General features: G+C 42.2%; 40 protein-coding genes. 8 read left to right on the top strand and 32 right to left on the bottom strand.

Annotated features, from left to right (window positions below; genetic code table 11):
* The 3 genes from ACTCNA_RS08150 to ACTCNA_RS08140 all read right to left on the bottom strand — a co-directional run.
* On the bottom strand, window positions 1-820 hold an 820-nt coding region (locus ACTCNA_RS08150), incomplete at its 3' end, for a zinc metalloprotease (protein WP_462947412.1).
* A gap of 115 nt (window positions 821-935) precedes the next feature.
* Window positions 936-1,724, bottom strand: a complete 789-nt coding sequence (locus ACTCNA_RS08145; RefSeq protein WP_462947411.1) for a hypothetical protein — start codon at window positions 1,722-1,724, stop codon at window positions 936-938.
* 26 nt (window positions 1,725-1,750) lie between these two features.
* On the bottom strand, window positions 1,751-2,164 hold the full coding sequence (locus ACTCNA_RS08140; RefSeq protein ID WP_462947410.1) for a hypothetical protein: 414 nt from the start codon (window positions 2,162-2,164) through the stop codon (window positions 1,751-1,753).
* Window positions 2,165-2,377: 213 nt separating this feature from the next.
* Between ACTCNA_RS08140 and ACTCNA_RS08135 the strand changes: the two genes are divergently transcribed.
* A complete protein-coding gene (locus ACTCNA_RS08135) occupies window positions 2,378-3,469 on the top strand; it encodes a sensor histidine kinase (protein ID WP_462947409.1) in 1,092 nt (363 codons plus the stop codon).
* The gene (locus tag ACTCNA_RS08130; RefSeq protein WP_462947408.1) at window positions 3,469-4,203 is read left to right on the top strand and encodes a LytR/AlgR family response regulator transcription factor; all 735 of its coding nucleotides are present in this window, start codon (window positions 3,469-3,471) and stop codon (window positions 4,201-4,203) included. The genes ACTCNA_RS08135 and ACTCNA_RS08130 overlap by 1 nt, the downstream gene beginning before the upstream one ends.
* Window positions 4,204-4,288: 85 nt before the next feature.
* Here ACTCNA_RS08130 and ACTCNA_RS08125 read toward each other — a convergent pair whose 3' ends face one another.
* The 16 genes from ACTCNA_RS08125 to ACTCNA_RS08050 form a co-directional block, all read right to left on the bottom strand.
* Window positions 4,289-5,059 (bottom strand): LytR/AlgR family response regulator transcription factor, encoded by a 771-nt coding sequence (locus ACTCNA_RS08125; protein ID WP_462947407.1) that lies wholly within the window; start codon window positions 5,057-5,059, stop codon window positions 4,289-4,291.
* A gap of 1 nt (window position 5,060) precedes the next feature.
* Window positions 5,061-6,089: a sensor histidine kinase gene (locus ACTCNA_RS08120; protein ID WP_462947406.1), complete on the bottom strand. Its 1,029-nt coding sequence runs from the start codon at window positions 6,087-6,089 to the stop codon at window positions 5,061-5,063.
* On the bottom strand, window positions 6,070-6,636 hold the full coding sequence (locus ACTCNA_RS08115; RefSeq protein WP_462947405.1) for a hypothetical protein: 567 nt from the start codon (window positions 6,634-6,636) through the stop codon (window positions 6,070-6,072). The genes ACTCNA_RS08120 and ACTCNA_RS08115 overlap by 20 nt, the downstream gene beginning before the upstream one ends.
* Window positions 6,637-6,648: 12 nt before the next feature.
* Window positions 6,649-7,416: a hypothetical protein gene (locus ACTCNA_RS08110; protein WP_462947404.1), complete on the bottom strand. Its 768-nt coding sequence runs from the start codon at window positions 7,414-7,416 to the stop codon at window positions 6,649-6,651.
* A 39-nt stretch (window positions 7,417-7,455) separates the two neighbouring features.
* On the bottom strand, window positions 7,456-7,854 hold the full coding sequence (locus tag ACTCNA_RS08105; RefSeq protein WP_462947403.1) for a DUF2147 domain-containing protein: 399 nt from the start codon (window positions 7,852-7,854) through the stop codon (window positions 7,456-7,458).
* A gap of 13 nt (window positions 7,855-7,867) precedes the next feature.
* Complete coding sequence (locus ACTCNA_RS08100) at window positions 7,868-10,948, bottom strand: efflux RND transporter permease subunit (RefSeq protein ID WP_462947402.1); 3,081 nt, start codon at window positions 10,946-10,948, stop codon at window positions 7,868-7,870.
* A 21-nt stretch (window positions 10,949-10,969) separates the two neighbouring features.
* On the bottom strand, window positions 10,970-12,007 hold the full coding sequence (locus ACTCNA_RS08095; RefSeq protein WP_462947401.1) for an efflux RND transporter periplasmic adaptor subunit: 1,038 nt from the start codon (window positions 12,005-12,007) through the stop codon (window positions 10,970-10,972).
* Between the two features lie 10 nt (window positions 12,008-12,017).
* Complete coding sequence (locus ACTCNA_RS08090; protein WP_462947400.1) at window positions 12,018-13,421, bottom strand: TolC family protein; 1,404 nt, start codon at window positions 13,419-13,421, stop codon at window positions 12,018-12,020.
* A 100-nt stretch (window positions 13,422-13,521) separates the two neighbouring features.
* A complete protein-coding gene (locus tag ACTCNA_RS08085) occupies window positions 13,522-13,974 on the bottom strand; it encodes a hypothetical protein (protein WP_462947399.1) in 453 nt (150 codons plus the stop codon).
* Window positions 13,975-13,978: 4 nt separating this feature from the next.
* On the bottom strand, window positions 13,979-14,908 hold the full coding sequence (locus ACTCNA_RS08080) for a magnesium transporter CorA family protein (RefSeq protein ID WP_462947398.1): 930 nt from the start codon (window positions 14,906-14,908) through the stop codon (window positions 13,979-13,981).
* Window positions 14,909-15,120: 212 nt separating this feature from the next.
* The gene (locus tag ACTCNA_RS08075; protein WP_462947397.1) at window positions 15,121-15,834 is read right to left on the bottom strand and encodes a queuosine precursor transporter; all 714 of its coding nucleotides are present in this window, start codon (window positions 15,832-15,834) and stop codon (window positions 15,121-15,123) included.
* 67 nt (window positions 15,835-15,901) lie between these two features.
* Window positions 15,902-16,375: a methylglyoxal synthase gene (locus tag ACTCNA_RS08070; RefSeq protein ID WP_462947396.1), complete on the bottom strand. Its 474-nt coding sequence runs from the start codon at window positions 16,373-16,375 to the stop codon at window positions 15,902-15,904.
* A gap of 170 nt (window positions 16,376-16,545) precedes the next feature.
* Complete coding sequence (gene glmM, locus ACTCNA_RS08065; protein WP_462947395.1) at window positions 16,546-17,928, bottom strand: phosphoglucosamine mutase; 1,383 nt, start codon at window positions 17,926-17,928, stop codon at window positions 16,546-16,548.
* Between the two features lie 70 nt (window positions 17,929-17,998).
* Entirely contained in the window at window positions 17,999-18,640 is a 642-nt protein-coding gene (locus ACTCNA_RS08060; protein WP_462947394.1) for a hypothetical protein, read from the bottom strand.
* Window positions 18,641-18,678: 38 nt separating this feature from the next.
* On the bottom strand, window positions 18,679-19,155 hold the full coding sequence (locus ACTCNA_RS08055) for an RNA polymerase sigma factor (protein WP_462947393.1): 477 nt from the start codon (window positions 19,153-19,155) through the stop codon (window positions 18,679-18,681).
* 87 nt (window positions 19,156-19,242) lie between these two features.
* The gene (locus tag ACTCNA_RS08050) at window positions 19,243-20,139 is read right to left on the bottom strand and encodes a pseudouridine synthase (RefSeq protein WP_462947392.1); all 897 of its coding nucleotides are present in this window, start codon (window positions 20,137-20,139) and stop codon (window positions 19,243-19,245) included.
* 189 nt (window positions 20,140-20,328) lie between these two features.
* Here ACTCNA_RS08050 and ACTCNA_RS08045 point away from each other — a divergent pair, with 189 nt between their 5' ends.
* Window positions 20,329-20,538 (top strand): DUF2283 domain-containing protein, encoded by a 210-nt coding sequence (locus ACTCNA_RS08045; protein ID WP_462947391.1) that lies wholly within the window; start codon window positions 20,329-20,331, stop codon window positions 20,536-20,538.
* Window positions 20,539-20,592: 54 nt separating this feature from the next.
* Here ACTCNA_RS08045 and ACTCNA_RS08040 read toward each other — a convergent pair whose 3' ends face one another.
* From ACTCNA_RS08040 to ACTCNA_RS07995, 10 genes are all read right to left on the bottom strand, one after another.
* Window positions 20,593-22,371: an aminopeptidase P family protein gene (locus ACTCNA_RS08040; protein ID WP_462947390.1), complete on the bottom strand. Its 1,779-nt coding sequence runs from the start codon at window positions 22,369-22,371 to the stop codon at window positions 20,593-20,595.
* On the bottom strand, window positions 22,368-22,892 hold the full coding sequence (locus tag ACTCNA_RS08035) for an NUDIX domain-containing protein (protein ID WP_462947389.1): 525 nt from the start codon (window positions 22,890-22,892) through the stop codon (window positions 22,368-22,370). Before ACTCNA_RS08035 ends, ACTCNA_RS08040 begins: the two co-directional genes overlap by 4 nt.
* Window positions 22,892-23,794, bottom strand: a complete 903-nt coding sequence (locus ACTCNA_RS08030; RefSeq protein ID WP_462947388.1) for an alpha/beta hydrolase — start codon at window positions 23,792-23,794, stop codon at window positions 22,892-22,894. Before ACTCNA_RS08030 ends, ACTCNA_RS08035 begins: the two co-directional genes overlap by 1 nt.
* A gap of 155 nt (window positions 23,795-23,949) precedes the next feature.
* A complete protein-coding gene (locus ACTCNA_RS08025; RefSeq protein WP_462947387.1) occupies window positions 23,950-24,486 on the bottom strand; it encodes a hypothetical protein in 537 nt (178 codons plus the stop codon).
* A gap of 316 nt (window positions 24,487-24,802) precedes the next feature.
* On the bottom strand, window positions 24,803-25,606 hold the full coding sequence (locus ACTCNA_RS08020) for an SDR family oxidoreductase (protein ID WP_462947386.1): 804 nt from the start codon (window positions 25,604-25,606) through the stop codon (window positions 24,803-24,805).
* Window positions 25,607-25,801: 195 nt separating this feature from the next.
* On the bottom strand, window positions 25,802-26,737 hold the full coding sequence (locus ACTCNA_RS08015; RefSeq protein WP_462947385.1) for a DUF4382 domain-containing protein: 936 nt from the start codon (window positions 26,735-26,737) through the stop codon (window positions 25,802-25,804).
* Window positions 26,738-26,749: 12 nt separating this feature from the next.
* The gene (locus tag ACTCNA_RS08010; protein WP_462947384.1) at window positions 26,750-27,589 is read right to left on the bottom strand and encodes a FecR family protein; all 840 of its coding nucleotides are present in this window, start codon (window positions 27,587-27,589) and stop codon (window positions 26,750-26,752) included.
* A 185-nt stretch (window positions 27,590-27,774) separates the two neighbouring features.
* Window positions 27,775-30,429 (bottom strand): TonB-dependent receptor, encoded by a 2,655-nt coding sequence (locus tag ACTCNA_RS08005; protein ID WP_462947383.1) that lies wholly within the window; start codon window positions 30,427-30,429, stop codon window positions 27,775-27,777.
* A gap of 28 nt (window positions 30,430-30,457) precedes the next feature.
* Complete coding sequence (locus tag ACTCNA_RS08000; RefSeq protein WP_462947382.1) at window positions 30,458-30,967, bottom strand: RNA polymerase sigma factor; 510 nt, start codon at window positions 30,965-30,967, stop codon at window positions 30,458-30,460.
* Window positions 30,968-31,135: 168 nt separating this feature from the next.
* Window positions 31,136-32,263 carry an aldose epimerase family protein gene (locus ACTCNA_RS07995; protein ID WP_462947381.1) on the bottom strand — a complete coding sequence of 376 codons (1,128 nt, stop codon included), beginning with the start codon at window positions 32,261-32,263 and terminating at the stop codon, window positions 31,136-31,138.
* A 207-nt stretch (window positions 32,264-32,470) separates the two neighbouring features.
* On the opposite strand from ACTCNA_RS07995, the gene ACTCNA_RS07990 reads away from it, so the two are divergent.
* Window positions 32,471-33,568, top strand: coding sequence for an MraY family glycosyltransferase (locus ACTCNA_RS07990; RefSeq protein WP_462947380.1), 1,098 nt, complete (start codon window positions 32,471-32,473; stop codon window positions 33,566-33,568).
* A 118-nt stretch (window positions 33,569-33,686) separates the two neighbouring features.
* Here the strand turns inward: ACTCNA_RS07990 and ACTCNA_RS07985 are convergent, their stop codons facing one another.
* Window positions 33,687-35,474 (bottom strand): M20/M25/M40 family metallo-hydrolase, encoded by a 1,788-nt coding sequence (locus tag ACTCNA_RS07985; protein ID WP_462947379.1) that lies wholly within the window; start codon window positions 35,472-35,474, stop codon window positions 33,687-33,689.
* Window positions 35,475-35,645: 171 nt separating this feature from the next.
* Here ACTCNA_RS07985 and ACTCNA_RS07980 point away from each other — a divergent pair, with 171 nt between their 5' ends.
* From ACTCNA_RS07980 to ACTCNA_RS07970, 3 genes are read left to right on the top strand one after another with little or no spacing between them, the layout of a single operon-like run.
* A complete protein-coding gene (locus ACTCNA_RS07980) occupies window positions 35,646-37,697 on the top strand; it encodes a hypothetical protein (RefSeq protein WP_462947378.1) in 2,052 nt (683 codons plus the stop codon).
* A gap of 15 nt (window positions 37,698-37,712) precedes the next feature.
* Window positions 37,713-38,771, top strand: coding sequence for a DUF6340 family protein (locus ACTCNA_RS07975; protein WP_462947377.1), 1,059 nt, complete (start codon window positions 37,713-37,715; stop codon window positions 38,769-38,771).
* The gene (locus ACTCNA_RS07970) at window positions 38,768-39,811 is read left to right on the top strand and encodes a DUF6340 family protein (RefSeq protein WP_462947376.1); all 1,044 of its coding nucleotides are present in this window, start codon (window positions 38,768-38,770) and stop codon (window positions 39,809-39,811) included. The genes ACTCNA_RS07975 and ACTCNA_RS07970 overlap by 4 nt, the downstream gene beginning before the upstream one ends.
* A gap of 64 nt (window positions 39,812-39,875) precedes the next feature.
* Here the strand turns inward: ACTCNA_RS07970 and ACTCNA_RS07965 are convergent, their stop codons facing one another.
* Complete coding sequence (locus ACTCNA_RS07965; protein ID WP_462947375.1) at window positions 39,876-40,034, bottom strand: hypothetical protein; 159 nt, start codon at window positions 40,032-40,034, stop codon at window positions 39,876-39,878.
* Window positions 40,035-40,121: 87 nt separating this feature from the next.
* Between ACTCNA_RS07965 and ACTCNA_RS07960 the strand changes: the two genes are divergently transcribed.
* On the top strand, window positions 40,122-40,310 hold the full coding sequence (locus tag ACTCNA_RS07960) for a hypothetical protein (protein WP_462947374.1): 189 nt from the start codon (window positions 40,122-40,124) through the stop codon (window positions 40,308-40,310).
* 83 nt (window positions 40,311-40,393) lie between these two features.
* On the opposite strand, the gene ACTCNA_RS07955 is transcribed toward ACTCNA_RS07960, so the two are convergent.
* Window positions 40,394-41,938, bottom strand: a complete 1,545-nt coding sequence (locus ACTCNA_RS07955) for an alpha-N-arabinofuranosidase (protein ID WP_462947373.1) — start codon at window positions 41,936-41,938, stop codon at window positions 40,394-40,396.
* Window positions 41,939-42,888 lie beyond the last annotated feature (950 nt).

Genomic DNA, 42,888 nt, shown 5'->3' with positions numbered 1-42,888 from the left:
TGCAATAATCATCAGCGGAACAGTCCCCGTCGCCCCAAATATGGCGAAGGCCCAGCCAGTGCCCTACTTCGTGCGTGGTTGTCCTGCCCAGGTCATAGGGGGCGTAAAGTTCAGGAAAATTCCCTTTGCCGCTGCTCCCGAAATACTGGTAACCTATTACTACCCCATCGGTTTCAGCGCTCCCGTTTGAGCTTTCCAGCCCGTCCAGGCCCGACATATCCGGGAACTGTGCGTAGCCCAACAAGTTTCTTGATACAAACCCGCCAAAATTAACGGTCCATATATTAAAGTACCTTTCAGTATCCCATATTGTAGCGGGTTTAAGTTCGGTTTCAATGGGGTTGCGGACCGGGCTCGCCGGCCAAACGGGCCTCCCGTCAAATATGCGGTCAACACCTGGCTCGGGCAGGACTTCACCATCGGGGCCGTATCCGGCAAGGTAAAATTCAATGCCCGTATCGGCCCCGTCAGGATCGTTGTTATACCCGCGGGTGCCGGCCATACGCCTGTAATCTTCATTTAATACCTGAACCTGGGACGCAACCTGTTCATAGCTAATATTGGCACCTTCACCCGGATTTTCGCCGTTATGTACCACATGTACAATAACCGGTATGCGATATATCTGGACAGACTTCAACCTGATATCCTGAGTCATCTTTTTGTTCATCCAATTTTCAAAATCTGCCAGGGAAGGAAGAGAATATTTCTCCCTTCTTAAACTATCAAAGGCCATCGTTCCGCACCTCTGGGCATGTAAACCGGAACTAAAAAGGATTAACATGTTCAAAAAGAAAAAGAATGATATATATCTTTTCATTTAAAACCATTTTAAAGTGAAAAACATGCCGGTGAATTATCACCGGCATGTGAGATGTGTAATTTATTAGGGACTACCTATAAACAAAAACTACCTTTTCCTGTTTTTCTTTCCTTTAAGCCCCTTCTTCTTCCACCTCGCCTGTTTCCATGTTGGTAACATAGCGGGAACCGGAGATTTCGATAGTTGCTTCCCCGTTGCCGGTAAACGTGATGGTCCCTTCGTAACTGAAAGAACCGTGTCCACTACCACCTTCAATAGTGAAATGAATGGTCCCGTTGTCGATTTCCTTAGGTTCTTTTTCAACGGCTACATCAACAAGCTCGAATTGAATCGTGGCCTGGCGGTTTGCCTTGTTACGGATTTTAGACTCGAACCCGCCACTTCGTTGCCACGTGCCGTTTATCAGGAACATGTCGGAAGTATATTCAATGTTTGTGATTTCAAAATCACCGCTCCCCGAGTTAGTGGAAGCCATGCGGGGGGCATCGAATTCACCGTTGTAGCTAAAGCTTACATCCAGCTTCACGGGGTTCTCCGATTCGTCGCACTCCAATGTGTAATTATAGATTTTCGTATAATCATAGGTAATTACGCTGGTGCCCGTGGTAACAATTGTGGTATCCGCCGATTCGCCACAACTTAAACTTTTGTCATTCGTTCTGGCAGACTTCAGGTTACTTTCGTTACCAACCGCCTCGTTGGCAAGCGCGGCGGCGGTTTCAATATCCGACGCGGCACCGGAAGTTCCGCTGGCCAGGGCTGAGGCCACCATTTCGGCCGTTTCCACTTCGGTAGCCGGTTCGTCTTCAGCTACCGTTTCGTCATCTTTGTTGCAGGAAGTAAAAATTAACATTCCTGAAAGGGTAATGATACCCGCTAATAACAGATTTCTTGTTTTCATTTTTAAAAATTTTAAGTTAATGGTTATTAAAAATCGTTTTCTTTTAAATGGCCCAGGATGGTTTCCATCCGGCCAATCCACTCTTTCCGGATGTTTTCCACCTGTTTAATTTGTTCCGAAGTAAGAATAGCTTTCAATTCAGCGCCTCGCTTTTTGTTGAGCGCCAGCAGTTCAGCGGTATTTTCCATTGCCACACCTTCCACTTTCAGGTAGGGCTGGCTCAACTTAGCATATTTCAGGTTAACCTGTAAGGCTCTTTCGGCCTGGGCTTCCTTCATGTTTAGTTTGTTTTTCATGACCATAGTAACAACTTGTGCACGGGTTTCCGGGCTCTTCCTGAACAACTCGCGAAAACCATCTTGCCTGCCCTGCGCAAAACTGCTGAACGTAATTATTACAAGTAGTGCTGCTGTCCCAATAAAAATGTTTTTTGTTTGCATAATATTTCACTTTAGAATTTGGTTCAAACTTACGCCCTCCGTGCCGCGTTATGGAAAACTTTTCATCAAACGGCACATTCTTTTACACCAATAACCTGACAAGTCAATAAACGGCATGTTGATAGTTTTGACCATTGGTTGAAGTTTAAATGACGTTGGGTTAAGCGGTTTATCCTGAATTGACTAATTTTGTACTATTGCCGTATGAAGAAAATGCTTGTACATATCAGCGTTTGGTTAACCCTCACTTATTTCCTCTACATTTCTTTCGCATTGTTTTTGCCCTGGGCAATGGCAATAGCCAGGGCGGTTGCCGGAATTTCGCTGGTTGCCGGGATGTTCTATGCTTCGGGGTGGGTGTTGACGACCCAATTTCTGGTCAAACGCAAAAAATATCTTTTGTTCGGCGTGTTTGCCGTTTTGTTATGTATTGTATTTTCAATATTACGGGTCAAATTGCTGGGCTTGTTTCCAGAATCTGTCCCGGGCTTTACCGGCCGGGTTCCAAGAGAATTTTTAGAATCGAAAAGGGACTTGAACCCGGGGTATAATCCTGAATTGCTTAACCGTTTAAAACCAGGCAGGGCTGCCTATTTACCCGGATTTATTATGAACGTGGTTATCCTGCTTGTCGCTACCTTGTTTAGACTGTATGAACATAAGGCTGAGAAAGAGCAGGAAAGCCGTGAAGAATTACAGCGCAGCCAGGAAGCCCAAATCCTGTACCTGAAATCGCAGGTCAACCCTCATTTTTTGTTCAATACGCTTAATAATCTTTACGGGCTTACCTATTCAAAGTCGGAACTTGCCCCTCAAATGGTACTGGGGCTTTCGGACACTATGCGCTACCTGATTTATGAGACCGAGCAAAAATTAGTGCCGGTGGAAAAAGAACTGGATTTTATCCGGAATTACCTCGACCTGGAAAAAAAGCGCATCTCACAGCCTGAAAATATCCGGCTTTCGGTTAACGTGGCCCGGCAAACTGGTTTTATCCCGCCTTTGCTGTTGCTTCCTTTTGTAGAAAACTGTTTTAAACACGGGACCATCGGCCGGGAAGATGAAGGGTGGATTGAACTGGATATCTGGGATGACAAGGGACGTTTCTTTTTTGTTTGTAAAAACAGTTACCGGGAAGATAAAAAAGCCGTGCAAACAAAAAGGGCAGGGCTTGGACTTGTAAATGTAAGGAAACGGCTGGATTTGATTTTCAGGGAAAATTATGAACTTGAAATCGTGAAACAGGAAGACGAGTACATGGTGTCGCTCCGGTTTCCGGTTTTTTCAAAAAAAGAGGAGTTGTAATGGAAAGTATTAAATGTATCGTGGTGGATGATGAGCCGATTGCCCGTCAGTATTTAAGCGACTATGTGGCAAAAATGCCTCAACTTGAGCTGCTGGCTGTTTTTAGCAGTGCAAAGGACGCCTGGGAAATTATTGAGACAGGGGCAGCCGATCTGGTTTTTCTGGATATTCAAATGCCGGGACTGACGGGGATTGAACTTATCCGTACCCTTCAAAAAAAGCCGGCGATTATTCTTACCACGGCTTATTCCGAGTATGCCCTCGAAGGCTACGAACTGGATGTGGCCGACTACCTGCTGAAGCCTATTTCTTTTGACCGGTTTACCAAAGCCGTGAACAAAGTGGCCGGACGTTTGGAAAAACAAGTCGGCAGCATCAGTACCGGCTTGTCTCCGGCCGGTGAAAACGAAACAACCACCCGCGATTTTATTTTTGTCAAATCGGGCTACAAGTCGGTGAAGGTGAATATCAGAGACATCCTGTACGTGGAAGGCATGAAAGAATACGTGGTCATCCACACGAAGGACAAGAAATTTACCAAGCTCGACCGGATGAAAAACATGGAGAATTTTCTAAAAGAAAAAGGGTTTATCAGGGTGCACAAATCCTATATTGTTTCTGTGAAGAATATTGATGCTGTTTTTGGGAATACGATTGAAATTAACCAGAAACAGTTACCACTTGGACGAAGTTTTAGGGATGAGGTAAACAATGCGTTGGGAATGAGCGAATAGAAAACACATAAGTTCGACTTTTTTTAAAAACTGTTGTGATTGATTCTCTTTCGCATTCAATTACAGAGGACTGATTTGAAAACCATCATTTGTCCAGCCAGCGTTTAAATTCGGCGGCTTTGTCTTTCCCTACAATAATTTTTTCTGAATGCCGGGGCTGGGTTTCCACTACCAGCTTCCCCTGGAAATAGGCGTGGATCTTTTCAATAGCAACACTGTTGACAATAATCTGCCGGTTAATTTTAAAAAACTGTTCCGGATCGAGTTGTTCACGAAGGTTGTCCAGCGAGATATCCAGCGGGTATTCCCGTCTTAAAAAAGTTACAGCAAACGTAATTTTGTTGGTACTGTAAAAAAAGGCAACATCTCCAACAGCCAACCTAAAAAAACTCTCATGTGTTTTAATCAGGAAGTGTTTCCGGTAGTTGGGTGAAGCGTTTTTAATTGCCGACACAATTTCTTCAAAATTGATTTCACTGTTTTTATGTTTCAGAAAGTTGCGGCTATATGAATCATACTTTTTAAAAGCCTTTTTTAAATCTTCCGAATCAACTGGTTTAAGCAGGTAATCGAGGCTGTTCATTTTAAACGCCTGGATGGCATATTCATCAAAAGCCGTTATAAAAATAATCATGGAAGTAACCGGGACCTGTTTCAGAATTTCAAAACTTACGCCGTCGGAAAGCTGGATGTCCATCAGGATAATTTCGGGGTGCGGGTTTAATTTCAGCCACTGCACCGACTCCTGTACACTGTCGATAGCGCCTACAATTTCAGCACCGAGCTCAACCTCCTTCACCAAATCAATTATCATGCGCTGGGTAGGGCGTTCATCTTCTATTATTAATATTTTCATTTTACTCGTCTAAAAGTGGTACAAATACACAAAATTCATCCCCGGTTTTGGTTATTTTAATATTTTTTGACCCGAGCAAGGAATACCTCATTTTAATATTCGACAGGCCTGTTTGTGTTGAATCAATAATTGTTTTTTCCTGAAGATTATTTTGAACAGTAATTCCTTCTGAATCCCCTTTAATACTGATTTCTAAAGGTTTTGTTTCAGAAACAATATTGTGTTTAATCGCATTTTCCACTAAAACCTGAAGTGTCATTGGCGGCAAAAACTTTTCATTTAATTCTTCGCGGACCAATACCGACACCTGCAATTTTTCGCCCAGCCTTATTTTATGGAGATAAATAAATGCATTTACCGATTGCAATTCCTTTTGCAGTTTTACAATCTGATGATTCTTGTTCTGTAAAACATAACGGTAAACATCAGACAGCTTTTTGGTAAATTCATACGCCACATCAGGGTTGTGTTTTATTTCCGACATCAGCACGCTTAAGCTGTTAAACAAAAAATGCGGGTTGATTTGATCCTGCAAAAGTTTATAATCACTTTTCAGTTTTTCCTGTTTTAGCCATTCAATTTCAAGGAGAGATGTTTTCCAGTTTCTGAAAAAATTATTTGCCACATAAATTCCGTTAAAAGCAATGATAAAAAGCGAAACGACAGCCAGGTTAAAAATCGCAAATTTAGGATTTTTGATTTCAGCGCCGGATATAAAAAGCAGGCGTATTATAAACGGAACAGCAACAACCAGGAAGGTCCAGACCAGGGTAATTATAATTTGAAAAAACATCCTTCTCCGGGCAGAAATAAACCATGGTATTTTTTTATCGAGATATTTGTCAATCAGCAGGTTTCCTTCGCTGGCGATATTGTAAAATAAAATATATACCGGAATAATTATCCATAAGTCTGCAGCGTACCGGCCAGGAAAATCAAGTAATATCCCAAACAGAAACAATGCGGCGAGAGAGAATAACGACACAATAACAAACCGGGGAAAGAAATTTCTAATTAAAGTTGCCTTCATTTTTGTTCATTTTGACAGACAGTTTTAAATTAACAAAATAATTCATCCCTCCCACTAATTTATCTGTTTCGTGGCGGTTTTCATCATATAAAAACACTACATTTCTAAAAAGCGCCCCTCCGCTCGCCGTGAGCCACAAATTTTTATACAGTTTTTGTTCCCAAAAAATTCCGCCTGTCATATTTCTGATTTTTCCAAACCTCAGTTCATCTGTCCTGAAATTATTACTTACAACAAACGCATTGTAGTTGGCAGAATGTTGTAACCCGATATATGTTTTTGGTTTCCAATGGTATGAAAAGCGGCTTTTTAGTGGAAGAATAGTTTCAAATTGCAGCTTTTTATTTACTTCTGAACTGAAAGAAGCAGTGAATACTTGTGAACCCGCATCGAATGTATCGCCATTTTTGTTCTCCAGTGTATTGCCCGGATAAAAACCATATTCCAGCCTGAATACCTCCAGTCCGTTTTGTGCAGCGCAAAACAGCGGAGACAACATCCTGGCTAAAACAACAAAATATTTTATAATTAAATTTCGCTTTGACATCTTTTTTTGAGTTTAAAACACAACAGCTATCTGTGCTAAAAGTGTAAATCCGTTATATCTGCAATACCCTCCAATGGAATTTTCAAATTTTTTTGAAATTGCATAGTCGGCTTTTAGGGCAATTTGCGTCAATTTTCCTGTCCGGTAACCACAACCGGCATTAAATCCAAACAGTGGAACAATATCTTTGCTGACGAAATCAGTTTTTGTTATTCCATCAAATATATTCCCCCTAACTTCGGTATATTGCGATTTAGCTATTAACAGCCCCATGCCGGTGCCCAGAAAAGGTTGCAGACGATTTTTAAACGGATAATACAGAATGCTGCCTTTTACAGGGACAAATCCTCCTCCGCTCCCTTCAATTTCCAGCTCCCCGCCGCCAAGTATGGCAAATAAATTTGGAGTTGGCGGAATATTTTTTTCCTGCTGAATACCGAAGTTAAAGTTGGCTGCCAATTTATTCTGAAAATGCCATGTTACATCCAACTGCCAGGTGCTCACCCCGTTGGGGAGAAAGAAAGGCTCTTCTTTTTTTGTCGATTTGGAAGCTTCCATAAATAGTAAGCTACCATACCCGACAGCAATTTCCCATTTTTTACCCGGGAAGATGACGGATACTTCGGGTTGCGCTTCCATGTTCGGTTTCCATGTGTCATTCTGCTGGGCATGTAAGTTTCCAAAACTTACAAAAGCTGAAATAAATAACGAATATTTAAGCCTGTTTATAATTCCGGCTTTTATAAACCTGTTTTTTGAAATATGCGAAGAAGATATCATAACCTGAGATTATTTAGTTTATCAAAAAAATCCGTCGCTCTAATCTTTTTTCCGGCTCCACTCCACCGTTCGTGTTGTTAATCCAATTTTCATGGTAACCAGCAGTTTGTCCCCTTTCAGTTCAAATTTGGCATCGCGAAAACGTTCCATACGGGGAATAAAAACCTGGCCTTTATATTTATTTAATTCCCCCGTCGCGGCCAGGTTTTTCACCATCACTTTCCCTAAAGCCCCGCTTGCTTTATCGCTATTAACGCTTTTATCCAGCCACACTACTTTCCCGTAATGGCTTTTCCCCGGGTCATCCGTTTCAATGCGGATAACACTTTTTTTGTTTGCCGTAAGCCAATCTCCGTCAACACTTTTTCGTGTTTGTGCAAAAAGGGACGGAGATGAAAAAAACACACTTAAAATGAACAGGATTTTAATTGTCTTCATAGTATTAGTCTTTTTAATTGTTTATCTGAATGGTTTCAGCTTGAATTTCATTTTTAGTCAGTAGTTTATACAATACCGGGACAACAAACAATATGAGTGTTGTGGAAAGCATTAACCCGCCAATAATTGTCCAGCCGAGCGGCCCCCAAAAAGTACCACCCTGTAAAGTAAGCGGCAACATTCCCCCGATAGTAGTAACGGAGGTTATTAAAATTGGCGTAAACCTGATTTGTGCAGCTTCTACCAGCGCTTCATAAACGCTGCTTCCTTCCTTTCGCAGCTCATTGGTAAAATCGATGAGGATTATGGCATCGTTAATTACAATCCCGATAAGTGCAACGGCCCCGACAAAAGCCGTAAACGAGAAGGTGAAGCCGGTAATCAGCAGCGCATAAAACGAACCGATTAGCGCCATGGGTACCGATGTGAAAATGATAAAAGGCTGACGGAACGATTTAAACTGCAATACCAGGATTGCCAGTATAATCAGTACCGCAATCATCGCAGCGCTGCCAAGGTTACCGAATGATTTTCCCTGTTTTTCCACCTCGCCCGACATAAAATAAGTAAAGCCCGATGGCATTTTGTACGCTTTCAATTTTTCCTCCAACTGTTGGGTCACATCCAGGGTATTGTACCCTTTTTCAACATCGGCGCCAATGGTACAGCTCCTTCTCATGTTGTAATGTGTCACCAGGCTTGGCCCTTCTTTAAACTCTATGGAAGCAAGCTGGCTAAGAGGAACCTGTTTGCCACTTATCGATTTGACAAATATTTTTTGAAAATCTTCCACAGTTGCATGTTTTTCAGAAGGCAGCCGAAGAATAATATCATACTCTTTCCCTTCGTCGTTTCGAAATTTGGAAATGGAAGAACCACTCATACCCATCCGAATCGTTTTATCAATTTCCGAAACCGGCACCCCCAACATGGCTGCTTTATTTTTATTGATTTTTACATACAGGTCGGTACGAATGCCTTCCAACCGGTTATCCACATTTATAATTCCGGGCTGCTGTTCTGCCATTTCAGCCACATCTCCCGATACCCGTTGCAATTCCATAAGATTATCGCCATAAATCACCACTTCCACAGGATTTTCATTGGGAACTCCCTGGCTGAATTCTTTTATCCTGATATCAGCAAAAGGATAGTCAGCAAACGTACTTCTTAATGAATCGAGCAGGACACCAAACTTTTCAGAATCGTATTCTTTAAGTTCCACCAGGAATTCAGCAAAATTCTTTTGATATTCCCGGCTAAAATAATTGTAATACACTTTTGGGTTCCCGTGCCCAACGTTGGTTGTATAATGTTTTATTTCAGGAATTTCATCCAGGACCGATTCCACATACAGGGCCGTCCGGTTGGTTTCGTCAATGTTGGTTCCCTGGGGAAGTACAGCCTGAATCATAAACTGTGGCCGTTCGGCCTGGGTAAAAAAACTGAATCCAACATGATTAAAAAGGACAAAAATCGATGAACCAAAAACAAGGAACACAATTAAAAGGATAAGCCCGGTGTGTTTCAAACTGTAAACCAGCATCTTTTTGAAAGGCCCGTGAATAAATTTGTTTAATCGTTTCTGTATAGGTTGTTCCTTTGGTTTTTGCCCGGGGTTCAGCTTTATAAATTTGGTCAGCATCAGCGGCGAAACCGTTAGTGCAATTACCAACGAGGCCAGCAAAGTAGCCACGACTGTAACCGGCATACTTTTCATAAAATCGCCGGCGGCATCTTTCATCATGGCGATGGGGATAAAAGCTGCAAGCGTTGTCAGGGTTGAGCTGGTAATAGCCACTGCTACCTGCGAAGTTCCCTTTATTGCCGCTTCACGAGCGCTTAGTCCTTTATGCAGGTACCGTTCAACATTTTCAATAACCACGATGGAATTGTCAACCAGCAAGCCAAGTGCGATAACCAGCGCCGCTATGGAAATATTTTGTAATCCAAATCCGGCCAAATCAACGAAACCCAACCCAATAAGAATCGATGAAGGAATGGCCACCATAATCACAATGCTCGATTTAAAACCAATGGCCAGCAGAATAAAAATCCCTACCAAAACAATTCCCTGAATTAAATTGATAATAAAACTGTTTACACTGCTACGCACGCTTTCGGCCTGGTTGTGTGCGTAATACAATTCTATTCCTGCAGGCAGTTCCGCCTTAAAATCTTCAATTTTAACAATCGACTCATCAATAATGCCGAGCACATTTTTATCTTCTTTTTGTTCGGCGGTTAAAAAAATGCTGCGTTCACCATTAAAGCGCGCCATGTAGCTGGGGTCTTCATAATCAAAATTAACATCCGCCACATCTTTCAAATAAACCAGTTTACCATTGGCAGAACCCACGACCGTATTCCGGATTTCGTCGAGAGAATTGTAAGCGCCGCTGGTTTTTATATTAAAACTCTTTTGCCCTACTTTCAACTCCCCGCCGGGAATATTCTGGTTATTTGAATTTACTGCATTGCTGATGTTGTCGATGGTAATTCCCATGTTTACCATTTTCTCCGGGCGCATGGAAATCCGAACCTGTTTTTCGGGAACAGCCACTATTTCAACCCGTTTAATTCCTTCAACCTGTTCCAGCCGGCGTTTTAAATCTTCCGCCTTGTCTTCCAAAACTTCATATTCCGTGTTTTCCGAACCCAGGGCCAACTGCAAAATTTTTGTGTCGGTAGTTGTTTTTTTCCTGAAATTGATTTCGCGAATGTCTTCCGGCAGATCCAGCCTAATATTATTTACCTGCTGAACTACTTCCTCATATTTGTCATTTTCGTCATAATTTCCATAATCGAACGAAACATTTACTATAGCAAACCCGTCGCTGATGGTAGTTGAAATATTTTCAATATTCTCCAGCTCATTTATTTTTTCTTCCACCGGATCAACTACCAGTTCCTCCAAATCCTGTGGCGAGGCGCCCGGATAAATGATGGTTACCAGAGCACCCGGGGTTACAATGGGCGGGTCTTCTGTTCGCGGCATATTCAGGAACGAATTTATTCCCATAACCAGCGTAATTAAAAATATAACCAATACAAACTGGTAGTTATCAATCGAAAATTTTGGAAGATTCTTCATCTTTTTACTCGTTACTTGTTCCTAAAATTCAACTTGTTCTGTTTCTTTTGAAAGATCCTGAAGGCCGCCAACGATTACTTTTTCTCCTGCGTTTATCCCTTTTGAAACCAACAGCTTTTCACCTACAATCTGATAAATTTCTATCGTGCGTTTTTGGGCTACCCCGTTTTTTGTCACATAAACTTTTCCCGACTTGCCATCGGCAACAACCAACGACTCAACCGGTAACTCAATGTATTTCACCTTGTTTGATGCCTGAATGGTTACCGTTCCGATAAAACCTGATTTTAAGAGGTTTTCTGAATCAGCAATCTCAACCTTTACTTCGTATGTTCCGGTGGAAGGATCCGCAGTCCCCGAAATTTCATCCACAGTTCCCTGAAAAATGGTTTCGGGAAACGGGTCAAATAAAACAAAAGCGGAATCACCTCTGGCAATTTTAACCACATCAGCATCGGAAAGTGCCGTTTTCAAAATTTTCACCGAACTTCGCGAGCCAAACAGTAAAACCGGGCTCCCGGCCTGAACCGCCTCATTTTCTTTCGCATTTACATATTGAATTACTCCGTTTTGAGGGGCCCTGATTTGCGAATAACGAAGATTAAACTGTGCTGTTTCCAAATCGAGTTTAGCATGTTTTAACTGCGATTCGGCATTCTGCAATTGTTCGAGTGTCGCCACACTGTCGGCATACAATGCCGTGGCACGCCCAAAATCACGTTCGGCTTTTGCAACGGCGATTTCTGCCTGTTCTGTTTTTGCTGTTATTTCATCTAATTTTAATGATGCCAGCAACTGTCCCTGCCTCACTTTCCCGCCTTCTTTTACCGCAATTGTTTCAATAATCCCGGCGGTTTTGAAACTCAGTTTATATTCATTTTCTAAAGCAACACGTCCGGTGGCATAAATTTTATCACGGTATAAAATTTCATTCGCTGTTTCAACAACAACTTTCGCTTTTCCGTTGGATGGTCCGCCGGTTTCCTCTGTCTTTGTGTTACAGGCCATCAAAAAAACGGCAAGGAGACAAAAGGTGAACATTTTTCTCAAAGTCTTCATTATCTGATTTTTATTTTGTTTCAAATTGGTATGCAGAGGTAATCCGTTCCATCTCAATCTGGCTGATGTAATAATCGTAGCGGGCCAAAATCAGCTTGTTTTCAGCATTTACCTCGTTATTCAATGCGTTTGCCAGTTCCAGGTGGTTGGCCATTCCGTTCTGGTATTTTTTATTTACCAGTTGGAAGGTTTTTTTGTAATTTTCGAGTTCTTCCTTTGCCAGCCCGATTCCTTCAAGCGACGTTTGCAGGTTGTAATAGGTGTTCATCACTTCCAGTTGTACCTGCTTTTCGGTTTCCCGTTTTTTTTCAATGGCAATCTTCATATCGATTTTTGCCTGGCTGATTTTGGCTTTTCGCTGTCCCGATGTAAAAATATCCCAGGAAAGAAAAACTCCGGCCTGTGCAAAATCATCGTCGGCGGTAAAGGAATATTTTTCACCCTGGTAACCATAAGTTGCACCCAAACTAACTTCAGGAAGTGCAGCGCCTTTCTCCATTTTTATTTTCTGAAAATTGATTTCCATATTTTTATCCAACTGTTTTAGTTCTTCGCGGCTTTGAAGCGCCTGATTTTTTAATGATTCCAACTGATATGAACTGATTATGATTTCATCCGGCCGCTGAATCTCAATTTCTGCATTCAAATCCCGGTTCATCAAAAAATTGAGGTAAGCGCCCGCCATGGTTTGTTCATTTTGAGCATTTGAAAGTTCTTTTTCCATCTCTTTTACTTTTGCTTTTGCAGCATACACCTCATCGATGGTAACCTTATCGTTTTCAAACAAACTGCTGGTATTTCTCAGGTTTTCTTTGGTAACCTCAAGTGAATTCGAATAAACCTCAACTACCTGTTGCGTTCTTAAATAATTGATATAGGCTGTTTTTACTTCCTTTACAAGCTCGCGTTTGTAAATATCCACATTGATTTTTTCCACGTCAGCCAATTCCTTTTTTATCTGGTGGTTATGGATAATTGCTGAATTAAAAACCGGCATTTGCAGTTGCAAACGGGTCTCCTGTTCTTTCTCACGGATAAAGTTGAGGGTGTAGTCTTCAATGTCAGGATAAGTTGGAATGTCGGGGTAACCCGGGTTTGTAGCTGCCATCGACTGGTTAATTATATCCAGGTTATCGTAAGCCGGGTTCATCATTTCGCCAAACGGGATCACCACTGTCCTTCCTCCCTGTGCATGGGTATATTTGGCCTCCAGCGATAAAGTGGGCAAAAACATTCGTTTGGCTTCTTTTAAGGCTTCCAGGCTTTTTTCATACGAAAATGTTTTTTGTTTTAATGTGATGTTGCTCTCCAGCGCCTCATCAATATATTGTTCAATAATATTGTCTTGTGCAAACCCGGAGAAGGCAATCGCACAAAGAATAACCGGGAATATAAATTTTTGAATTCTCATCATTGTCATCCATTTTTGGAACAATGATAATTTTGTTGTCCGGTAGGAGACGGATAAAAAATGCTGAACCCGAATTATTCAGGATGAGGTCGAATTATGTTGTTTATTTAAGTTTGGAAAAGTCCTTTAAAAGCGACAATCGATAACCATAAACCGGCATGACAATAAATATCCGAATGGATTTAGTCCCTGTTTCAAAAATCAGTAAACTCACTTGTAACAGCCCCGCTAAATACTCTGCCGCCGTATGCGTACTACTCATTCTGTACACCCTAAACAACCTCGCATATGCACTGTCTATCAGCTTGTTAATACTTGGCAAGATTGAAAGATCGAATTGAACTTTAGAAAACAAATTTTTTTCTCTGCTCGTTTTGGCTTCATTGTCAAAATGATCAGAGATGATTAATAATGACTTAAATATACCACGATTTGGGTGGAAATGTTTTGGCGGGTTTTCAACAATGGGTTGAAATTTGGGGGTTTTGTTATATACCCCGGTGGTTTCATCTGAAAATAAAATGCCGGATAAAATATATTCCGCAATGATTTTCAAGTCTTTAAAACCATTGCCTTTTTCTGAATACAATTACCCCAAAAAATGATAAAATTAAAGAACCAAAAATTATAGAGGGCATTGCCCATAATGAATTCTCCATAAAGTTGGGAACATTCATACCAAATATGCTTGCTATCAAAGTAGGTATCATTAATATAATCGAAATAAGTGTTAATTGTTTCATAACCACATTCAAATTATTTGATATAACCGAAGCAAACGCATCCATCATTCCGCTTTGAATATCGGAATAAATCTGTGCCATTTCAAGGGCCTGTTTATTCTCAATATAGGCATCTTCCAACAAGTCTTCGTTTATTTCAGTGGTTATTTTTTTTGAACTACGAAGTTTTGCCAACACAATTTCATTTGCTTTTATTGAGGTGATGAAATAAACCAAACATTTTTCCATCTTCAGTAATTTGTTCAATTCCTTGTTTTTAATCGATTTTTCAAGGTCTTGTTCAATTGATGAAGTCATTTGATTTACTTGTTTTAGGTATCTCAGATATAAATTTCCTGAACGAAGAAATAACCGAAGAATAAAATTAACACTATCGGTAATTTTTTTGTATTGATCCCGAAACGGCGATGGTTGTCCAATTGGCAAAATTTCGTTGTCCTGCAAACAGAGGGTCAATGTGAAATCTTCTGCTATAAAAATGCCAAGCGGAATTGTATGAAACGGCACTCCATTATTTTTTACTTCCACCGGAATTCTCATTATTATTAAAGTCCACTCGTCATCAAACTCAATACGTGGCCTTTCGTCCTGGTCTAAAATATCTGTAATAAGGTCATTAGGCAATCCAAAGTCGTTAATTAATTTTTGAATTTCATTTTGTGTCGGATTGGTAACATTTATCCAGCAATTTTTTTGAAGTTTGGAAATCTTGACATACCCACCGAATGTCTCGAAAATTTTAATCATGATATTGTCTCCTTTCATCTTTATTCTGTAAGGAAACAAGAAGCCCTTACAGAAGTGTTAGTACCTAGATATACTATGAAACGGGCCTTCGTCCATTGTCATGCTTTTTTAAATTTTGTTTGCAAAAGTAATTTTATTTTTAACAGATAGTCATTGCATTGTTTTTTTTTCTGAGGCAGTTTAGAAAAAAGATACATTGGAAAAATATTAAATCATTCCATCCAAAAATTCGCTTTCTTAAAAATCCGTTTTCCCCAGTACACAAACGGAGTGTCGGAAGCCGCCACAATCCATTTCAGGAAGTAGGTGGTAATAAAAATTTCGAACAGCACAGCGGCTTCGTAAACACCATAAAAAGCAATAAGCACAAAAACCACACTGTCGATGAGTTGGGAAACCATGGTGCTAAGGTTGTTACGCAACCAGAGTTGATTATCGCTTGAAAACCGTTTCCGCCAGAAATGAAAGGCCCACACATCGTGGCGCTGCGAAAACAGGTAAGCCGCCAGACTGGCTACAGCAATTCGCGGCATCAGCTTAAAAATAGTGCCGGTTGCCTCGTGGGTTATCAATGCAAACCCATCGCCTTCCAAGGGTTTAAAAACCAGGGCAAGGTTCATCAGCAGCGTCATGGAAATGAGACTGAAAAAGCCAATCCAAACGGCTTTTTTGGCTTCCTGTTTCCCGTAATTCTCGGATAAAATATCGGTAACCAAAAAAGATGATGCATAAACAATGTTACCGAGCGTTGCCACCATCCCGAACAGTTCAATGGTTTGAATCACCTGGATGTTGGCTACAATTACCGAAACAGGAATCCAAATAATGAGGCCCCACTTGCCAAACAGTTTGTACGCTAAAATAATCAGGAAAAAATTTGCCAGCAGCATGGCCAGCCAAAGCAATTCGTTTTGCATTTTTTTCATTTTTAGCCGCAGGGTGATGGAACCTGCGGGTGGTTAATATTCTGTTTCCGGTCGCGAGAATATAAAATTAATCCAAAACCACATCCCGCTTAATATAGCCCGAATAATCTTTCAGAATTGGCTGGTAGCTTTCATGAAAAAGTTCCGACGACACCAAAAAGTCAGCTGTAGAACGGTTCGAGGCTGTTGGAAGATTGTAGAGAACCGTAATGCGGAGCAGTGCTTTTACATCCACATCGTGCGGTTGCGGCTGCATGGGGTCCCAAAAAAATATCAAAATATCAACCTTCCCTTCAACAATTAGCGCACCGAGTTGCTGGTCGCCGCCCAGCGGGCCGGATTTCAGCCGCGCGACAGTGGGTGGCACCACCCCGTTTGCGGCACATTTTTCAATCAATGCCTCCTCAACCAGTTTGCCGGTGGTGCCGGTGCAAATCAAATCGTGCTGTGCCAATTCTTTCCAGTTGAATGAAACCCACTCCATAATGTCTTTCTTACGGTTGTCGTGGGCTACAATTCCTATATTCTTCTTTTTCTTCATGACTTTCAAAATTTTTGAAAACAAATATCCAATGACAATCGTTCCCTGTTTTTCTGCAAAGATAAACCGTATTTCCTAAAAAACATTGCAATAACTGACTGTATAGCAAAAACTTATTGAAAAATTAATTTTCAACAGCCGAAAGATAATTAATTGTTAAGTGAATGTTTCTAAATAACCGATTTGATTTCTTCAATCATTTTTTGCGCCAAATTCTCAGCTTCCTCAACCGATTTTGCCTCGGAATAAATTCGTATAATCGGTTCGGTGTTCGATTTACGCAAATGGATCCATGAGTCTTCAAAATCGATTTTCACCCCGTCGATGTCGTTCACCTTTTCATGGCTGTATTTTTCTTTCATTTTCAACAGAATACCATCCACATCGATTTCCGGTGTGAGCTCAATTTTGTTTTTCGACATGAAGTAGTCAGGGTATGTTTTCCGCAGCCCGGAACATTTCATCCCCGATTTGGCCAGGTGTGTGAGAAACAAAGCAGCACCAACCAATGCATCGCGTCCGTAATGACTGGCCGGGTAAATAACGCCGCCATTCCCTTCGCCGCCAATCACGGCGTTTGTTTCTTTCATTTTGGCCACCACGTTTACTTCGCCAACTGCAGAAGCAGTGTAAATTTGCCCGTGTTTTTCGGTTACATCGTGCAGCACCCGGCTCGATGAAAGATTGGAAACCGTGCTGCCGGGAGTCTGGCTCAACACGTAATCGCTCACGGCGGCCAGTGTGTATTCTTCGCCGAACATGCTACCATCTTCGTTAATAATCACCAGCCGGTCCACATCCGGATCGACTACAAATCCCACATCCACATCACTTATACCAATTATCGATGAAGTTTCTTTCAGGTTCTCCGGAATAGGTTCGGGTGTGTGCGCAAAATGCCCGGTGGGTTCGCAATTGATTTCCACCACGTTTTTTATTCCGAGTGCACTGAAAAGCGACGGCATGGCAATTCCACCTACTGAATTCACGGCATCAACGGCCACAGAGAAACCGGCTTTTTGAATGGCTTCCACATCTACCAAATCCAAATTAAGTACTTTCTGAACGTGGATCTGTGTGTAATCTTTTTCAGAAATTTCGCCCAAATCATCCACTTCGGCAAATTCAAAATTTTCTGCTTCGGCATATTCAAGAATTTGAACGCCTTCTTCAGCATTCAAAAATTCACCTTTCGAGTTGAGCAGTTTCAGGGCGTTCCACTGTTTCGGATTGTGGCTGGCCGTAAGAATCAGGCCGCCATCGGCATTTTCTTCGGTAACGGCAATTTCGGTAGTGGGTGTTGTGGCCAGCCCGATGTTCACCACATTGCAGCCCATGCCGGTTAAAGTGGACACAACAAGCGCACTTACCATTTCGCCGGAAATACGTGCATCACGGCCTACAACTACTTTTATTTTTTGATTGTTTGAATTTTGTTTGGCCCAGGTGGCATAGGCAGCAGTGAATTTCACCACGTCGAGCGGACTGAGGCCTTCGCCCGGTTTGCCGCCAATTGTACCTCTGATCCCGGAAATTGATTTTATTAAAGCCATTGTTGTTCAATTTTAGTTTAAAGAAACAAAATTAACAACCTTCCCCGAAATTCCGGAATTGAACAGGCAATTAAATAATCTCGTCGAGTTCGTTTAGCGTATTTTTCAGTTTATGAATGTAATTCCCGTAAAGGCGGCGAAATCCCCAGCGCATGATCAGGAATATTCCGCCAACCATTAACACCAAAACCACAAATCCCACCAGGATGGTAAGCAGTAGCATTGGCAGCGGAATATCGGACAAAAGGACACCGTTGTCGGCGGCGCTCTCTTCCATTCCATTGTACAGACCGGTTATAAAAGAAACTGTCATGGCTGCAGACAAGAAAATAAGCGCGAGGTAAAACAACCGTTGATAAATTTTGAGGGTTTTAATTATTTTCACGAGCGTCTCGCGGAGGTTGCAGCTAATATCGCAGCTTTTTTTCACACGGTAATATTTCACCACAAAATAGATGAATGTTGTAAAAATTAATGCATTGGTAAAAATGCTCAGAAAGTTAAGCCACAGGGGTATTTCAAAGTCGCCTCCCATGCTCTCCAGCAACATGGGCGAAAAGAAAAAGTCGTCTAAAATAAAAAGGGCGATCAGGATAAAAAGTATTCCGAATCCTATTTTAATATTTCGGTCGATTCGTTCGATCAGATTACTGGTATGCTTACGGAGCATCTCTTCGATCTGGCTTTCGTTAAGTTCCTCTTTGGAACTCATTTTCTGCCAGGCCTTTTTTAAGTCATTCAGTTCCATAATCAATCCTCTTCTTTAACCATCAGTTTTTTTAGTTTCTTTTTAATGCGGTTCATTTTCACCCGCACATAGTTTTGTGTAATGCCAGTAATCTCCGCAATTTCTTCGTACTTTTTATTTTCCAGAAACAACAGGATTATCGATTTTTCAATTCCGCTCAGTTGTTTTACAGCTTTGTGCAAAAGTTTAATGCTTTCTTCGGTTTCGGTATCGTAATTCTCTTCCGCAATCTGAAAATTCTGGGACGACAAGCGGCTTTGATCGGGCCTGCGTTTACTTTTTTTGAACGAAGTGATAGCCGTATTCAGCGCCACTCGGTACATCCATGTTGTTACTTTCGATTCTTTCCGAAACGAGGGATACGATTTCCACAACTGCGCCACGATTTCCTGGAACAGATCATCTCTGTCGTCCTGAGAATCGCAATACAGGCTGCACACTTTGTAAATGATACCCTGGTTCTTCTGAATTATTTGCAAAAACTCCTTTTCCAAAACTGAACTATTAGTAAAAGGATAGCTAAAAAATTACATTTTAAATTCGAATTTGGATGGTATGAAACCGGACTATTTCATTTTTAAGAATTGCACCTCTTTTTTTGAAAGGACGCGCCACCTGCCGCGCGGCAGATTTTTTTTGGTGAGCCCGGCAAAGTAAACACGGTCGAGTTTTTTCACCTTGTACCCCAGGTGCTCGAATATACGGCGCACAATCCGGTTCCGGCCCGAATGTATTTCAAGACCGATTTCGGTTTTGTCGGCCGGATCGATAAAACTGACGGCATCGGCGGCAATTTTCCCGTCTTCCAACTCAACGCCATCGGCAATCCGGAGCACGTCGTTTTTGGCCACCGGTTTATTGAGCGTTACCTGATATATTTTTTTCACTTTGCGGCTCGGGTGAATCAGCTTATCGGAAAGCTCTCCGTCGTTGGTCAGCAGCAAAACGCCGGTTGTGTTACGGTCGAGGCGGCCCACCGGGTAAATGCGCTCGTCGCATGCATCTTTCACCAAATCCATCACCGTCCGGTCGGCATGCGGATCCTGTGTGGTGGTCATAAAATCTTTTGGCTTATTGAGCAGAATGTAAACCTTTTTCTCGGCATTCAGCCTGCGGCCGTCAAACCGCACATCGTCAGACATTTTCACCTTCACGCCCATTTCGGTAACCGGCTCGCCGTTAACGGTTACCAGCCCTGCTGCAATGTATTTATCGGCTTCGCGCCTTGAGCAAACACCTGAGTTGGCAATAAACCTGTTCAGGCGCATTTCGCCGGTAGTGGCTGTCCTTTCAGGTTTACTCCGTGGTAGTTTCCCTGTTTTGGACCGGGTCCCTTCCGGCCTTTTTTTCAGCCTGATTACTTTTTTTCCTGAAGCTCGCTCTTTTCCTGACGATCTTTCATTTTTACCTCTTCTCCTGTTGTCAGACGCATCCCTGCGTCCTTTTCCCTGGTTCCTGTTCATATTGACTTTCAAATTTTTGCAAAGGTCGGAAAAAATCTGCATTTATTTTCCTTACCGTAATAAAATCAAAAATTATAACTTTAGCTCCGCAAATAAAAAATTTGGGTAAATATTTGCGAATTGTGGTAATGGAAGATGGAGAAACAGTCCACAATACTTTTTTTGACAGGAATTTTAAAAACTAACATCATGAAGATAACTTATTTTAAGGATACTGACACTCTACTGGTGAATTTCAACAACAACGAAATTACCGAGACCAAAGATATCAATGAAAATGTACTGGTTGAAACGGATAAAAACGGAAATGTGGTTAACATAACGATTGAACACGCAAAAAAACAGACGGAAATTACCAGTTTCTCCTTCAATCAGGTAGAAAGCCCGATGACTATTTAATGCATAAAACGGGAAATCATCCGTCAAGCGGTTTCAAACCGCTTGACGGATGGCTTAAATTTGCCGTGTCAAATCCTCCAAAAAGGTTTGCAACTCATCCGAAAGCAAAGGTTTCAGTTCTTCCCGCACTTTTTTGTGGTAACTGTTCAGCCAGTCGATTTCTTTTTTGTTGAGAAGATTTTTGTCGATTAACGAAGTGTCAATCGGGCAGAGCGTCAATGTTTCAAATCCGAGGAACTTGCCAAAAGCGGTAGTTTCTTTTTCCACGCAGACAATCATATTTTCGGTGCGGATGCCATATTCGCCTTCGCGGTACAATCCAGGTTCGTTGGACATGACCATGCCGGGTTTAATGGGCACCGGATTAAACTCCTGGCGGATGGACATCGGGCCTTCGTGCACATTCAGAAAATGCCCCACCCCGTGACCGGTGCCATGACCGTAATTAAGCCCGTTTTCCCAAAGTGCCTTGCGCGCCAGAATATCGAGATTAGCACCTTTTGTTCCTTCCGGAAAAACAGCCATTGTAAGCGCCATCATTCCTTTCAGCACCAGCGTGAAATCGGTTTTTTGCTGTGGCCTGACTTCACCCAGTGCCACTGTCCGGGTAATGTCGGTAGTTCCGTCTAAATACTGACCGCCGGAATCAAACAGCAGAATTCCCTCTTTTTCCAAAGGAAGCGCATCGTCCTGGCCCACATTCAGGTGAACGATGGCACCGTGTTCTTTGTAGCCCACAATCGGCGGAAAACTTTCGCCCCGGAATCCATTTTGTTTTGCACGGCATTCTGCCAGTTTTTGGGCCACCGTGTATTCTGTAATTTTTTCATTGCCGATGCTGTTTTTCAACCAGAACAACAATTCTACCAGAGCTGCGCCATCTTTTTTCCTGGCCTTACCAAATCCGGCAAGTTCGGTTTCATTCTTTTGTGCTTTCAGCAGCGAAATCACCGAAGTTTCTTCTTGCAGAAAATTATCATCATGAAGCGCATCCCAAACCGCATAATTGGCGGAAGCAGTATCGATTAAAACATTTCGGCTTTTTACCGATTTCAGCCATTCCCAGAATTCGGCATAATTATGAATTTCAACCCGTTCTTTTTCAAGCCGGGCCTTCAAATCCCTTGAGATTTTCACCGGGTCAGTAAACAGTACCGATTCACTCTTTCCGATCACGCCATAACCTGTAAAAACCGGGTTGTACGGGATGTCAGCCCCCCGCAGGTTAAAACCCCACGCCAGGTCATCGAGCGCGGTTACCACCTGAAAATCAGCTCCTGATTTTTTCAGTTTTAAGGCAACCATTTCGTGTTTTTCCTTTCGTGACAGTCCGGCATAAATTGTATCCAGCTCAATAATTTCATCTTTGGGAATTTCGGGACGGTCTTCCCAGATTTTCTCAAAAAGATCAGGTGTTTGTACCGTACCTATTCCTTTTTTTTGCAGCGAATTGTTCAAACTGCGATAACCTTCCACGGTGAGTGTTTGCGGATCGAAACCCACCTTGCTGCCACTATCAAGCTTTCGTGCCAGCCAGTCCCCGGGTGAAACAGCATCCGGAACGCGTAGTTTGTACATTTTTATTCCTGTGCCTTTCAATTGTTCATCGGCCTGAATAAAGTAACGGCTATCGGTCCACAATCCGGCCTCCTCCTGGGTTACCACCACTACTCCGTAAGAACCGGTAAAACCGGAAATAAACGCACGCGTTTGCCATCGGTCGGGCAGGTATTCACTGGAGTGCGGATCGGTTCCCGAAATGTACCAAGCATCGAGATCGTGCTTTAGCATTTCCATTCGTAGTGTTTTCAGGCGGTTTCGTATTTCGTTCATTTTAAAAAATATTGTTTGACAAATGATTTAATTGACGGTGCAGGAATTTGCGTGTAATCGATTTCATCTTCAGCATAAAACCGGTAATCAAGGATGTCATCCATGGCAACCAGCCCGGATACTGATTCGGGAATAACGCGGAAAGCCATATCGAGTGTAAAAACGCTGTATCCCGAAAATATATATTCGTTGGGTTCCGAACCAATGTATTCGAGTGATTTCACTTTCATCGAAAGTTCTTCTTCGAGCTCTCGTTTTACTGCATTTTCGGCCGTTTCGCCCGGGTCAACAAACCCGCCCGGGAGATCGAGCTTACCGGAATCGGGCTCCACAGCGCGGGTAGTCAACATTAATTTACCTTCTTCGTTGGTTACCAAAGCTGCAACGGCCGCTGCCGAATTGAAAAAAAAATGAAAACTGCACTGATCGCATTTTAACGACCTATCGCCCGACTGGTGAAAATGGTGGGAACCACATTTCGGGCAAAACTTTAATACGTTTAAAGGATGTGTAATCTGCATCAATCAATAATTTCAATGGCTTTGAGCCAGTTATAAAACAAATTGGGCCACTGGTCGGCCGGCTGGTTGTGTTTGGTAATTCCAAAACCGTGGCCGCCTTCAGCAAAAATATGCATTTCGGCCGGTACACTGTTTTCTTTCAGTGCCAAATAAAATTCAACCGAATTCCGGGGTGGCACGGCTGAATCGTCGTCGGCCAACACCAGAAAAGTGGGAGGGGTTTCAGATGAAACATGCAGCTCATTGGAATATTTTTCCACCATTTCCCAGTTGTTTCCTTCGCCTATCAGGTTTTTGCGCGAACCCATGTGGCCGAATTCCTCGCGGAAAGTAATTACCGGGTAAAGCAGCAGCATAAAATCAGGTCGGCTGCTCATTTTTTCTACTTCTGAACCGGCATTTTCATTTCCGTAATCGAAACGGGTTCCAACGGTGGAAGCGAGGTGACCGCCGGCTGAAGAACCGGCAATACCAATTTTATCCGGATCAATTCCCCACTTTTCAGCATTCATGCGTACAATTTTGATGGCTTTCCGGGCATCGCTCGACGGCACTTCGTGATTTCCGTATGGCAGCCGGTATTTCAGCACAATGCCAGCTATTCCTTTCGATTTCAGCCATTCGGCAATGTCGTATCCTTCGTGATCCATAGCCTCAATCCAGTAACCGCCGCCCGGGCAAATCACCACCGCTGCACCTGTATTATTTTCCTCATCAGGCAAATACACATACATTTCGGCTTCGGAAACATTGCGCACCCGCACACCGTCATATTTTTCTTCGGGCTCGGTCATTCCGTTTTTGTTGGGAGCGCCGTCGGGCCAAACTTTTATAACTTTATCCTGGGCAAAAAGGAAGAATGTCATAAAAAACAGGGTTAAAAATAAGATTGATTGTTTCATTGTTCTGATTTTTAGATTTAAGACGCAAGAATCAAGTAGCAAGACACAAGACAAGAAACCTGGTCATACAATTTTATATTAGTTATCAATTATTTCATTATTTTAATATTGCCGGATTTAATTTGCTCGCAAAGGCGCAAAGATGCCAAGGAATATTATTTCGATTTTGATCCTGCAAAATAGTGTTCTTTTTCTGAAAACAGTACGTTAAACGTGGTTAGTGAACCGTAAATTCGTGTAATATATTGCTGAAGGTTCACTTTATCTTCGTCAGTTAAAACTTTGTGACTGTTGATGTTTTGTTCCAGCACACGCAAACGGTCACGCAGCATCACAATTTTATGAAAGAATGCTTCCACCGGAATTTCTTTTGGCTTAAGTTCGGGATTTGCAGGTTGTAACAGCAATTTACCGCCGTGCCATTTTTCACCCAACGGAACCACTTCGCTTAAAGCTCCGTACTGGTCGAGCACATAAGTAAGAACCTTTTCAAAATCGGCGACCGAAAGTCCTGTTTTTGCAGGAGCTTCGTCGTTTTTTTCCAGAACCGTTAAATCGGTATTTCGTTTCGTGATTTCAATTTTGCCCCCTCGTTCAAAAAAAATCTCGTAAGCGGTAAGGTTGTTTTTACCGATAATTCCTTCGCCGTAGCGCGGATGTTCAACGCGTGTTCCGACCGTTAATTCTTCCATTGCTTTTCAAGTTTTAAAAATCGAAACATAAAAGTAAAAATAATTCAATCAGGAAAACATGTCAGAATAAAAAACTTCCAAACGTGTAAAATGTTATTTTTGTACGATGATTTTCAAATTACTGTTCGAGGGAATATTAATGGGTTTTCTATGAGCACTCGTCTGGTGGTTCAGTCTTACAGGAGTAATCAGTAAATTCAAGAATAAAATCAGCAAAAAAATATTTCTTCAGTTTAACCGGATTGCCGAAGCACTATAATTCTGATTGTATTAGGGACACTTCTTTTCTTTTTTCTGAATTAAATTTAAAACCGATTTATTTGAATGGTGAATCGGGTTCGCTGGCAAACATTTTGTAATTCATTTTATCGAGGATGCGCGGCATTACTTTAGAAAGAAATACTGTAAATTTCCCTTCAAGAAAAGTGAGTACCAGCTCTCTTTTTCGCTTTTCAACAGCTTTAAAAATATGGGCCGCACATTCTTCTGCCGGCATCATTTTGTTTTCATTCCGGGGAGTTTCACCCTGCATTTCGCCGTTGGCTTTCAGGGCTGATTTACGAATTTCGGAGGCGGTGAATCCGGGAGCAGCAATCAATACATGGAGTCCGGTTTTAAGATTTTCAATCCTGAGTGTTTCGAGGAAACCGCGCACCGCAAATTTTGAGGCCGAATATCCGGCACGCCCCGGCAGGCCAATGTATCCACCTACTGAGATTACTCCCACCAGAGAACCTTTCGTTTTTAACAGGTGCGGCATGGCAAATTTGGTGCAGTTTACCGTGCCCCAGTAGTTAACATCCATCACCTTGTGGAGCACTTCCATTTCGGTATTGTTGAATAATGCCCGCATGGAAATCCCTGCATTATTGATGAGTACATCGATTTGGCCAAATTTTTCTATCGCCTTATCTATCAGAAGCCTGCAATCATCAGGATTTGTAACATCAGTTTTTACCGGAAGCATTTTGCCGGGCTTCAATTTTTTTTGAAGCTCCAGGAGGCGGTCTTCGCGGCGTGCTGCAATAACCACATTCCAGCCTTCGTTAATGTATTTAACGGCCAGTGCCTTACCAATTCCGGAAGAAGCCCCGGTAATAATTACTACTTTATTTTGCATAAAATTCCCGAGCGGTTTGTTTTGACTGCGAAAGTACGAAAAAAACGAAACAGGGAAAGAAAAGATTTGTAATATAATTCAACAATAAAATAACGGCAGCATGCATTATTTGCCAAAAACAAAAGGCACCATTTCCGGTGCCTTTCTTTTTTACTTCAAATCGAGACAATACATCTCAACCCTAAAACAAAATTATTACTCATCTACGTTTTCTTCTTCATCGTCTTCCGGAACAAGCACAAAATCCTGCACTGTAACTTCTCCTTTATCAACAGTCACCTCCTCCTGCTGCTCTATATATTCATCCATGTCGGAAACCAGGGTATAATCCCCCGGAAGGATTCCAATCATTGCATAAAACCCTTCTTCGTTTGTAATGGCTGTAATCACCGTGTCTTCGCCCGAAAGAAGTGTCAGGCGGGCATTTTCCAGCAGGACATCAGTAGTATCGGAAACAATCCCTTCAATCTCGCCGGTTGTTGCCTGATAGTTGGCAACCGCCCTTACAACAGGTTTAAAAATAAACCCATTTACTTTCCCTTTACTCAGGTTTCCTCGCACCACAAACGAGCGGCTCACGTCAAAATCGAGTAAAACTTCTGCATAGCTGCCGTCGCCAACCGAAAGGTAAGGATCCAGCTTTATTTTCAACCCGCTGGCATCACCGCCCGGTACTTTTAAATCGTATTCTGTTCCATCGGTTAATACAATACCGGCATCAACAACATGCAATCTGATTTCGTCGTAATTGCCGACAGGAATTTCCTGTTCACCTAAAATAGCCGTTTGACCATTTTTCAAATCAAGTAAATTGAATGTCACTGTATCTTCCAGTTCAAACAGAATATGAGTGGAATCAGACTCGTGAATTTTCTGGCCTTCCTGCTCATCGATGCCGTCGTACCTTAGCATCTGGATCCAATCGACAGAAATGTTGGCCTCCGCCACATATTCAGCAGGAAACGGGGCATCGGTAAGTTTCAGAACCACGTATCCATTCCCGGGCTCGGTATCAGGATTCAAGTCAGGATCAGAAGTCTCGGTACAGCCGATGACAAATCCCATTATAGTCATCAGTGAAATAATACCTAAAATTCTCGTTTTCAACAATTGTTTCTTTTTTGTTTTCATAATCATTTTCATTTAATAGTTAAAAATTTTTATTCTGTAATCATCTTCAAATTCGTATTTTAACCGGAGCGATTCACACACAATTTGCAGTGCGTTTCCGAGGTTTGCGGTTTGGATGCTTCCGGAAAAAGTTTTTGTTATTCCGGGTTGTAAATTAATTTGAACTTCAAAAAAATCTTCAATTCGCTGAATAACTTCGGTGAGCGGTGCATTGGAGAAATTTTTAGAAAACAACGCAAAATCAGGAAACTGAACGGATTCATCAAACCTGCTTTTATTTGCAGAGCTTTCATCTCCCGCAAATTGCATCCCCGGCTCCAGCATCCACGATTCATTTTTAAATTCGGTTTCCACTTTTCCCTGGTAACATCTAACATTCAATCTACTATTGTTATCGGAAACCAAAAACCGGGTACCTAAAACCCGGACAATCCCATTATCTGTTTTAACAACAAAGCCATCTCCTTTTTCAACCTCGAAATAAGCTTCGCCTTCAAGTGCCACCTGCCGTTTTTTGAAATATTTCCCGAATTCGGCATCACTGCCGTTGTGCAAAACAATCCGCGAATTGTCGGGCATGCGGTAAGTCAATACGCCATCTTCATCTGCAGAAATGGTAACGGTTGCGGTAAAAAAGTAGAAAGCCAGTAAAACGGCAACCGTAGCAGCGGCCGAAATACTTGCGGCCCGGAACCAGTTGATCCGGCGAACAGATTTTGCTTCTTTCCGTTCAATTTTATTTAAAACAGTGTCCAGTACTTCCTCCTTGTCCATATTGGGTTTTACGTGGTACTGACTGATTAGCATATCAGCCTTTTCCGAAATTGATTGATTATTTTGATTCTTATCCATTAAGACAAAAAGTTTTCCCGAACACTATTTTTAATTATTTGTAACACTTACTATATCCACATCGTGAAAAATCCCCTACCCTGAAATGATTTTTTTTTGAAAGATAAATTGAATTTTTGAGCCATTTATCAACAAAACGCTACCAAACACAGCTCTCGAAAAGACCTTTAGAAATGTGATAATTTCTATTGAAACCTGACATTCATGAAAAAAACAGGAGTAAACCCGAGTGCAGAAATATCGGAACGCACGGTCATTGAACCTGATTCGGAAGAAAACCGAAGGTAATTTACTTCCACCACATTTTCGCGGTTAAAAACATTGAGTAATGAAACACCGCCATTTAAAACAAACCTCGACAGGACAACTTTTTTCGACAGTGCAAAATCGAGCTGTGAAAAATAGTCAGATCGTTGAAAACCTTCCTCTCCATTTGAAGGCTGCAACCTCAAAGCAGGCAATCCGCTTGCCAGTTGCCAGCTTCCGGTGAGGGTCCAGTTTCGCCAGTTCACCATTTCGGTAATCTTTATCCGGTGAAGACGGTCGTTGTAATCGGGAAACCAATCGCCACCCAGGATGCCTTCAGTTTTCACTTCGGAAGAGGACAGCGAATAGCTAATCATGTGGTTAAAATGGCGTTGTTTTTTCTGGATAAACAAGTCCAGTCCCTGGTTTTTCTCTTCGGTTTCATGGGGCAAATACGCTACGGTAAGGTCGTTACCTCTTCGAACTTCTTCAGCGAATAAATTTACCCTGCCCGATGCATTTTTCAGGTAGGTTTCAATATCGATAAACCATCCCCTGCTTTCATATTTAACACCGCCAATGTAATGTTGGCTTTTTACGGTCCCGCGTCCATCGTTTTCGGGCAGGTACCAAATCTGGTTAAAATACCCCTGGGTATCGAATCGTTTGATACCCGACAAAAACTGGTAGTAAACGCCGGACAACGCATAGATTTTGAGTCCGCTGAACGGATGAAATTCCAAACCACCGCGGGGTTGCCAGTAGGTTTTCCCATTTGCCAAATCGATATTGGTGCGCAACCCCCATCTGAAATGAAATTGCTCATTCAAATCGATGCGCTGCTGAAAAAAGGCATTCATCATTTTCAGCGTTGCATCACTGGCAATGGCATCAATTTCAATTTCGGCCCCGGTACGTTCCGCGTAAAAATCGTAAGTAAATTTATTGGCGGTGAATCCGGCTCCCGCCTCATTTTCAAAAATTCCCTTTTTGAATGTGGTTTCCCAGCCGGCCCTGAATTCCTCGAGATAATTGGAGCCATTATCAATGTCGAAAACTTCGCGGGTGAATGTGCGTTCTTTTGTTTTGGCAAGGCCTTTTCCCTTGCCAACCCCCTGCCCCGGGTTTTCAATTATTTCAGTAACCTCCTGTAGTTCACCGGTTTCATCAATCCGTTCACTTTCAAGGGTTGACATTCCGGCAGAAAGGGAATGAAACCAGTTGTCGGTTGCCTGCCATTTCCAGTTGAAACTCACCCCTGTATTTTTGCCATTCGTCCTTTCATTGCGGTAGTAATCGTTTGTCTGAATCAGCTCAAAATCCCTGCTCTGTTCATCGTTTCCATACAAAAAATTCAGGTTGAATTCCAGTTTTTCGGAAGGATGAAAACTGATTTTGGCATTCACATCGTTATATTTAACGGTAGGAATGATGGAGGAAGTAACCGGATTTTCCTCACTTGCAATTACATCGTCGATGAGCCGGTAATAGAGGTAATTTTGCCACTGATCGATAAACGACCGGCGCCAGGCTGCAGTTACCGAAAATTTTTCGGAAAGCGGAACACTTGCCAGCACATTTGTATTGAGCAGGTTGGCAGACACATCGAAATAAGGATTTTTGTTCTCGCCCGACTTCCCGGTTATTTGAATTAATCCGGCCACGCGGCCGCCATAAGCAGCATCGAATCCACCCCTGGAAACAAATGCCTGGTTTACAAATTTAGCGTTTAACACACTCATGTTCCCCAGCAAATGGTTGGTTTCGAGCACCGGGATTCCGTCGAGCAGCACCAGGTTATCGGTGGGTGAACTCCCCCTGATGGAGAGACCGGAAATGCCGCCCTGCAAAAAATTCACACCCGGAATGAGTAGCAATGCATTTCCCAAATCATCATTCGAAATTCGTGGGATTTCTGAAGATTTCAATGGGTTAAAACTGATTCTGTCCACATAAGGTGAGGCCTGTAAAACTTCTTTTTCGTAATGGATAACCTGAACCGGGCCTAACACAATTTCCAGTGGTTCAAGTGCAATTACCAAATCTTTTGAAGGCACCACCAATGTGTCAAGCCGCTGAAAACCGACATAACTTACAGAAATCAAAACTGAATCGGTTGCCGGTATTTCAAAGCTAAAAAATCCCAGTTCATTGGTCATCCCTCCCCTGTTGCCGGAAGTAGCCACGTTGCAGTAAATCAAATTTTCGCCGGTTGTTTTATCTTTCACAACCCCGGACAAAACAGCCGTTTTGGGTTTTGTCTCTTTCTTTTTCTTTTCCGAAACAACAGGCAAATCGGCTACCAGCACCCAGGTTCCGTCAATATTTTTCGACCGGATGAAATATTCTTCTTCCAGTAATTGCAAAAATTCCCCGAGCGTGGCATCCTTCAAATTAAAATTTGTTTTTATATTTTGAAAAGAACCGGAATTGAATGCAAATTTTAGTTCATACTGGTTGCTTATTTCCTCCAAAACCGATGACAGCGAATTTCCTTCCGAAATATAATTTATGACCGGATTCTGCGCTCCCACTTTCAGAAAAGCGATCATGAAAAACAAAATCAGGATACTATTTCGAATCGATCTTTTCAAAACCTTTTGCGTTTTCCGTGTTATCAAATTAGATTTTCTTGCCCAGTTTTTCATTCAGAACAGCTAACGCCCTGCTCATTCTTTTTTCAACAGCTTTCACACTAAGCTGCAGATTACCGGCTATCTCACTGTACGACATTCCGTCAATCCGGTGCATAAGAAAAACCGTTCTGCTTTTTTCAGGGATTTCTGAAATAACCTGCTGCAGTTTTTGGTCAAACTCCTTCATTTCCAGAATATATTCCGGCGATTTGTGTTCTGTATTTTCAAAAAAAGCCGACCGAAATTTCAACTCATTTTTCACCCGGCGTCTGCTTTTCAGAAAATTATTTTTTGCAATGGTAAATAAAAAAGCGCTGACTGTTTCCTCTTTCACGTCATCCTGTTTTTCCCAAAGCCGGAGAAAAACATCCTGCACCAAATCCTCAGCAAGCTCCATATCACCCGAAAGGTAATACAAGTAGTTCCGGATATATTCATAGTTTGCATTAAAAATATCCTTAAACCAGTTTTTTGCATCGGTTCTGTGTTTCTTCAAAATTTACACTTTATACTTTCAAATTTACTGAAAGAAAACCCAAAATTAGCTGTATTATTGCCAAATACGTATGCTGATTTTTTCAGGAACATCATAAAAAAGCCACAATCGCCAGCCTTTTTCGCTTTAACAATTGTGACAAAACCCCGTCAATATTTAATTCACTGGTTACTCTTTTACCGAAAATTTATAGATGGTGGTCGATTTAAAAACTTCGCCCGGTTGAAGTAAAGTTGAAGGAAAATCCGGCTGATTCGGACTGTCGGGGAAATGTTGAGTTTCGAGGCAAAAACCGGTACGTTTGGTGTAAGCCACCCCGCTGTTGCCAATTTCAGTACCCTGCAAATGATTTCCTGTGTAAAGTTGTACTCCCGGTTCGGTAGTGAAAACTTCCATATACCTTCCGCTTTCGGGTTCAAAAGCGCTGGCGGCAAAGGCCAGTTCGCCCGGCTCCTTGTTAATCACATAATTGAAATCGTAGCCGGCACCGTAATTAAGCTGAGGATAATCCGCATCAATACGTTCTCCAATGGTATGCGGCGAAGTAAAATCGAGCGGAGTTCCTTTTATGTCTGCAATCTCACCGGTAGGAATCATGTTCTCATCCACAACGGGTGTCGATTTGTCGGCATTTATAACCAGCACGTGGTCGAGGATTTGCCCGTTGCCTTCGCCTTTCAAATTGAAATAGCTGTGGTTGGTCACATTAATGTGGCAGGCTTTATCAGTAGAAACTTCATAGTCGAGTTTCAATTCATTATCGTCGGTAAGCGTGTAGGTCACTTTTACGGTTTTATTCCCGGGGAAGCCAAATTCACCGTCGGGGCTTTCGAGCGTAAACGTGGCCACATTTCCGTTTTTTTTGTAATCCCACACTTTGCGATACCAACTGTCTGGTCCCGAGTGCAAACAGGCCTCGCCATTATTTACCGGCAACTGATAGGTTTCTTCGCCAATGGTAAACTGCGCATTGGCAATCCGGTTGGCAAACGGCCCAACCACTGCGCCGTGACTTGCACCATAACGCTGGTAATCTTCAATGGAATTGAACCCCAGCAATACATCATCAAAGGTTCCTTCTTTATCAGGAACATAAACCGATATAATTTTCGCTCCGTAGTTGGTTAGTGTAACAACCATCCCGTTCTTGTTCTCCATTTTAAACATCCGGGTAGTTTTTCCATCAATAATTCCTTCGAAATCAGCTTTTGAATAAGGCATATCAATTTCATTTTCAGTAGTGCCGGAACACGCTGCAAACAGTGTAGCCAAAACTAATAGTGACAGTTTTTTCATAATTTTTTAAATTTGGTAATAAAAGTACAAAATCATTATGGAAATCAGGTTCTATAAATGCCATAAAACCTTAAAACAATACTGATTTGAACTTAATTTTAAAAAATTTACAAAGTAAGCAATGGGTTATTTTTTAAACCCCATATTCAAAAGTTTTAACTTTTATTAATACATTTGCTACTGAATATACAAAGTCTAAACATGAATATGGAGTTTTTTTTAATCCTATTAGCTGTATCCCTGAGCTTTATGCTGGTTGTTATTATCATTCCCCCCATTTTACGAGTTGCAAGAGAAAAAAAACTTTTCGACACAATTAATAACAGAAAAATCCATACAACTCCTGTCCCGCCATTAGGTGGAGTTGCAATTTTTATAGGCTTCGTACTAAGCACTATTGTTGCTACCGACGGTTACAGTTTTGAATCGCTCAAATACATTGTTGCCTCCATAATTCTCATGTTTTTTATCGGATTGAAAGATGACCTGCTGGCTATTTCAGCAAGGAAAAAATTTGTGGTTCAGATATTTGCAGCCATGTTGCTAATTTTATTAGGAAATCTGCAAATTACAAATCTTCATGGTATGTTTGGAATTTACGAAATCCACAGTGCTACCGGAATTTTACTGACCCTTTTTATAATTCTCGCCATTGTTAATGCCTATAACCTTATTGACGGCATTGACGGACTTGCCAGCGGGTTAGCCATATTTGCATCTTCGATCTTTGGAGGGTGGTTTTTTATCGTCGGGCATATTCAATTTGCAATCATGTCTTTCGCACTGGCAGGCAGTCTCGTCGGGTTTTCCCTTTTCAATGTATTCGGTAAAAAAAATAAACTTTTTATGGGTGATGCCGGGTCGCTGGTAATCGGGCTCGTAATATCGACAATAATCATAAAATTCAATGAATTTAACATAATAAAAAACGGGCAATATTCAGTAGTGGCGGCACCTGCAGTCTCTTTTTCCCTGGTTATGGTTCCATTAATCGATACTTTGCGGGTAATTACCATCAGGCTTTGTAATAAAAAATCACCATTCCATCCCGACAATAACCATATTCACCACCGGTTACTTGCCCTGGTTCCCAGCCACCTGAAAGTAACCACTATCATAATAATTACGAATGTATTTTTGATGGGTTTTGCTTTGCTGTTAAACATTTTAATGCTGGATGTAACCATTCAGTTTTTGGCTGTTTTTTTATTTGGCATTTTCCTTTCATTTGTACCATCCATGATTTTACGAATAAGGCATGTAAAAATTCCAGCAGAGGGAAAAATGGTTAAACATACTTCTTAAAATCCGATATTCCCCTGATTTCACAGACTCGTTTTCAACATTAAAAATAATTGAGATTCGGTAGTTCAGCGGTATCCTGTTTTTTCCAATTCCTGAAAATTTTTCCTGTTCTTTTCGGTTAAAGCTGTATCAGCAAGACTTTTTCTTCCTCTTCCCTGATGATGTCAACAGAGATAATCTGACCGGCCTCAAGGTTTTGCAAACGGTTCATGTAATCGTAAATGTTGCCCACTTTTTTTCCATCGATGGCCGTAATAATATCACCTTTTATCATTCCGCCCTTGTCGGCAGGTTTTCCTTTCGAAACGGCATCAACACGCAGTCCACGGTCTTCGAGGCCAGCATAATCGGGCATAATTCCCAGCGTAACTTTAAAGCGCCCCATGCTGCGCTGGTATTTGGCCCCGGCTTCCTGAAAAGTGAGCGCACTGTCGCGGTTGGCTATTTCAGAAATTAACAAGAAAGCGTACTCAACCACATTTTCCGCCCCTTCATAATTCAACAATTCAGCATCGTCGTTGGGTGTGTGGTAATCGGGATGCGCACCTGTTGAAATAAAAAATACAGGAATATCCTGAAGGTAAAACGAAGCATGATCCGAAGGGCCAATCCCCTCGCCTGAGAAAGAGAGCTCAAAGCCCGGGTTTAAATCATACAGTATTTCTTCTGTTTCTTGGGCTGTTTGGGTGCCTCCAATGCTCAAAGCATTTTCAGTTGTGTCGAGCCGGCCAATCATGTCGAAATTGAACATTGCCGTAATTTTTTCAATTTCCATGGGAGGATTTGAAGTGAACTTTTTTGAGCCAATCAGTCCCATTTCTTCGGCACCAAAAGCGGCAAAAATAATGCTCCGCTTGTTACTTTTTTCAGTAGCCAGTTTTTGGGCCAGCTCAATAATTCCGGCCACTCCCGAAGCGTTATCATCGGCACCATTGTGCACGGCAATTGTATCTAAAGCACGCGAACCCGATCCCGGACCTCCCATTCCCAGATGATCATAATGTGCGCCAACTACAATAAATTCTTCCTTTAATGCCGCATCATTCCCCTCCAGTAAGGCCACCACATTCTGCGATTCCGATTTATTCATCAGCACATTCACACTGGCTTCAACTTCTGCGCTGGTGGCAAATCCAACAGAACTGTTCTGTTCCAGAATTTCGGCTTCCAGTTCTTCCACGGTTTTGTTTGTTCCGGCAAGCATTTTATTGGCCACTTCGCGTGTAACCTGCAATACGGGAATAGAATAGCGACTCACGTTCTTATCGAAAAAAAGCGCTGACAGTTCATCGGTTTCACTAACTGACGGGCCTGCAACCAATAGTAAGCCGGCTGCATTTTTGTCGGAAGCCGTAAGCGCTTTTGCCCGCTCAGTGGAAAAGGGAATAAACGGGCTGTTGGGATTTTCCAAATCCGGATCGCCCTGAAGGGCAAGTATCCACTTCCCTTCCACTTCAAGGTTTTCAAAATCGTTCCACACCAGTGTGTCTTTGTTAACATCGAGCCCAAAACCGGCAAAAACAACCGGTGCTGTTACTGTACTGTTTGCTGAAAATGCATAAGGCGAGAAATCTTTTGCCACTTCAAAAGGTTCGTCGTCCACGCTAAACTGGTTGCCGTCGCCAATTTCTGCAGAAGAAACCAGTTCAAATTTTTGAAAACCCTGTTCATACAACAATTCAAGACCAGCTTTATCAAATTCATTCCGAATAAAACCGGCTGCCATCCGGCCACCTTCTTCGCCGGCTTTTCGTCCTTTCAGCGAATCGGAAGCCAGAATTTTTACACTTGCTTTAAGCTCTTCGGCAGTAATATCCGGATTGTAGCGGGTTGCGCAGGACGAAACGAAAGCAACAAAAAGAATAAAACCAATGGCTTTCGATATTTTAAAATTCATTTGTTTCATTTGTTTCATTTTATTTGGAACGGAAACCAAAAAGTAATTAATTAGTTTTTAAAATTCATGTAATTATAAGCATTAATCAGCGTATTAAAAAGGAGTTCTGTATATTTACGGTCGCAAAAAGAAGGGGGGATTACATTGATTTCATTTGGCACAAATTATTGGTTTTTTAAATTGCTGGCAATATTAATTGCAGCTGCCGGCATTGTTTTCATCCTTTATTTTAAGAACAAAGACAACAAGGAACTGACCAAAACCCAGGTTCGCATTTTAATGGTTTTGCGGTTCGTCTCTTTTTTCCTGATTGCCTTTTTGCTGTTGTCGCCGTTTATAAAAAACCTGAAACGTATTGTTCAAAACCCGATTGTGATTGCAGCATGGGATAATTCCGGTTCGGTAGTTGCCGATTCCGATTCAGCAACTGCAGCCCAGTCGGTTGCCGAAATCAAAGAGCTTGTCACCAGTGAGCTGGGCGACCAGTACACTGTTGTAAACTACACTTTCGGGCAGGACACCAAACTGGACGGTGACCTGAATTTTTCTGAAAAAAAATCAGATTACAGCCAGCTTTTAACCACCATCAGCAACAATCATTTTAATGAAAATATTGGAGCAGTACTCATTGCCGGCGATGGGATTTACAACCAGGGAATGAACCCGGTGAACATGACTGATGAAATTACTTATCCGGTTTACACAATCGGGATGGGCGATACCACTGTGGTTGCCGATGCCCGGATTCAGGATGTGAAGGTAAACCGGACTTCTTTTTCAGGCAACCGCTTTCCGGTTGAAATCGATACCCGTTTTTCAAAACTGGCCGGGCAGCCGTTAAAACTCTCGGTTTTTCAAAATGATAAAAAACTGGCCGAAACGGTAATTACACCGCCCAACAACGATTATTTCTTTTCGCACCAGTTTATACTCGACTCGGGCGACCCCGGGTTGAAACATTTTACCGCCACAATTGAAGCAACTGAAAATGAACGCAACACGGAAAATAATACGGCTGAATTCGTGGTGAATGTTTTGGAGAACAAGCAAAAAGTACTGATTCTTTCTGACGGGCCGCATCCCGATAACGGCGCGATAAAAAGCACGCTGGAACAACAACAATCCTACGAAGTTTCCATATTTACTGAAGAACCGTACCCTGCAAATTTGTCCGATTTCAACCTTGTAGTATTAAATCAGCTTCCCAGTTCGGGCATTTCAATGGCCGGCATTATTAATGAATCGCGCAACAGCCGGGTGCCTTTGCTGTTTATCGTAGGCAACAAAACATTTTTGCCCCAGTTGAACACACTGGCAACAGGTGTTGAAATTGACCCCATGCCCGGTTCACCGGAGGAAGCCCAGGCAATTGTCAATCCTGCTTACGGGACTTTCACACTTAGCGAAAATTTCAGGGAGGTTGTTCTACGCTTTCCGCCACTGCTCGTACCTTTTGCAAACTACAGTCTTGAGCCGGGTTTTACACCGTTGCTCTATCAAAAAGTAAAAAACATAGAAACATCGAAACCGCTGATTGCAACAGGCACCTTAAACGGCCGGAAAACCGGCTATATTTTTGGCGAGGGAATCTGGCGATGGAGACTTTACAATTACTATTTCAACCAAACACACGACGAGTTTAATGAACTGGTTAACCAGCTGGTTCAATACCTGGCACTTCGCGAAAATGAAGATAATTTCATGATTGATTTCCAGCCGGTTTATGCCGAAATTGACGACATTATTTTAAAAGCCGAAGTGTATAACGATGCGTTTGAGCGGATTACAACCGAAGAAGTCAACATTGATATTGTTAACGATGCCGGAGAAGAATTTCACTTCACTTTTGATGTGCAGGGTGACAACTACTCACTAAATGCCGGAAAGCTGCCGGTGGGCAATTACAGTTTCACATCGGAGGTGACTATTGGAAACGAAACCTACACCGAAACCGGCAGTTTTGCGGTGACTGCTGTTAATCTCGAAAACGTTGTAACCCGGGCCAACCACCGCATGTTGTATCAACTTGCTTCACAAAGCGGTGGCAACTTTTTCCTTCCCGGTCAGGCCAGTCAACTCGTTGACGAAATTGAGAACAGTAACCACCTTAAACCTGTCAGCTATTTTCAGGAAATGGTGAACGAACTGCTAAACCTGCGCTGGCTGTTCTTTGTTTTTCTTCTGCTGCTTAGCGTGGAATGGTTTTTGAGAAAATACTGGGGAATTTACTAATTGAGACTTTAAGCAATGAAAAAAAAATTCAGCAAAACAGGAAACTACTTAACAGTATTAATTTTTTTAATACTCGGCTATTCATGTGTTTCCACCCAGTCGTTGCTGATTGAAATACCCGAACCGGCTCCCAAAAATCTTCCGGAAAACATCCAGAGCCTTACCATTGTAACACAGGCAGTCGATAATAACTATTCCGATCTTTCGGCTGATTCACTTCAAAATATATTTTACGAAAAAAATTTCCGTTATGACACTGTTGTTTGCGACTTTCAAATGGTGGACACCACGATGAAAGCTTTGGGTGAACTTTTGTTTGAATCAGGAAGGTATGATTATGTCATTCCCGAGAACCGGTTTTTGCCCCCGCAAAGTAGTTCATTCTTCGGACTTCCGCTGCCCTGGGACACGGTAAAAAACCTTGCACAAACTTTTGAAACCGATGCCGTACTATCGCTCGATCACCTCAAAACCAGAGTAATCACCGATTACGGAAGTGAATCATATTTCGACCCCTTCCAGGATGGATTTTACTCGGCAGCCACCGCGCAAATGCAAATCATATACGAAGCACTGTTCAGGGTTTATGACCCGGCCCAGGAAAAAGTTTTAATGCGTGAATTCCTTCGCGACACACTCTACTGGGAAGATGCCGACGTATCGACCAGAAACCTCTTCACTAAATTTACACCGGTTAAACAAGCACTTACCGAGGCCGGAATTTCCATTGCCCTCGATTTTTCAGAAAAAATTTCGATGATTTGGTTCACCGAACAGCGCAAGTTTTTCATCAAGGGAAATGCTGAAATGAAACAAGCCACTCAACTGGCAAACTCTGGCGACTGGCAAACGGCCATTGCGCTATGGAAAGAGATCAGCGAAAATGCCGGTTCAAAAACATTACGAAGTAAAGCTCAATACAATATCGCCATCGGGAACGAAATTCTGGGCGATTTAGACGCTGCTATTTCGTGGGCACTAAAATCGTACAACACCATGTACCGCCCAATTACGTACGAATACTTACAGATTCTGAAAAGAAGAAAAAGCGAATTAAAAAACAAAAAACTATGAACCGCCTTTTATTGCCCATAATTTCACTGATGGTTTTATTTACGTCATGCACGGTTTATAAAGAATACCCCATTGAAGTTTACAAACCCGGCGAGGCAGCTGTTCCGCCAGCGGCAAACAGCGTGGCACTAATTTACCGTAATTTTAAATACCCAAACGATACCCTTCAGCATTTTTACAAAAACAACTACCGACTGGTAAAAGCGAAAAACGACCCCGAAGAACTGGACAGCATTATGGTTAATTCATGCCTGAACGGATTGGCCAGAGAGTTGAAACGCAGCAATACTTTCCAACAGGTTCATCTGTTTCCATACCGTTCGTTTAAACGCCACACGGGTGAACATTTGCCTGAATTGCCCGGTGAACTTACCAAAAAAATTGCCGGCACAACCCAGTCTGATTTACTTATCGCACTGGAAACATTCTCCTACTTTTTTGCCTCTTATCCTGAAAACTTTGAAATACCGGAATCGAACGAGGTAATTACCGCTGCGGTGTGGGGAATTTACGACCCCGAAAGGGAACGACTTATTGAACGCAAAACAATTATTGATACGGTTTTTTGGAATGGTTACGACAACCAGGGCAATTACCAAAAAGGCTACAATCCGCCGCCCAGGCTACAGGCATTGCAAATGGCATCGGCACTGGCAGGCGAAAATTACGCCAAACGGTTTCATGCATCATGGGAAACGGTGAACCGCATTTATTCAGTTCCGCCGCTACCCGATTTTGAACAGGCTGCCCTCTATTTTGAAGAAGGGAAATGGGATCAGGCCATTTCTTTATGGGAAAAATACACCGATGACAAGAATGGAAAACTGGCCATTAACGCTCGCTACAACATGGCACTTGCCTACGAATTGAAAGATAATATTCCATTGGCCGAAGAGTGGTTGAAAGCGGCATACGATTTGGCAAAGAGTTACCACAATCAGGACGAGCTGGAAATGATTCGTTCATACCAGAAAGCTCTCGAAACGCGTAAAAAAGATTTCAAAAAGTTAAATCAAACGCAAAATGAAGAGCAGCGTTAAGCTTCTGTTTGCTGGTTTAGCTGCAATGCTGGTGTTTTCCGGCTGCTATTACACTTGAAAACATTCAAACCATTGATCTGGAAGTTTTTGTGCCCGCCAGTATTGTTATTCCTCCCGAATATAAAAATGTGGCCGTGCGGTATAACAACAGCAATGCCCCGTTCAATCCCTGGTTTGCAGAATACTCAATTGAATCGGTTGCTGCACGCGATACAACAAACATTGACAGTATTGCTTCAGAAATCTATTCCCGGGAATTTTCTGGAAAGGCAACATCGCTAACAAGAACAAAAAAATTGCAGCCAAAAGTATGTTCAACATGGCGCTGGCCTCCGAAATGGAAGGTCACCTGGACGCAGCCATCGACTGGGCAGTAAAATCCTATCATGTATTTGGAGAGACAAACAAGCAGCATGCCGGTAATTGCAAAGAGTACATCCGCATTTTATCAACCCGAAAAAGAGATTTGAAAATCATCGAACAACAAATCCAACTTTAAAGTCACACCAAGTAAAAAGCAGCTACCCGTTTTTCAGGATAACTGCTTTCAATTTATTGCTTTGACTGAAAAGAATTCCGCAACTATTTCAGCTCCAGCATCACAATCGATTTAGCCGGGAGATTTACCTCCAATTGATTTCCATTTACTTTTACATCGCTAAACGATGCTGTTGAAACTTCTTCCGCTTCACCAAAATCGTTGTACGAATTTACTTTTTCACCGGTAATGATTTCGCCCCTTTCAAAACTTACATTTTCCAGTCCGCGCAGTTCGCAGGTTAAATCGAGCGCTTCATTCGGGTCGATATTGCTGATGGTGATGTGAATGGTTCCGTCTTCAGCTTTCGATGCCGAGGTAGAAATGGCCGGAATCGTCTCGCCGTCGTGCGAATAAAATTCAGATTTAACGTCAGTTGGCAGCAGCGTGGCATCGTGGTGCACTTTGTACATTTTGAAAACGTAGTAGGAAGGTGTTTTCACTATTTCCTCTTCTTTTGTCAGAATCATAGCCTGCAACACATTCACAGTTTGTGCAATATTGGCCATTTTCACCCGTCGGCAATATTTATTGAACAAATCGAGGTTTACGGCAGCCACCATCGCATCGCGCAGGGTGTTTTGCTGATACAAAAATCCCGGGTTTGTTCCCGGCTCCACATCGTGCCAGTTGCCCCATTCATCCACAATCAAACCTACGCGGTTTTGCGGGTCATACCGATCCATGATATTAATATGATTGCGCAGTAACTCATCCATAAACAGTGTTTTGCTCATGGTTAAAAAGTAGTCGCTTTCATCGAAATCGGTGGCCGAACCTTTGTTCCGCCAATTGTGGGTAACGGTGTAGTAGTGCAGCGAAATTCCCTGGAAACTTCTGCCCGGTGCCCCATCGCGCATCAACGTTTCCATCCAGTGGTAATCAGTACCGCTTGGGCCGCATGCAACACGGTACAGCCGGTTGTCCCCGTAATTTTTGGTGTAGGTTGAATAGCGCTTCATTTCGTTGGCATAATATTCAGCAGTCATGTTACCGCCGCAGCCCCAGTTCTCGTTGCCAACTCCCCAGTATTTTACGCCCCAGGGTTCTTCACGTCCGTTGGCTTTGCGCAGGTCGGTCATCGGGCTGATGTTGTCGGAATTGAGGTACTCCACCCACTGCGACATTTCCTGAACCGTTCCGCTGCCCAGGTTTCCGCAGATAACCGGTTCGGTATCGAGCTGGTTGCAGAGTTCCAAAAATTCGTGGGTGCCAAAATGGTTGTTTTCAGTCACTCCGCCCCAATGCGTGTTAATCATTGTCGGACGTTCTTCGCGCGGACCGATGCCGTCTTTCCAGTGGTATTCATCGGCAAAACAACCGCCGGGCCAGCGCAGGTTGGGAATTCCCATTTCGCGCAGGGCATCCACCACATCGTTGCGGATGCCGTTGGTATTGGGAATTTGAGAATCTTCTCCCACCCAGTATCCGCCGTAAATACAGCGACCGAGATGTTCCGAAAAATGGCCGTAAATGTGCCGGCTGATTTTTTCTTTGCCGAGATCGGTGTTCACTACAATTTTGTTTTGTGCAGTTGCAAACAGGGCTACCAGTAAAAATACGGGAAGTAATAATCTTTTGAAATTCATTTCAGTAGGTTTAAGATGAATAAAAGTAATTTTTACTACAAATATATAACTCTGTTATGGAAAAACAAACAAGAAACAGCTGTTTTAAAACTGAAGGTCTTAGTCATGAAGTTGTCTTGAACGTTAAATATTCCCTCGCAAAGCCCACAAAACAGGGAAGCGCAAAAAACGCAAAGGAATAATAATCAGCTATCTCTGTTTTGCGTTCTTGGCGAAAATCTTAGCGAACTTTGCGTGGAATAGACCCTTCGGACCACCTCATGACTACTTCCCCGCATAAACTACATTAAATTCCCTGCTGTAAAACATTCATTTTCAGGGTTACCTTTTACAATCTTTGGGAATATAAAGGTAAACACACAATACCAATTATTAAAAAAGAAAGGAAGCACGCAACCAAATTTTAACTTTTAGCATCTTAACAAACAAAGCATTAACTTTTAAAACCAATACTATGATGAAACACGGCCCATAATCCACTTTCCCCGGAAAACCACAAGGTGGAATTAATCCGGGAAAGATGCCAGCCAAAGGCAAAGGAAGTTACTCCAATTGCTTTCCTTCCCGATAACTTTCTGTTACTCTGAATTCAAATAGATACTGCTATAATTTGCTATTATCAAACACTTATTTAAACGTAAAAACCAATAAACTATGAATTCAACAATTTTAAACCTTTTTTTCTTAAAACGATTTTTTGTTATATTACTTTTCTTTCCTCTCATTTTAACCGCACAAACAGAAGAAGTTACATGGAATTACCCGGTACATCCCGGTACAGATGAATGGAAACAACTCAACTCTTTCTCAGAAAGACTAGCCCAACTTGTTAAAAATGCCACCCAAAATCAAAAAAAAATGCACAAATTTCGGTTATTTTATTTTGTAACTACCTGATAATCAATCATAATATTTTTGAAACCCATGTGTAGTCCCCGAATTCATTTGTT

The organism is Tangfeifania sp., from assembly GCF_055108615.1.
The sequence above is the reverse complement of the archived record's forward strand: the minus strand, read 5'-3'. Positions and strand labels throughout refer to the sequence as shown.

What these genes read in the sequence shown, in the direction of transcription:
- ACTCNA_RS08140 (WP_462947410.1), bottom strand. Translation starts at nt 2,164, where the DNA reads ATGCAAACAAAAAACATTTTTATTGGGACAGCAGCACTACTTGTAATA.
- ACTCNA_RS08025 (WP_462947387.1), bottom strand. Translation starts at nt 24,486, where the DNA reads ATGGAAGAATTAACGGTCGGAACACGCGTTGAACATCCGCGCTACGGC.
- ACTCNA_RS08080 (WP_462947398.1), bottom strand. Translation starts at nt 14,908, where the DNA reads ATGATTAAAATTTTCGAGACATTCGGTGGGTATGTCAAGATTTCCAAA.
- ACTCNA_RS08145 (WP_462947411.1), bottom strand. Translation starts at nt 1,724, where the DNA reads ATGAAAACAAGAAATCTGTTATTAGCGGGTATCATTACCCTTTCAGGA.
- ACTCNA_RS08040 (WP_462947390.1), bottom strand. Translation starts at nt 22,371, where the DNA reads ATGAACGAAATACGAAACCGCCTGAAAACACTACGAATGGAAATGCTA.
- ACTCNA_RS08130 (WP_462947408.1), top strand. Translation starts at nt 3,469, where the DNA reads ATGGAAAGTATTAAATGTATCGTGGTGGATGATGAGCCGATTGCCCGT.
- ACTCNA_RS08100 (WP_462947402.1), bottom strand. Translation starts at nt 10,948, where the DNA reads ATGAAGAATCTTCCAAAATTTTCGATTGATAACTACCAGTTTGTATTG.
- ACTCNA_RS08020 (WP_462947386.1), bottom strand. Translation starts at nt 25,606, where the DNA reads ATGCAAAATAAAGTAGTAATTATTACCGGGGCTTCTTCCGGAATTGGT.
- ACTCNA_RS08110 (WP_462947404.1), bottom strand. Translation starts at nt 7,416, where the DNA reads ATGATATCTTCTTCGCATATTTCAAAAAACAGGTTTATAAAAGCCGGA.
- ACTCNA_RS08135 (WP_462947409.1), top strand. Translation starts at nt 2,378, where the DNA reads ATGCTTGTACATATCAGCGTTTGGTTAACCCTCACTTATTTCCTCTAC.
- ACTCNA_RS08030 (WP_462947388.1), bottom strand. Translation starts at nt 23,794, where the DNA reads ATGAAACAATCAATCTTATTTTTAACCCTGTTTTTTATGACATTCTTC.
- ACTCNA_RS08035 (WP_462947389.1), bottom strand. Translation starts at nt 22,892, where the DNA reads ATGCAGATTACACATCCTTTAAACGTATTAAAGTTTTGCCCGAAATGT.
- ACTCNA_RS07990 (WP_462947380.1), top strand. Translation starts at nt 32,471, where the DNA reads ATGGAGTTTTTTTTAATCCTATTAGCTGTATCCCTGAGCTTTATGCTG.
- ACTCNA_RS08105 (WP_462947403.1), bottom strand. Translation starts at nt 7,854, where the DNA reads ATGAAGACAATTAAAATCCTGTTCATTTTAAGTGTGTTTTTTTCATCT.
- ACTCNA_RS07995 (WP_462947381.1), bottom strand. Translation starts at nt 32,263, where the DNA reads ATGAAAAAACTGTCACTATTAGTTTTGGCTACACTGTTTGCAGCGTGT.
- ACTCNA_RS08115 (WP_462947405.1), bottom strand. Translation starts at nt 6,636, where the DNA reads ATGTCAAAGCGAAATTTAATTATAAAATATTTTGTTGTTTTAGCCAGG.
- ACTCNA_RS07985 (WP_462947379.1), bottom strand. Translation starts at nt 35,474, where the DNA reads ATGAAACAAATGAATTTTAAAATATCGAAAGCCATTGGTTTTATTCTT.
- ACTCNA_RS08045 (WP_462947391.1), top strand. Translation starts at nt 20,329, where the DNA reads ATGAAGATAACTTATTTTAAGGATACTGACACTCTACTGGTGAATTTC.
- glmM (WP_462947395.1), bottom strand. Translation starts at nt 17,928, where the DNA reads ATGGCTTTAATAAAATCAATTTCCGGGATCAGAGGTACAATTGGCGGC.
- ACTCNA_RS08095 (WP_462947401.1), bottom strand. Translation starts at nt 12,007, where the DNA reads ATGAAGACTTTGAGAAAAATGTTCACCTTTTGTCTCCTTGCCGTTTTT.
- ACTCNA_RS08050 (WP_462947392.1), bottom strand. Translation starts at nt 20,139, where the DNA reads ATGAACAGGAACCAGGGAAAAGGACGCAGGGATGCGTCTGACAACAGG.
- ACTCNA_RS08010 (WP_462947384.1), bottom strand. Translation starts at nt 27,589, where the DNA reads ATGGATAAGAATCAAAATAATCAATCAATTTCGGAAAAGGCTGATATG.
- ACTCNA_RS07975 (WP_462947377.1), top strand. Translation starts at nt 37,713, where the DNA reads ATGAAAAAAAAATTCAGCAAAACAGGAAACTACTTAACAGTATTAATT.
- ACTCNA_RS08060 (WP_462947394.1), bottom strand. Translation starts at nt 18,640, where the DNA reads ATGAGTTCCAAAGAGGAACTTAACGAAAGCCAGATCGAAGAGATGCTC.
- ACTCNA_RS07970 (WP_462947376.1), top strand. Translation starts at nt 38,768, where the DNA reads ATGAACCGCCTTTTATTGCCCATAATTTCACTGATGGTTTTATTTACG.
- ACTCNA_RS08090 (WP_462947400.1), bottom strand. Translation starts at nt 13,421, where the DNA reads ATGATGAGAATTCAAAAATTTATATTCCCGGTTATTCTTTGTGCGATT.
- ACTCNA_RS07965 (WP_462947375.1), bottom strand. Translation starts at nt 40,034, where the DNA reads ATGTTTGTTGTATCGCGTGCAGCAACCGATTCAATTGAGTATTCTGCA.
- ACTCNA_RS08075 (WP_462947397.1), bottom strand. Translation starts at nt 15,834, where the DNA reads ATGAAAAAAATGCAAAACGAATTGCTTTGGCTGGCCATGCTGCTGGCA.
- ACTCNA_RS07960 (WP_462947374.1), top strand. Translation starts at nt 40,122, where the DNA reads ATGTTCAACATGGCGCTGGCCTCCGAAATGGAAGGTCACCTGGACGCA.
- ACTCNA_RS07955 (WP_462947373.1), bottom strand. Translation starts at nt 41,938, where the DNA reads ATGAATTTCAAAAGATTATTACTTCCCGTATTTTTACTGGTAGCCCTG.
- ACTCNA_RS08125 (WP_462947407.1), bottom strand. Translation starts at nt 5,059, where the DNA reads ATGAAAATATTAATAATAGAAGATGAACGCCCTACCCAGCGCATGATA.
- ACTCNA_RS08015 (WP_462947385.1), bottom strand. Translation starts at nt 26,737, where the DNA reads ATGAAAACAAAAAAGAAACAATTGTTGAAAACGAGAATTTTAGGTATT.
- ACTCNA_RS08120 (WP_462947406.1), bottom strand. Translation starts at nt 6,089, where the DNA reads ATGAAGGCAACTTTAATTAGAAATTTCTTTCCCCGGTTTGTTATTGTG.
- ACTCNA_RS08070 (WP_462947396.1), bottom strand. Translation starts at nt 16,375, where the DNA reads ATGAAGAAAAAGAAGAATATAGGAATTGTAGCCCACGACAACCGTAAG.